The sequence below is a fragment of the Wenzhouxiangella sp. YN9 genome (assembly GCF_056324165.1).
Genome location: NZ_JBJNIP010000110.1, coordinates 1 through 53161, shown reverse-complemented (window position 1 = coordinate 53161; position 53161 = coordinate 1). Strand labels below are relative to the sequence as shown.

At 63.7% G+C, this 53161-nt stretch carries 67 protein-coding genes (1 of these 67 cut by a window edge); 9 read left to right on the top strand and 58 right to left on the bottom strand.

Annotation, left to right across the window (positions count from 1 at the left end; translation table 11 throughout):
* Positions 1 to 603 carry the 5' portion of a signal recognition particle protein gene (gene ffh, locus ACEWQ0_RS10810; RefSeq protein ID WP_476483561.1) on the bottom strand. Its footprint begins 768 nt before the window's first position, so 603 of the gene's 1371 nt are visible here — the first part of the coding sequence; it begins with the start codon at positions 601 to 603; its stop codon lies beyond the left edge, outside the window.
* A 68-nt stretch (positions 604 to 671) separates the two neighbouring features.
* On the opposite strand from ffh, the gene ACEWQ0_RS10805 reads away from it, so the two are divergent.
* Complete coding sequence (locus ACEWQ0_RS10805; protein ID WP_476483560.1) at positions 672 to 1502, top strand: cytochrome C assembly family protein; 831 nt, start codon at positions 672 to 674, stop codon at positions 1500 to 1502.
* Between the two features lie 33 nt (positions 1503 to 1535).
* Here ACEWQ0_RS10805 and ACEWQ0_RS10800 read toward each other — a convergent pair whose 3' ends face one another.
* A complete protein-coding gene (locus tag ACEWQ0_RS10800) occupies positions 1536 to 3587 on the bottom strand; it encodes a hypothetical protein (protein WP_476485341.1) in 2052 nt (683 codons plus the stop codon).
* Here ACEWQ0_RS10800 and ACEWQ0_RS10795 point away from each other — a divergent pair.
* Positions 3572 to 4339, top strand: a complete 768-nt coding sequence (locus ACEWQ0_RS10795; RefSeq protein ID WP_476485340.1) for a response regulator — start codon at positions 3572 to 3574, stop codon at positions 4337 to 4339. The two genes, ACEWQ0_RS10800 and ACEWQ0_RS10795, sit on opposite strands and share 16 nt — an antisense overlap.
* A gap of 16 nt (positions 4340 to 4355) precedes the next feature.
* Here ACEWQ0_RS10795 and pdxJ read toward each other — a convergent pair whose 3' ends face one another.
* The 12 genes from pdxJ to rpoE all read right to left on the bottom strand — a co-directional run bounded on the left by pdxJ (position 4356) and on the right by rpoE (position 14639).
* On the bottom strand, positions 4356 to 5084 hold the full coding sequence (gene pdxJ, locus ACEWQ0_RS10790; RefSeq protein WP_476483557.1) for a pyridoxine 5'-phosphate synthase: 729 nt from the start codon (positions 5082 to 5084) through the stop codon (positions 4356 to 4358).
* Positions 5081 to 5809: a DNA repair protein RecO gene (gene recO, locus ACEWQ0_RS10785; protein ID WP_476485339.1), complete on the bottom strand. Its 729-nt coding sequence runs from the start codon at positions 5807 to 5809 to the stop codon at positions 5081 to 5083. The genes pdxJ and recO overlap by 4 nt, the downstream gene beginning before the upstream one ends.
* Positions 5810 to 5811: 2 nt before the next feature.
* Positions 5812 to 6702, bottom strand: a complete 891-nt coding sequence (era, locus tag ACEWQ0_RS10780) for a GTPase Era (RefSeq protein WP_476485338.1) — start codon at positions 6700 to 6702, stop codon at positions 5812 to 5814.
* Positions 6703 to 6709: 7 nt separating this feature from the next.
* Positions 6710 to 7444 (bottom strand): ribonuclease III, encoded by a 735-nt coding sequence (rnc, locus tag ACEWQ0_RS10775; RefSeq protein ID WP_476485337.1) that lies wholly within the window; start codon positions 7442 to 7444, stop codon positions 6710 to 6712.
* Complete coding sequence (locus tag ACEWQ0_RS10770; RefSeq protein WP_476483553.1) at positions 7422 to 7781, bottom strand: DUF4845 domain-containing protein; 360 nt, start codon at positions 7779 to 7781, stop codon at positions 7422 to 7424. The genes rnc and ACEWQ0_RS10770 overlap by 23 nt, the downstream gene beginning before the upstream one ends.
* Before the next feature lie 45 nt (positions 7782 to 7826).
* Entirely contained in the window at positions 7827 to 8615 is a 789-nt protein-coding gene (gene lepB / locus ACEWQ0_RS10765; protein ID WP_476483552.1) for a signal peptidase I, read from the bottom strand.
* Positions 8616 to 8619: 4 nt separating this feature from the next.
* Positions 8620 to 10425, bottom strand: a complete 1806-nt coding sequence (gene lepA / locus ACEWQ0_RS10760; protein ID WP_476483551.1) for a translation elongation factor 4 — start codon at positions 10423 to 10425, stop codon at positions 8620 to 8622.
* Positions 10426 to 10535: 110 nt separating this feature from the next.
* Positions 10536 to 11945, bottom strand: coding sequence for a DegQ family serine endoprotease (locus ACEWQ0_RS10755; RefSeq protein WP_476485336.1), 1410 nt, complete (start codon positions 11943 to 11945; stop codon positions 10536 to 10538).
* Positions 11946 to 11977: 32 nt separating this feature from the next.
* Positions 11978 to 12427 (bottom strand): SoxR reducing system RseC family protein, encoded by a 450-nt coding sequence (locus tag ACEWQ0_RS10750; RefSeq protein ID WP_476485335.1) that lies wholly within the window; start codon positions 12425 to 12427, stop codon positions 11978 to 11980.
* 9 nt (positions 12428 to 12436) lie between these two features.
* Positions 12437 to 13396, bottom strand: a complete 960-nt coding sequence (locus tag ACEWQ0_RS10745; RefSeq protein ID WP_476483548.1) for a MucB/RseB C-terminal domain-containing protein — start codon at positions 13394 to 13396, stop codon at positions 12437 to 12439.
* 43 nt (positions 13397 to 13439) lie between these two features.
* On the bottom strand, positions 13440 to 14045 hold the full coding sequence (locus ACEWQ0_RS10740; protein WP_476483547.1) for a sigma-E factor negative regulatory protein: 606 nt from the start codon (positions 14043 to 14045) through the stop codon (positions 13440 to 13442).
* 12 nt (positions 14046 to 14057) lie between these two features.
* Complete coding sequence (rpoE, locus tag ACEWQ0_RS10735; protein WP_476483546.1) at positions 14058 to 14639, bottom strand: RNA polymerase sigma factor RpoE; 582 nt, start codon at positions 14637 to 14639, stop codon at positions 14058 to 14060.
* Between the two features lie 250 nt (positions 14640 to 14889).
* On the opposite strand from rpoE, the gene amaB reads away from it, so the two are divergent.
* From amaB to murB, 3 genes are all read left to right on the top strand, one after another.
* Complete coding sequence (gene amaB / locus ACEWQ0_RS10730; protein ID WP_476483545.1) at positions 14890 to 16419, top strand: L-piperidine-6-carboxylate dehydrogenase; 1530 nt, start codon at positions 14890 to 14892, stop codon at positions 16417 to 16419.
* Positions 16420 to 16607: 188 nt separating this feature from the next.
* Positions 16608 to 17642 (top strand): quinone-dependent dihydroorotate dehydrogenase, encoded by a 1035-nt coding sequence (locus tag ACEWQ0_RS10725; RefSeq protein WP_476485334.1) that lies wholly within the window; start codon positions 16608 to 16610, stop codon positions 17640 to 17642.
* Positions 17620 to 18654, top strand: a complete 1035-nt coding sequence (gene murB / locus ACEWQ0_RS10720; RefSeq protein WP_476483543.1) for a UDP-N-acetylmuramate dehydrogenase — start codon at positions 17620 to 17622, stop codon at positions 18652 to 18654. The genes ACEWQ0_RS10725 and murB overlap by 23 nt, the downstream gene beginning before the upstream one ends.
* A 100-nt stretch (positions 18655 to 18754) precedes the next feature.
* Here the strand turns inward: murB and rpoH are convergent, their stop codons facing one another.
* On the bottom strand, positions 18755 to 19612 hold the full coding sequence (gene rpoH / locus ACEWQ0_RS10715; RefSeq protein ID WP_476483542.1) for an RNA polymerase sigma factor RpoH: 858 nt from the start codon (positions 19610 to 19612) through the stop codon (positions 18755 to 18757).
* 243 nt (positions 19613 to 19855) lie between these two features.
* Positions 19856 to 21955: a prolyl oligopeptidase family serine peptidase gene (locus ACEWQ0_RS10710; protein ID WP_476485333.1), complete on the bottom strand. Its 2100-nt coding sequence runs from the start codon at positions 21953 to 21955 to the stop codon at positions 19856 to 19858.
* Between the two features lie 104 nt (positions 21956 to 22059).
* Here ACEWQ0_RS10710 and ACEWQ0_RS10705 point away from each other — a divergent pair, with 104 nt between their 5' ends.
* Together ACEWQ0_RS10705 and ACEWQ0_RS10700 are read left to right on the top strand one after the other, a co-directional pair.
* Positions 22060 to 23913: a penicillin-binding protein activator gene (locus ACEWQ0_RS10705; RefSeq protein ID WP_476483540.1), complete on the top strand. Its 1854-nt coding sequence runs from the start codon at positions 22060 to 22062 to the stop codon at positions 23911 to 23913.
* Positions 23906 to 24280, top strand: a complete 375-nt coding sequence (locus ACEWQ0_RS10700) for a YraN family protein (protein WP_476483539.1) — start codon at positions 23906 to 23908, stop codon at positions 24278 to 24280. The genes ACEWQ0_RS10705 and ACEWQ0_RS10700 overlap by 8 nt, the downstream gene beginning before the upstream one ends.
* A gap of 22 nt (positions 24281 to 24302) precedes the next feature.
* On the opposite strand, the gene ACEWQ0_RS10695 is transcribed toward ACEWQ0_RS10700, so the two are convergent.
* From ACEWQ0_RS10695 to glyA, 9 genes are read right to left on the bottom strand one after another with little or no spacing between them, the layout of a single operon-like run.
* Entirely contained in the window at positions 24303 to 24794 is a 492-nt protein-coding gene (locus ACEWQ0_RS10695; RefSeq protein ID WP_476483538.1) for a phosphatidylglycerophosphatase A family protein, read from the bottom strand.
* Positions 24787 to 25743 carry a thiamine-phosphate kinase gene (thiL, locus tag ACEWQ0_RS10690; protein ID WP_476485332.1) on the bottom strand — a complete coding sequence of 319 codons (957 nt, stop codon included), beginning with the start codon at positions 25741 to 25743 and terminating at the stop codon, positions 24787 to 24789. Before thiL ends, ACEWQ0_RS10695 begins: the two co-directional genes overlap by 8 nt.
* Entirely contained in the window at positions 25718 to 26179 is a 462-nt protein-coding gene (gene nusB / locus ACEWQ0_RS10685; protein ID WP_476483537.1) for a transcription antitermination factor NusB, read from the bottom strand. The genes thiL and nusB overlap by 26 nt, the downstream gene beginning before the upstream one ends.
* Positions 26176 to 26637, bottom strand: coding sequence for a 6,7-dimethyl-8-ribityllumazine synthase (gene ribH / locus ACEWQ0_RS10680; protein WP_476483536.1), 462 nt, complete (start codon positions 26635 to 26637; stop codon positions 26176 to 26178). Before ribH ends, nusB begins: the two co-directional genes overlap by 4 nt.
* 9 nt (positions 26638 to 26646) lie before the next feature.
* Positions 26647 to 27762, bottom strand: coding sequence for a 3,4-dihydroxy-2-butanone-4-phosphate synthase (gene ribB / locus ACEWQ0_RS10675; protein WP_476483535.1), 1116 nt, complete (start codon positions 27760 to 27762; stop codon positions 26647 to 26649).
* On the bottom strand, positions 27759 to 28355 hold the full coding sequence (locus ACEWQ0_RS10670; RefSeq protein WP_476485331.1) for a riboflavin synthase: 597 nt from the start codon (positions 28353 to 28355) through the stop codon (positions 27759 to 27761). Before ACEWQ0_RS10670 ends, ribB begins: the two co-directional genes overlap by 4 nt.
* Before the next feature lie 13 nt (positions 28356 to 28368).
* Positions 28369 to 29445 (bottom strand): bifunctional diaminohydroxyphosphoribosylaminopyrimidine deaminase/5-amino-6-(5-phosphoribosylamino)uracil reductase RibD, encoded by a 1077-nt coding sequence (gene ribD, locus ACEWQ0_RS10665; protein WP_476485330.1) that lies wholly within the window; start codon positions 29443 to 29445, stop codon positions 28369 to 28371.
* 46 nt (positions 29446 to 29491) lie between these two features.
* The gene (nrdR, locus tag ACEWQ0_RS10660; RefSeq protein WP_476483532.1) at positions 29492 to 29998 is read right to left on the bottom strand and encodes a transcriptional regulator NrdR; all 507 of its coding nucleotides are present in this window, start codon (positions 29996 to 29998) and stop codon (positions 29492 to 29494) included.
* A 47-nt stretch (positions 29999 to 30045) separates the two neighbouring features.
* On the bottom strand, positions 30046 to 31305 hold the full coding sequence (gene glyA, locus ACEWQ0_RS10655; protein ID WP_476483531.1) for a serine hydroxymethyltransferase: 1260 nt from the start codon (positions 31303 to 31305) through the stop codon (positions 30046 to 30048).
* A gap of 139 nt (positions 31306 to 31444) precedes the next feature.
* Between glyA and ACEWQ0_RS10650 the strand changes: the two genes are divergently transcribed.
* Positions 31445 to 32809: a phosphohexomutase domain-containing protein gene (locus ACEWQ0_RS10650; protein ID WP_476485329.1), complete on the top strand. Its 1365-nt coding sequence runs from the start codon at positions 31445 to 31447 to the stop codon at positions 32807 to 32809.
* A gap of 31 nt (positions 32810 to 32840) precedes the next feature.
* Here ACEWQ0_RS10650 and ACEWQ0_RS10645 read toward each other — a convergent pair whose 3' ends face one another.
* Positions 32841 to 34700: a DUF885 domain-containing protein gene (locus ACEWQ0_RS10645; RefSeq protein ID WP_476485328.1), complete on the bottom strand. Its 1860-nt coding sequence runs from the start codon at positions 34698 to 34700 to the stop codon at positions 32841 to 32843.
* Between the two features lie 238 nt (positions 34701 to 34938).
* Here ACEWQ0_RS10645 and ACEWQ0_RS10640 point away from each other — a divergent pair, with 238 nt between their 5' ends.
* Positions 34939 to 35478 carry a YSC84-related protein gene (locus ACEWQ0_RS10640; protein ID WP_476485327.1) on the top strand — a complete coding sequence of 180 codons (540 nt, stop codon included), beginning with the start codon at positions 34939 to 34941 and terminating at the stop codon, positions 35476 to 35478.
* Positions 35479 to 35551: 73 nt separating this feature from the next.
* Here ACEWQ0_RS10640 and ACEWQ0_RS10635 read toward each other — a convergent pair whose 3' ends face one another.
* The 32 genes from ACEWQ0_RS10635 to ACEWQ0_RS10480 form a co-directional block, all read right to left on the bottom strand.
* Positions 35552 to 37339, bottom strand: coding sequence for an ABC transporter transmembrane domain-containing protein (locus ACEWQ0_RS10635; RefSeq protein ID WP_476483527.1), 1788 nt, complete (start codon positions 37337 to 37339; stop codon positions 35552 to 35554).
* Entirely contained in the window at positions 37336 to 37524 is a 189-nt protein-coding gene (locus ACEWQ0_RS10630) for a hypothetical protein (RefSeq protein ID WP_476483526.1), read from the bottom strand. Before ACEWQ0_RS10630 ends, ACEWQ0_RS10635 begins: the two co-directional genes overlap by 4 nt.
* A gap of 47 nt (positions 37525 to 37571) precedes the next feature.
* Complete coding sequence (locus ACEWQ0_RS10625) at positions 37572 to 39158, bottom strand: AsmA family protein (protein ID WP_476485326.1); 1587 nt, start codon at positions 39156 to 39158, stop codon at positions 37572 to 37574.
* 182 nt (positions 39159 to 39340) lie between these two features.
* The gene (gene rplQ, locus ACEWQ0_RS10620; protein WP_476483524.1) at positions 39341 to 39727 is read right to left on the bottom strand and encodes a 50S ribosomal protein L17; all 387 of its coding nucleotides are present in this window, start codon (positions 39725 to 39727) and stop codon (positions 39341 to 39343) included.
* 10 nt (positions 39728 to 39737) lie between these two features.
* Positions 39738 to 40742: a DNA-directed RNA polymerase subunit alpha gene (locus tag ACEWQ0_RS10615; RefSeq protein WP_476483523.1), complete on the bottom strand. Its 1005-nt coding sequence runs from the start codon at positions 40740 to 40742 to the stop codon at positions 39738 to 39740.
* A 54-nt stretch (positions 40743 to 40796) separates the two neighbouring features.
* The gene (gene rpsD / locus ACEWQ0_RS10610; protein ID WP_476483522.1) at positions 40797 to 41423 is read right to left on the bottom strand and encodes a 30S ribosomal protein S4; all 627 of its coding nucleotides are present in this window, start codon (positions 41421 to 41423) and stop codon (positions 40797 to 40799) included.
* Between the two features lie 27 nt (positions 41424 to 41450).
* Positions 41451 to 41843, bottom strand: coding sequence for a 30S ribosomal protein S11 (rpsK, locus tag ACEWQ0_RS10605; protein WP_476483521.1), 393 nt, complete (start codon positions 41841 to 41843; stop codon positions 41451 to 41453).
* 11 nt (positions 41844 to 41854) lie between these two features.
* The gene (gene rpsM, locus ACEWQ0_RS10600; RefSeq protein WP_476483520.1) at positions 41855 to 42208 is read right to left on the bottom strand and encodes a 30S ribosomal protein S13; all 354 of its coding nucleotides are present in this window, start codon (positions 42206 to 42208) and stop codon (positions 41855 to 41857) included.
* A 94-nt stretch (positions 42209 to 42302) separates the two neighbouring features.
* On the bottom strand, positions 42303 to 42416 hold the full coding sequence (rpmJ, locus tag ACEWQ0_RS10595) for a 50S ribosomal protein L36 (protein ID WP_476483519.1): 114 nt from the start codon (positions 42414 to 42416) through the stop codon (positions 42303 to 42305).
* 39 nt (positions 42417 to 42455) lie between these two features.
* The gene (secY, locus tag ACEWQ0_RS10590; RefSeq protein WP_476483518.1) at positions 42456 to 43814 is read right to left on the bottom strand and encodes a preprotein translocase subunit SecY; all 1359 of its coding nucleotides are present in this window, start codon (positions 43812 to 43814) and stop codon (positions 42456 to 42458) included.
* Positions 43814 to 44245 carry a 50S ribosomal protein L15 gene (rplO, locus tag ACEWQ0_RS10585; protein WP_476483517.1) on the bottom strand — a complete coding sequence of 144 codons (432 nt, stop codon included), beginning with the start codon at positions 44243 to 44245 and terminating at the stop codon, positions 43814 to 43816. The genes secY and rplO overlap by 1 nt, the downstream gene beginning before the upstream one ends.
* A 20-nt stretch (positions 44246 to 44265) precedes the next feature.
* Positions 44266 to 44460, bottom strand: a complete 195-nt coding sequence (gene rpmD, locus ACEWQ0_RS10580) for a 50S ribosomal protein L30 (protein ID WP_476483516.1) — start codon at positions 44458 to 44460, stop codon at positions 44266 to 44268.
* Entirely contained in the window at positions 44453 to 44959 is a 507-nt protein-coding gene (gene rpsE / locus ACEWQ0_RS10575; protein WP_476483515.1) for a 30S ribosomal protein S5, read from the bottom strand. The genes rpmD and rpsE overlap by 8 nt, the downstream gene beginning before the upstream one ends.
* 17 nt (positions 44960 to 44976) lie before the next feature.
* On the bottom strand, positions 44977 to 45333 hold the full coding sequence (gene rplR / locus ACEWQ0_RS10570; RefSeq protein ID WP_476483514.1) for a 50S ribosomal protein L18: 357 nt from the start codon (positions 45331 to 45333) through the stop codon (positions 44977 to 44979).
* Between the two features lie 10 nt (positions 45334 to 45343).
* Positions 45344 to 45871 (bottom strand): 50S ribosomal protein L6, encoded by a 528-nt coding sequence (gene rplF / locus ACEWQ0_RS10565; protein ID WP_476483513.1) that lies wholly within the window; start codon positions 45869 to 45871, stop codon positions 45344 to 45346.
* A gap of 24 nt (positions 45872 to 45895) precedes the next feature.
* Complete coding sequence (gene rpsH, locus ACEWQ0_RS10560) at positions 45896 to 46291, bottom strand: 30S ribosomal protein S8 (protein WP_476483512.1); 396 nt, start codon at positions 46289 to 46291, stop codon at positions 45896 to 45898.
* Between the two features lie 12 nt (positions 46292 to 46303).
* Positions 46304 to 46609, bottom strand: a complete 306-nt coding sequence (rpsN, locus tag ACEWQ0_RS10555; protein ID WP_476483511.1) for a 30S ribosomal protein S14 — start codon at positions 46607 to 46609, stop codon at positions 46304 to 46306.
* Between the two features lie 12 nt (positions 46610 to 46621).
* Positions 46622 to 47164: a 50S ribosomal protein L5 gene (gene rplE / locus ACEWQ0_RS10550; RefSeq protein ID WP_476483655.1), complete on the bottom strand. Its 543-nt coding sequence runs from the start codon at positions 47162 to 47164 to the stop codon at positions 46622 to 46624.
* A gap of 56 nt (positions 47165 to 47220) precedes the next feature.
* Positions 47221 to 47538, bottom strand: a complete 318-nt coding sequence (gene rplX / locus ACEWQ0_RS10545; RefSeq protein WP_476485325.1) for a 50S ribosomal protein L24 — start codon at positions 47536 to 47538, stop codon at positions 47221 to 47223.
* 10 nt (positions 47539 to 47548) lie between these two features.
* Entirely contained in the window at positions 47549 to 47917 is a 369-nt protein-coding gene (gene rplN, locus ACEWQ0_RS10540) for a 50S ribosomal protein L14 (RefSeq protein ID WP_476483509.1), read from the bottom strand.
* A gap of 14 nt (positions 47918 to 47931) precedes the next feature.
* Positions 47932 to 48192, bottom strand: a complete 261-nt coding sequence (gene rpsQ / locus ACEWQ0_RS10535; RefSeq protein ID WP_476483508.1) for a 30S ribosomal protein S17 — start codon at positions 48190 to 48192, stop codon at positions 47932 to 47934.
* The gene (gene rpmC / locus ACEWQ0_RS10530; protein WP_476483507.1) at positions 48189 to 48389 is read right to left on the bottom strand and encodes a 50S ribosomal protein L29; all 201 of its coding nucleotides are present in this window, start codon (positions 48387 to 48389) and stop codon (positions 48189 to 48191) included. The genes rpsQ and rpmC overlap by 4 nt, the downstream gene beginning before the upstream one ends.
* On the bottom strand, positions 48389 to 48799 hold the full coding sequence (gene rplP, locus ACEWQ0_RS10525; protein ID WP_476483506.1) for a 50S ribosomal protein L16: 411 nt from the start codon (positions 48797 to 48799) through the stop codon (positions 48389 to 48391). The genes rpmC and rplP overlap by 1 nt, the downstream gene beginning before the upstream one ends.
* 3 nt (positions 48800 to 48802) lie before the next feature.
* Entirely contained in the window at positions 48803 to 49492 is a 690-nt protein-coding gene (rpsC, locus tag ACEWQ0_RS10520) for a 30S ribosomal protein S3 (RefSeq protein WP_476483505.1), read from the bottom strand.
* Between the two features lie 2 nt (positions 49493 to 49494).
* The gene (gene rplV / locus ACEWQ0_RS10515; RefSeq protein WP_476483504.1) at positions 49495 to 49827 is read right to left on the bottom strand and encodes a 50S ribosomal protein L22; all 333 of its coding nucleotides are present in this window, start codon (positions 49825 to 49827) and stop codon (positions 49495 to 49497) included.
* An 18-nt stretch (positions 49828 to 49845) separates the two neighbouring features.
* Positions 49846 to 50118, bottom strand: a complete 273-nt coding sequence (rpsS, locus tag ACEWQ0_RS10510; protein WP_476483503.1) for a 30S ribosomal protein S19 — start codon at positions 50116 to 50118, stop codon at positions 49846 to 49848.
* Positions 50119 to 50130: 12 nt separating this feature from the next.
* A complete protein-coding gene (rplB, locus tag ACEWQ0_RS10505) occupies positions 50131 to 50958 on the bottom strand; it encodes a 50S ribosomal protein L2 (RefSeq protein WP_476483502.1) in 828 nt (275 codons plus the stop codon).
* A gap of 26 nt (positions 50959 to 50984) precedes the next feature.
* On the bottom strand, positions 50985 to 51281 hold the full coding sequence (rplW, locus tag ACEWQ0_RS10500; protein ID WP_476483501.1) for a 50S ribosomal protein L23: 297 nt from the start codon (positions 51279 to 51281) through the stop codon (positions 50985 to 50987).
* The gene (gene rplD, locus ACEWQ0_RS10495; RefSeq protein ID WP_476483500.1) at positions 51278 to 51880 is read right to left on the bottom strand and encodes a 50S ribosomal protein L4; all 603 of its coding nucleotides are present in this window, start codon (positions 51878 to 51880) and stop codon (positions 51278 to 51280) included. The genes rplW and rplD overlap by 4 nt, the downstream gene beginning before the upstream one ends.
* An 11-nt stretch (positions 51881 to 51891) precedes the next feature.
* Complete coding sequence (gene rplC / locus ACEWQ0_RS10490; protein WP_476483499.1) at positions 51892 to 52533, bottom strand: 50S ribosomal protein L3; 642 nt, start codon at positions 52531 to 52533, stop codon at positions 51892 to 51894.
* Positions 52534 to 52546: 13 nt separating this feature from the next.
* Positions 52547 to 52858, bottom strand: a complete 312-nt coding sequence (gene rpsJ, locus ACEWQ0_RS10485) for a 30S ribosomal protein S10 (RefSeq protein ID WP_116650688.1) — start codon at positions 52856 to 52858, stop codon at positions 52547 to 52549.
* A gap of 158 nt (positions 52859 to 53016) precedes the next feature.
* The coding region (locus ACEWQ0_RS10480; protein WP_476481235.1) for an EF-Tu C-terminal domain-related protein at positions 53017 to 53161 on the bottom strand (145 nt) is incomplete at its 5' end.

Sequence of the window (53161 nt, the reverse complement as noted above, 5' to 3'; positions counted from 1 at the left end):
CATCGCCTCGTCGACGGCCAGCCGGCCGGCCGTGTCCAGGATCAGCACATCGGCAAACTGCCGGCGCGCCTGGCCGATCGCATCTTCGGCAATGCGCACCGGATCTGCGTTCTCGTCCGCACGGAAGAACCCCGCCTCCACCTGCCCGGCCAGGGTTTCGAGCTGGTCGATGGCGGCCGGGCGATAGACATCGCAGCTGGCCAGCATGACCTTTTTCTTCTCGCGCTCCTGGATGAGCTTTGCCAGCTTGCCGGCGGTGGTGGTCTTGCCCGCGCCCTGCAGGCCCGCCAGCAGAATCACCACCGGCGCCTGGCGATCCAGGGCCAGCGGCGCCTGCTCGTCGCCGAGCACGTGCTTGAGCTCCTCGTGAACGACCTTGATCAGGGCCTGCCCGGGTTTCAGGCTTCGGGTGACCTCCTGCCCGACCGCACGCGCGTTGATCCGGGCGATGAAGTCCTTGACCACGGGCAGCGCCACGTCGGCCTCGAGCAGAGCAACGCGCACTTCGCGCAGAGACTCACGGATATTGTCCTCGGTCAGACGGCCGCGGCTTCTCAGCCGCTCCAGAGAACCGGATAGTCTTTTACTGAGCTGATCAAACATCAGAATGCTTATTACGAGTGGTCATGGACACATTATACTGGGGTGGAGTCCATTTCAGTCGAACATCCTTGGACAACAACGCCCTGATCCACCTGCTGCCGATTGTGTTCTACCTGGCCGGCGCCGCTGACCTGGTGCTGACCGAGGCATTCGATCGCCGCCGCCTGCGGCATCTGGGGATGATTCTGTCCGCACTCGGGGTGCTGCTGCATATCCTGTCGCTGGCATACGCCATCGACAGCCCGGCCGGCCGCGACGCCAACTTCGTCAACATGCTCTCGCTGGCCGCAGCGCTGATCATGGCCAGCCTGGTGGCAGCCGCGGCGGCCCGTCCACGGGCGATCGAAGCCTGTATCATTGCCGCCCCGGGCGCCGCGCTGTGCGTAGCGCTGCAGTGGCTGGTGCCGATGGATCCGCTGATACTCGGCCGGATCACGGCAGCTGCCCGACTGCATATCGTCAGCTCCCTGCTGGCCTACAGCCTGCTCAGCATCGCCGCCATCAATGCGTTGATGCTCGCCGCGCAGGATTACGGCCTGCGCCACCCCAGGCTGGTTCGCCGGCTCGAGTTTCTGCCGCCGCTGACGGTGATCGAGACCATCATGTTCCGCCTGATTCTGGCCGGCTGGCTGCTGCTCACGCTGAGCCTGGCTTCGGGACTGGTCTTCGTCGACCACCTTTTTGCCCAGCACCTGGCACACAAGACCGGGCTGTCCATCCTGTCGTGGCTGCTGTTCGGTCTGCTCCTGCTGGGGAGGTGGCGTCTGGGCTGGCGCGGTCGCCGGGCGGTGCGCTGGACCCTGACGGCCATGGCCATTCTCGCGCTGGGCTATTTTGGCAGCAAGCTGGTGCTGGAAGTCGTGCTCGATCGCAGCTGGCAGATAACGACCGGCTCCTGACGCGGCAGCGGTGACGCGCGCACCCGCTGCGGCTCATCCCTCCGTTATCGCCACCAGCTGGGCAACGAGCCGCGGCCAGTCGATCAGCCGCCGATGCCCGACCACATCCAGATGCGGCAGGCCGCGCCCCTCGACAATGTAGAAGCCGCCCGACTCGTGCGGGGCGACGCCGTCGATGTGGCAGATATTGCGATCCAGGCGGCAGGCCAGGCCGGCGCGGCGGTAGGGAAACTCCTCGAACATTCTCAACAGCGTCGCGCCCAGAGCGGCCGCGCCGCCGCCCAGCCGCGAGAGGTTTTCGACCGCGCGCTGGCTGATGCGTCGGCCGGGCACGTCCTCGTGAGTATAGAGTCGGGCGTCCATCGCTACCGGGCGCCAGTCGAGCAGCCGAAGGTCACGCATCCAGCCCGACACCCTGCCCCCCATGTGACCAAAGTTGAACGCACCGGTCACCTCGGCGAGGTCAAGCCGCTCGATGTCAACCTGGGCGGCCAGGGCCGGCAAGGACCCGAAAGGCCGCTCGATGACCAGTTCTTCCAGCCGAATGGCGCCGGAAAACGCCTGCACGTCGATGCCGCCGGAAAACGTAATGCGTTCGCCCTCCAGCTCGACCCCCGGGAAAGCGCCGGACAGCTCGCCGCCGAACTCGGGAAGGCCCAGCATGCGCGTCAGAGGCGTCAGGTCAAGCGGTTCGATGCGTGCATCCAGCGATAGCGAGGGCAGCTCACGATCCGCTGAGGTCATTTCAAGCCGGTCGAACACCAGCGCCCCGTCGAGCAGAGGCAGGCGCAGCGGTCGGGCCAGACGCCAGTCTTGTGGCTGGCCCACAAGCTGCAGGCTCGATGCGCCGAAAGCCAGCCGGTAGAGCCCCAGCCCCTGCCAGGACAATTCGGCTTCGAACTGCCCGGGGAGCCGCCGCAGATGCCCGTCGAGGGACCTCAGGGCGAAGCGTTCCGAGGGATCTTCCACGCTCACGCCGTCGAACGATAGCGCCAGCGAATTCAGGCCACCCTCCTGCCAGCGGGCGGAGCCGGTGATCTCACCCACCGTTTCCAGTCCGCCCAGCCCGCGCGCTGAAGCCAGTCCCTCGGCCCAGCGCTGCCAGGCGCCGGGCAGCTGCAGTTCGACGCGCTCGATATCGGCCTGCTGCAGGCGCCAGCCATCGGGCTGGCGAATCAACACGAGCGAAGCATCGGCCTCGAGCAGCTCGCCGTCGCGAAACGTCAGGGTATCCAGCGTCAGCGCACTGTCCGTGAGGCCGGAGCCCGCCAGCTGCAGTTCAAGCGGCTGCTCGGGCGGTGGCAGATAGACCGGCCCGATCAACAGCTCGCCGGCGTGCTGCGCAATGCGGCCGGAAAACCGCAGCGCCGAGTCGGCCCCGAACCCAGCGACGGCAGCGCGCAGCGACAGGCCCAGATCGGCCCCGGCCACGCGTCCGTCCTGACGATCAAAGCCTACGCCGGCCAGCTTCAGATCGAGCTCCAGGCGGCCCTGCTCGAAATGCAACTCCCCGTTGGCCCTGCCCTCCAGCACGCTCAAGCCCAGCGGCTCGATGAACTGCGCGGGCACGGCGGCAAGATCGAAACCATTCGCCTGCAACGCCAGCCGCAGCTCCGGCTGGTCAGACGACGGCCACTCGAGCTGTGCGAACAGGCCACCTCCGGCAAGCTCGAAGCCCAGGCCATGTCCGTTCGGCGGCGGTCGCAGGCGCCCGCTGAGCACCGGGCGGTCATCGGCTCCGCGCCATTCGAACTCGCCCCGGGCACAGCGTGGATAGCCCGCGCTCAGCCGGCCCTCGCTGCAGTCCACGCGCAGCGTGCCACGAACCCCGGCGGCATCGACGCCGGCGACCCGCAGCGACCACGCCCCGGCCGCAGCCCCGGCCTTTCCGGGCTGGAGCTCCAGATCAAGCGATTGCCATTGCAAAGCGCCGGCCCGACCCGGCCCCGACTCGACCGTCAACCGGCTGTCAGCCGGATCCTCAGCGCCGATGGCGACCGCTCCGAGCAGCAGGCCGGCCAGTGCCAGAACGGTTTTGCCCGCCGCGGCCCTCGGGTAAGATGCAAGCCATGAGCGCAAAAACATCACGCTACGCGGTCGAGCGGCTCAGCGTGCTGGTCGTCGATGACCACCGCATCAACCGGGAGTTTCTCGGCACCGGCCTGAGCCGGGTAGCAGCCCGGGTTTGCCTGGCCGGAGACGGCGAGGGTGCCATCGAACTGTGCGAACGTGAGGATTTCGACGTCATTCTCATGGATCTGCACATGCCCCGCATGGACGGACTGGCCACGGCCAACAGGATACGCGATCTCGAGTCGCGCTCGGCCCGCGCCCGAATGGTGGCGCTCACCGCTGATGCACGCCCCGAGGAGCGCATCCGGCTGCTCGAGGCCGGTTTCGATGATTACCTGAACAAACCGATCAGCATTGCCGATCTGCTGGCTGCCCTGGACGCGCTGTTCAACCCGGAAGCGCCGCGCCAGACACAGGCAAGGCCCGCCGCCCCGACCCAGCTGATCGACCGCAGCCGCGCCCTGGCAGCAGCCAATGGCGATGCCGAACTGGCCGCGCGACTGCAGGACATGCTCTCGAGCGAACTCGACGAGAAACTGCCGGAGCTTGATCGGCTGATGGCCGATCGACGCTACACCGAAGTCGCTGACCTGCTCCACCAGTGGGTTGGCGCCAGCGGCTATGCCGGGGCCATCCGCATGACCCAGGCCTGCGAGATGCTGCGCCAGCGGCTGCGCTCCGACCGTGACAGCTCGCCGGGCACCTCCTATCTGAGCTTTCTGCGGATCGCGCACGCCACCCGGCGCTCACTGCGCCACCTCTGAGCCGGTCGGGGGGGGCTCAGGCGGCCGCGCCGCCGATCAGCGCGCGCATTTCACGCACCGCGCTTTCCAGCCCGGTAAATATCGCCCGCGAGACAATCGCATAGCCGATGTTGAATTCGGCAATGCCTTCCATCGCCGCCACCGGCCGGATGTTGTGATAATCCAGCCCGTGCCCGGCATTGACCACGAGCCCAAGGCGATTGCCCACGGCCACGGCCTCGCGCAGGCGAGCCAGCTCCGTGGCCACGTCTTGGCCCCGCGCCTCGGCGTAGACGCCGGTATGCACTTCAACCACCGGGGCCCCGACGGCCGCGGCCAGCTCGAGCTGTTCCGGTTCAGGGCCGATGAACAAACTCACGCGCACGCCGGCAGCAGTCAAGCGTTGACAGGCCGCGGCGATACGCTCGCGGCCGGCAGCCACATCCAGGCCACCTTCGGTCGTCAGTTCTTCGCGACGCTCGGGCACCAGGCAGACATCGCTCGGCCTGATCTCCTCGGCGAGGGCCAGCATTTCTTCGGTCACCGCCAGCTCCAGGTTCATGCGTGTGCCGATGGTGGCCGCAAGCAGCCGCACGTCCTCATCCTGAATATGCCGGCGATCCTCGCGCAGGTGAATCGTGATCGCATCGGCGCCGGCCTGTTCCGCCACCAGTGCCGCCTGGATGACCGAAGGATAATGACCGCGCCGTGCCTGGCGCAGGGTGGCGACGTGGTCGATGTTGACACCCAGCATGGGTCCACTCATGTTTTCTCTCCTGTATTCAAACCCCTTGCACCCGCCAGCAGCCGGCGCGAATTGAGCTGGCGACCGTCGAGTTGGTGGTCGATCAAGCGCCGCATCAGCTCGCGCATGGCGCGTGCGGTATCGCGATCGTCTGTCCAGCCGGCTTTGAGCGCAAGAATTGCTTCACCGCGAAACACATCGGCTCCCGGCCGACCAACGGCCACGAAACCGACCTCAGGCTGCAGATGATACAGCTGCCCGGCGACGACGGCCTGACCACTGGCTGCATCAAGGCCGAACTCCGGCGCCACCCCCATATCGGTGAGCAGCGTGATTTCGAACCGGCGCAGCAGCAGCGACTGTGTTTCGCTGCCGCTGGCCAGCGCCTGAAACACTCCGGCGCAGGCATCGAACGCCCGGGGGTGGGGATCATCACGCTCGAGCAGGCGCAAAAGGAGTTCATTGACATAGAGACCGCACCACAGCGCGCGACCGGTCAGTGCGCAGCGGGAGCCGGCCGTTTCCAGCTGTGTCAGCGTGCCCAGCTCGCCCCGGCGTGACCAGGAAGCGACCAGCGGGACGAAAGGCTCGGCCAGGCCGCGCCAGGGCGAGCGCGCTCCGCGCGCCCCTTTGGCCACCAGCCCGACGCGCCCGTAGTCGCGAGTGAAGAGCTCTATCAGAAGGCTGGACTCCCGCCAGGGCCGACGATGGATGACCCAGCCGGGACACTGCTCCACCCGCGCCATGTTCAGCGCCTGTAGCCCAGCTCCTCGAGCGCGGCCTCGTCGTCCATCCAGTCCGACCGGGTCTTTACGTGGAGCTCGAGATGAATCCGCTCATCGAACAATTCGGCTATGGCCAGCCGCGCGCGCGTTCCCACGCGCTTGAGCACCTCACCGCCCCGCCCGATCACCATCCCCTTGTGCCGGTTACTGGCTACCAGGATCAAGGCATCGATCTCGACACGGCCGGGCCCGCGATCAAAGCGTTCGATCATCACGGTGATGCCGTAGGGTATCTCCTGGTGCAGCTGCAGCATCAGCTGTTCGCGAATCAGCTCCGCGGCGAGAAAGCGTTCGGACTTGTCGGTAAACATGCCGGACTCAAAAACCGGTTCGCCTTCGGGCAGGTGTCGGAACACCTCGTCGAGCAGGTCGCCAAGCCCCTTGCTTTTGGCCGCCGAGATATAGACAGTCGCATCGAATTCGACCCGGGCATTCAACGCAGCGGTCTGCTCCAGCAAGCGGGAACGGTCCTTGAGCAGGTCGATCTTGTTGAAGGCCAGAATACGCGGCTGCTCGAGCTGCCCGAGCATCTCCAGCACCACATCGTCTTCCTCGGTCCAGCGCGTGGCATCGACGAGCATGATCGCCAGGTCCACCCCCAGACGAGTGTCAGCCGCAATGCGATTCAGGCGTCGATTGAGCGCGTGATCGCGGCGCCGGTGCAACCCGGGCGTGTCCATGAACACCACCTGCCCGCGTTCTTCGGTAACAATCCCGGTAATGCGGTGGCGCGTGGTTTGCGGCTTGTGCGTGACAATCGCCACCCGCTCTCCCACCAGCGCATTGAGCAGGGTCGACTTGCCGACGTTGGGGCGCCCCAGCAGGGCCACATATCCGCTGTGAGTTGCACTCATGCTGCTGTCATTCACCTGTATCGGGTCCGGCGTTGCGGCCGGAAGCGCTTGCGAACAGGGTATCAAGTTGTTCGATCATCAAGCGGGCGGCTGCCTGTTCTGCCTTGCGCCGGCCGCCGGCGCCGGCGCGCACCGGATCGACCAGCGACCCGGCCCGGCACTCCACCTCGAAATGCCGGGCGTGGTCGGCACCGGATTCGGATATCACCCGGTACTCGGGCAGTTCGTGACCACGGCCCTGCAGCAACTCCTGCAGCCGGGTCTTGGGATCTTTCAGGCTGTCGGCATCGGGCAAGTCCGCCAGACGTTCAGCGAACAACTCGACGATCACCCGCCGGGCGGCATCAAAGCCTCCGTCCAGATAAACCGCCCCGATGATGGCCTCGATCATGTCGGCGAGAATGGAAGGACGAAGAAAGCCGCCGCTTTTGAGCTCACCACCGCCGAGTCGTACATGGTCGTTCAGACTCAGCTCAAGAGCGAGCTGCGCCAGCGTCACATCACGCACCAGGCGCGAGCGCAAACGACTGAGGTCACCCTCTGAAGCGTGCGGCCGGGCGTGGAAAAGCTGCTCGGCAATGACCATGCTCAGCAGACTGTCGCCCAGAAACTCCAGCCGCTCATAATGGCCCGGACCAAAGCTGCGATGGGTCAGCGCCTGCGCCAACAAACCGGCATCGTGGAACCGGTAGTCGATTCCCGGAAGCCGCCGGCGGTGCTCAGTTCTGCAGGGGTTTGGCACTATTGAAGCGAATGATGGCGTCGATATTGCCCATGAGGTGCTTCTCGACTTCGTACTGCACGACCAGCTGCGGCTTATCGCCGCGCTCGATGGTGATGTGCTGCGGCTCGACGTAGTCGACATAGCTGATATTGAGCCGACGAACCAGATCGCGCTGAATTGCGCTCGGCGGGCGGTTGGCGGTACCGGGTTCGGACGCCACGGCCTTGACCTCGCTCATCAGGGACATGTGGTTCAGATAAACCGGCACCAGCTTGATGCCGATGTAGGTAAAGAACAGCACCAGAACAAGAATGAAGATGAAGCCGAGCAGGCTCAGTCCACGCTGGTTGTGCATTGTTTCCATTATCCCGGGTCCCTCAGAATTTCAATCCCCACAGGCTCAATCGATTCTATCACCGATTCGGCCGAAGTCGACACATCCCCGGGAGCAGTCCCAGTGCATCCAGATGCGTACGGCCTTGCCCACCAGATTCTCTTCTGGCACGAAGCCCCAGGCACGACTGTCGAGCGACTGATCACGATTATCGCCCATGACGAAATAATGTCCTGCCGGCACTTTCACCGACTCGACCCGGTGGTTGGACCGCCCCGGATAGACCACGATCGGGTGCGGCTGTTGTTCCAGATACTCCAGCCGCTTCATCGGCTCGCTGCCCGGCGGGTTGCGATTGAGCCCCACGCCTTCCCAGCGACCGGCCGGCTCCTGCTCGATCGGCTCGCCATTGATATAGAGCTGCTTGTTGCGATAGGTGACGGTATCGCCGGGCAACCCGATCACGCGTTTGATGTAGTTGACCCGCTCGTCCTCGGGAAAGCGAAAGACAATGACATCGCCACGCTCGGGCTCGCCGACGGCGACGATCTTGTTATTGATCACCGGCAGGCGCAGTCCGTAGGCATACTTGTTGACGGCAATGAAATCACCGATCCAGAGCGTCGGGATCATGGAGCCGGAAGGGATCTTGAACGGCTCGAACAGAAAGGAGCGGAACACCAGCACCAGCAACAGCACCGGAAACAGCGAACCGACCACCTCGACAGTCTTGTGGGCGCCTTCCGGCTCCTTGTCGCTGTCGTGACGGCGGCGGAAGTAGTAGCGCTCGAACAGCCAGAACACGGCGGTGAGCAGCGTCAGCACGGTCAGAATCAGGGCGAAATCCAGATGCATCGTTTCAGCTCTCCTGGTCGGTTCGCAGTACGGCCAGGAAAGCCTCCTGCGGAATCTCGATCTTGCCGACCGACTTCATCCGCCGTTTGCCGGCCTTCTGCTTCTCCAGCAGCTTGCGCTTGCGGCTGACATCGCCGCCGTAGCATTTCGCGGTCACGTTCTTGCGATAGGCCTTGACTGTCGAGCGGGCGATGACGTGGGCGCCAATCGCGGCCTGAATGGCAACGTCGAACATCTGACGCGGAATCAGCTCGCGCATGCGATCGGCCAGTTCCCGGCCGCGGCGCTCGGCATGATCCTGATGCACGATGGTCGACAGCGCATCGACCTTTTCGCCGTTGATGAGCAGATCAAGGCGCACAAAGGGACCGGCCTCATAACGCGCAAAATCATATTCGAAGGAAGCGAACCCGCGACTGACCGACTTGAGTCGGTCAAAGAAGTCCATGACCACTTCCGACATCGGCAGCGCATAGGTCAGCTGTACCTGGCCGCCGAGAAAACGCATGTCGTGCTGCGTGCCACGCTTTTCTTCGCACAAGCCGATAACGCCGCCGACATACTCCTGCGGCACCAGAATGTTGGCAAGAATGACCGGCTCGCGAATTTCGGCGATCTTGTTGGCTGCAGGCAGGCCAGCCGGATTGTCAAGATAGATGAGCTCATCGTCATTCATTGCCAGCTCGTAGATCACCGTCGGCGCAGTGGTGATCAGATCCAGCGCATACTCGCGTTCGAGGCGTTCCTGGACGATTTCCATGTGCAGCATGCCCAGAAAACCGCAGCGAAAGCCGAAACCCAGAGCCATCGAGGTTTCGGGCTCGAATTGCAGCGACGAATCGTTGAGCTGCAGCTTGTCCAGCGCCTCGCGCAAATCCGGATAGTCGGAGGCGTCGATCGGAAAGATGCCGGCGAAAACCCGCGGCTTGAGCGGCTTGAAGCCGGGCAGCGGCGTTGCCGCCGGGTTTCGCGCGCTGGTGATGGTATCGCCCACCGGGGCACCGTTGACTTCCTTGATGCCGGCGGCGACGAACCCGACCTGGCCGCAACCGAGAGACTCGCCCGGGCGGCGCTTGGGCGTGAAAATACCGATCTGATCGGCCTGGTGCTCTTCGCCCGAAGACATCACGCGGATCTTCTCGCCGCGTCGCAGACGCCCCTCCTTGATGCGCACCAGCGAGTTGACTCCCAGATAATTGTCGAACCAGGAATCGATGATCAAGGCCTTGAGTGGCGCATCGGCCTTGTTCTCCGGCGCTGGGATCCGCTTGACCAGAGCCTCCAGGATTTCACGAACGCCCACGCCGGTCTTGGCGCTGACCATCAGCGCATCCGAGGCATCGATGCCGATGATGTCCTCGATCTGGTGCTTGACGCGCTCGGGATCGGCCGCCGGCAGGTCGACCTTGTTGATCACCGGAATCACTTCCAGGCCCTGCTCGACGGCGGTGTAGCAGTTGGCCACGCTCTGGGCCTCGACTCCCTGGGCTGCGTCCACGACCAGCAACGCGCCTTCGCAGGCGGCCAGAGACCGCGACACTTCGTAGGAAAAGTCGACGTGGCCCGGCGTATCGATGAAGTTGAGCTGATAGACCTCGCCGTCGTCGGCGTGGTAGTCCAGCGTCACGCTCTGGGCCTTGATGGTGATCCCGCGCTCGCGCTCGAGATCCATCGAATCGAGGACCTGCTCCGCCATTTCCCGCTCGCTCAGGCCCTCACAGGCCTGAATGAAACGATCGGCCAGCGTCGACTTGCCGTGGTCGACGTGGGCGATGATCGAAAAGTTGCGGATATGGCGAGTGTCGGTCATGAAAGATTCAGCGCTGTGGAACCAGATCGCCCCCGCCAGTCACGGGGGCGATCGCGAGGACTAAAGAGTAGCCGATTATACCGACCGGGGTGGGCCGGCGACCAATCGCGTCACTCCTTGCTCTCGGTTTCGGGACGATAGGCCAGGAAAGCGGTGGTCCCGTTGGGCTGCTGTACCAGCAAGGCCACGGTTCGGCCGGGTTCGATTTCGGCGGCAATGCGATTGAAATCGTCCATGTCTCCGACCGGCTGATTGTTGATCATCAGGATCAACTGGCCGCGGCGGATGCCGGCACGATATGCACTGTCGCTTTCGACCTCGGCAACCAGCAGGCCGCTTTCAGGATCGTCATAGCGCTCGCGCAGCTCACCGCTCAGCGGCTCCACGACCAGGCCCAGGGCATTCGACGGCTCGCCGGATCCGCTGCCGCCCATGCCCTGGCGCCCGGCGGCGGACTCGCGCTCTTCCAGGGTGACCTCGAGCGTCTGGCGTTCGCCCCAGCGCCAGATGGTCATCTCTGCCTTGGTGCCCGGGCGCTCCATGCCTACCAGCGGTGGCAGCTCGGAGTGACGATCGATGGGCGTGCCGTTGAATTCGAGAATGACGTCACCGACTTCGACACCGGCCTTTTCGGCCGGGCTGCCGGGTTCGACCTGGTTGATCAGGGCGCCGGCGGGGCGCTTGAGGCCCAGCGCCTCGGCCTGCTCGCGGGTAACGGCCTGCAGCACAACGCCCAGATAACCACGCATGACGCGACCATGCTCGAGCAGCTGCCGGATGGAATTGCGCGCGATCTCGCTGGGAATGGAAAACGACAGGCCGATATTGCCGCCGTGGGAACTGAGAATCCAGGAGTTGATACCGACCACCCTGCCGTCGGTGGTAATCAGTGGGCCACCGGAGTTGCCGCGGTTGATGGCCACATCGGTCTGAATGAAGGGCACGTATTGCTGGCGCGCGCCCTGGCTGCGGCCCTTGGCGCTGACGATCCCTGCCGTCACCGACTGCTCGAACTGGAAGGGTGAGCCAATCGCGATGACCCACTGGCCGGGCTTGAGCTCATCGGTGGAGCCGAAATCGAGCGTCGGAAGGTCGTTGGCATCGATGCGCAGCACGGCAATATCGGTCTCGGCATCGGAGCCGACCAGCTCGGCCTCGAACTCGCGCCGATCAGCCAGGCGAACGATGATCTCGTCGGCGCCGTCGATGACGTGATGGTTGGTCACGATCAGGCCATCGGACTCGACGATGAACCCGGATCCGCCGCCCTGGCGATCGGGCTGGCCGCCGCGTCCGTAAGGCTGGTCGAAAAAGCGCCGAAAGAACTCGGGCATGCCTTCGGGCATGCGCTGCGCCTCACCGCCGGTCTCGTCCGGACGGGTGCCAAAGCGCGTGGTCTCGATATTGACGACAGCCGGAATCGACTCTTCCACCAGCTCGGTAAAGTCCGGCTGTGCAAATGCCGACTGCGCGGTCAGCAGCAGGCAGGCAATGGCAATCGCCTTGAGTGTTCCATTCATTGCACTCTTCCTTCGGTTTGAGTTTGGCTGAATCACGAATTGGTGTCTGTGCGGCTGCAGGGCAAGCGCCGGATCGCCAGGTTCAACAGCGGCTGCCGACGGCCGGGAAGCGCGCGCAACAGCAGCGCAGCCGCAGCCAGCCCGCCCCCCAGCGCAAACAGATCGCGGTCGCCACTCTCGCCGGCCAGCAGGTGGCCAGCCACCGCGCCGGCAAGAAACCCGACCAGCGGTAAACCATAGTGGCGCATCACCGCGGCGGTCAGCACCGCCGGCTCAAGCCCCACGTGCACCCGGTCTCCCGGCACGAGGCCCGGCCTGGCAGGTACTCGCACCCGGCTCTCGCTGCGTTTGAAAAGGCTGGAAAACACGCCGGCGCCGCAGCCCCGGCCGCGCGCGCATCGCTGACATTCATCGGCGCGAAAGAAGACCAGGGTCAGATGGTCGCAATCCCGGGCATCCACCCGCGCCGGCTGCCAGATCATGGCCGCGACTCAGCGCTGTTCCCGTGGCTGGCGGCCATGGCGCAGCTGGCGGCCGACAAACTCGACCGTCGCCGCCGGCACTTCGCCAACGACGGTATAGAGCTGACCGTCAGCCCGGGTGGTGTAGGCGTGCACCGCACCCATGGTGTCGACCTGCCCGGTGACCGTTTCGCCGGCGGCGCGCTCGACGTAGATCGAGAAACTCGACAGACCGTCGCTGTAGAGCAGATGCTCGAACTGTTTGCCGTCCGGCCCCAGGCCCCGGCCGGCGTTGACCAGGCGGAAACCGCGCGGCACACGCGGGCTCACCGGGATCGAACTGATGCTGGTGCTGGCCGCACTGGAAGTCTTGTTGACTATCTGGGTCGTGAAGGCATCGCCATCGAGCCCCGGCTCGAGCTCGGCGTCGGAAATATTGCCGCCCAGCTCCAGTGATGTGAACGACAACTGCTGAAGCTGCTGGCCATCATGGTCGATGAGCGCGAAACGCAGCAGCATGCCGGTATGCTCCTCCAGCCACAGCCGGGAGCCGTAACGATAGGCATCGCGCGGCTGGATGTGAATGATGCGCGCCATCATGTTGGCAACGCGCTCGCGCCCCCCCAGACTCATTTGGTAACCCGACTCGGGACCGAGCAGGCGATTGACCGGCAGCGAGGGCAGCAGCCGCCCGGCCAGCTGGCTTTCGAGCATCATCGGCTCGGTGCCCGGCAGGATACAGCTCACGCGGTTGCCGCTGCGCAGGATTTCCCGCGGGGAGCCATCAACCGAATAGATGCGCTCGTGGACGCCGTCGTCGTCGGCACGATGCAGGATATTGAGAGTATCGACGGCGCCGTTGCGCACGTGTACCAGGGTGCCGCGATAGTTGAGAGTCTCGATGGCCCGTGACATGCGATCGAGCCAGTGGTGCACACCCTGCTCGGCAGCCATCGTGGCCAGCGGTGCCAGCAGCAGCGCGCCGGTCATCAGGGTTGCCAGGATTCTGCGGGGCTGAGATCGATGCATGGTGTCAGGGGGTGTTTACTGGCGCCTCGGTACCGACCGGCTCTCCCCGGACCTCTTTCTCGACGGCGTTGAGCTCGGTAACGATCGGCACCCAGGAGACGAAACCCGTGCTGCCCGCGGCCTGATGGTGGCGCATGACGTAGCCGCTGAGCCGCTGGCGCTGCGAGCGCTGGTCTTCGGAATAGCTGACGGGAACAGCCGACTGGGTGAAAGGTTGATCAAGCTGCGTGGGGCGACTGACGAAACCGGGCTCTTCATTTTCAGCGAGACCGCCGGAACCGCTCTGCTCCAGCATACTGGAGTTGATGCCGACAATGGCCATGACCGCCACGCTGGCGGCAATGGCGCCGCCGGCAACCGGCCGCAGCAGCCTCGAAGACAGGCTTTTACTGGGCGCCGGTTCGCTTTCGAGCGCAACGGCCACTCGTGCTACCAGGTCACCGCCGGCCAGACGCTCGTTGCGCAGACACGCCCGCAGCATGTGCATGCGACTCCAGCGGGCCTTGAGTTCGGCATCGCCAGCAAGCCGCCTGAGCATGAACTTGCATCCTTTGCGGTCCAGCTCGTCGTCCATCAGGCTCGACAGATGTTCCCGGCTCGATTCAGTCATATCGCAGTTGTCCTATTGATTGTCCAGCAGCGGCCGCAGCCGCGTGTCGATGGCCTCGCGGGCCCTGAAGATTCTGGATCGGACGGTTCCGATCGGGCAATCCATGGTTGTGGCAATGTCTTCGTAGCTCATGCCTTCGAACTCACGCAGTGTAATGGCCACTCTCAAATCGTCCGGCAGATCCGCAATCGCCTGGTGAATGGTCTGCTCGATCTCGGATCGAAGGAGATCATGTTCCGGCGAGTCCTGTTCCTTGAGACGTGAATCAACCTGAAATTGTTCCGCATCCTGTGCATCGACATCAAACTGGGGCGGCCGACGACTCTGTGCCACCAGATGATTCTTGGCGGTATTTATCGCAATCCGGTATAGCCAGGTGTAAAAGGCACTGTCGCCACGAAAGCGACCAATTGCACGATAGGCCTTGATGAAGGCCTCCTGGGCCACGTCGAGGGCCTCGGCATGATCGGACACATAGCGAGACACCAGACTCACGATCTTGTGCTGGTATTTGCCCACCAGCAAATCGAAAGCCGACTTGTCACCGCCTTGTACCCGTTCTACCAGTTGCTGATCAACTTCCCGCTCGCCCATCGGGGCAATTCCTGTCCTTGCATGAGCGACCGGGCGCATGTGATGAACTAGACCATGGCCCGGTCGGATAGTTTCATGGAGATCCTGCAGACTCCCTGCCGACAGAGAATATCACGCCGCCGGCCTGCGGTACGCCGTCGCGTCATCCGCCGTGGCGAATCAGCCAGCGCAGCGCTTCGACCCGGGCCGCTCCAAGGTGCGATAATAGGCGGCTGAATTCCTGATCCAAAACACGTAGGAGACCACGGTCATGAGTGATCACAAGCAACTGCTCGAACGCCTGGGCCTGAAGGACATCAACCCCGGCACCTGTTTCGGCCCGGGCCAGTACGCCCCGGTACGCGAGGACAATCTGATCGAATCGATCAACCCCACCGATGGCAAGACCATCGCCCGCGTCAGCGCGGCCAGCGAAGCCGACTACGAAAAGGTCATCAAGACCGCACAGGAGGCAGCACTGGCCTGGCGCAAGATTCCCGCGCCCGAGCGCGGCAACGCAGTGCGCCTGGCCAACGACGCGCTGCGCGACTACAAGGACGCCCTGGGCTCCCTGGTGTCGCTGGAAATGGGCAAGATCAAGCCCGAAGGCGACGGCGAAGTCCAGGAAATGATCGACATCGGTGACTTTGCGCTGGGCCAGTCGCGCATGCTCTACGGCAAGACCACGCATTCCGAGCGCCCGGGCCACCGCCTGTACGAGCAGTGGCACCCGCTGGGCGTGGTCGGCGTGATCACGGCCTTCAACTTTCCCGTGGCCGTATACGCCTGGAACGCCTTCATCTCGGCCATCTGCGGCAACGCCACAATCTGGAAGCCCAGCCCGAAGGGCGTGCTGTGCGGCGTTGCCGTGCAGAACATCATCAACGAGGCGCTGGCCGACACGGATTATCCGCCGGTGTTCACTTCTTTCATGGAAGGCGGCAACGAGCTGGCCGAGCGCTTCATCGACGATGAGCGCGTCGACCTGATGTCGTTCACCGGCTCCACCCAGGTCGGACGCATGGTCGGCGAACGGGTGGCCGCGCGCATGGGCAAGAGCCTGCTGGAGCTGGGCGGCAACAACGCCATCATCATGGACGAGACCGCCGACGTGAACCTGGCGATCCCCGCCGTGGTCTTCGGCGCCGTGGGCACGGCCGGCCAGCGCTGCACCTCCACCCGCCGCCTGTTCGTGCACGAGTCGATCTACGATCAGACCGTCGAGACTCTGGTCAACGCCTACGGCCAGGTGCGCATCGGTGACCCGCTCGATGACGACACGCTGATGGGCCCGCTGACCGACGAAGCCTCGGTCAAGCGCTTCGAGCAGGCCATCGAGCGCGCGCGCGAAGCCGGCGGCAAGGTCCTGACCGGCGGCAAGCGCATCGATCGCGAGGGCTTCTTTGTCGAGCCGGCCATCGTCGAGGCCGAGAACCACTGGGATATCGTTCAGGAAGAGACCTTTGCGCCGATCCTCTACGTGATGAAGTTCAGCGATCTGAAAGACGCCGTGGCAATGCAGAACGACGTGCGCCAGGGCCTGTCCTCGTCGATCTTCACCACGGATCTGCGCAACGCCGAATACTACCTGTCGCACCAGGGTTCTGACTGCGGCATCGCCAACGTCAACATCGGCACCTCGGGTGCGGAGATCGGCGGCGCCTTCGGTGGCGAAAAGGAAACCGGCGGCGGCCGCGAATCCGGCTCGGACGCCTGGAAGGCCTACATGCGCCGCCAGACCAACACTATCAACTGGTCAACCGAAATGCCGCTGGCCCAGGGCATCAAGTTCGAGCTCTGATGGCGATACCGAGGCGGCGGGGTGGTTGCGCGCAGGTCGGCGTTACATCGCCGACGGACGAGAGTCGGAACCTGTACACGCACAGCCATGCGTGGTCAGGCTTGAAACCTCTTCGGTCGCGGCTGTAACCGCGACCTGCGCCGCGCCCTCCCTGTCGCCTCGCTCGGCACCCCTTGAAGGCACCAACCATGTACCAGTGGCTTCGCAACGGCCTGTTCATGCTCCCGCCGGAGACGGCGCACGAGCTCGCGCTCGGCGCCCTGTCGGCGGGCCGCTGCGTCGGCTTGCCCCGATTGATGGGCGGACGGCCTGAGAACAAGCCCGTCGAGATCCTGGGGCTGCGCTTTCCCAACCCCGTTGGCCTGGCCGCGGGGCTGGACAAGAACGGCGATCACATCGATGCCCTGGGTGATCTTGGCTTCGGCTTTATCGAAGTCGGCACCGTTACCCCCCGATCGCAGCCGGGCAACCCGAAGCCGCGGATGTTCCGCCTGAGCGAGCATCAGGCCCTGATCAATCGCCTGGGCTTCAACAACCAGGGCGTCGACCACCTGGTCGAACGCCTGCAGCGCCGACGCTTCGCCGGCATCGTGGGCGCCAATATCGGCAAGCAGAAGGACACGGCGGTAGACGAGGCGGCCGGTGACTACCGCTACTGTCTGGAGAAAGTCTACCGGCACTGCGACTACGTCACGGTCAACATCTCCTCGCCCAATACCGCCAAGCTGCGCGAGCTGCAGGATACCGGCCATCTGCGCGAGCTGCTGAGCGAGCTGACCCGGACCCGCGACCAGCTCGCGGCAGAACACGGCAGCCAGCGCCCGCTGCTGGTCAAGATTGCACCGGACTGGGATGAGCAGGCCTTGACCAGCTCGCTGGGCATCATTGGTCAATCAGGCATTGACGGCGTGATCGCGACCAACACGACGCTCGCCCGCCAGGCCGTCAACGGCCATGTCCACGCCAATGAAGTGGGTGGCCTGAGCGGCATGCCCCTGAGAGCGCAGGCCGATCGGGTACTGCGCCACGCCCGACGCGTGCTCGGGCGCCGCTTTCCGATCATTGGCCTGGGCGGCATCAGCTGCGGAGCCGACGCCGCGAACAAGCAGGACTGCGGCGCTGATCTGGTGCAGATCTACACCGGCTTCATCTACCACGGCCCGGCACTGATCCGCGAGTGCATCCGCGCCTGGAGCGCCGATGGCGTTGCCGAACGCAGCTGAGATCATTCATCAGGCCGATCTCGAGCCGTTGAGCACCTTCCGGTTGCCGGCCCGTGCCGCAGAGCTGGTCTGCATCCAGTCCCGCCGACAGCTGGCTGCCCTGCCCGACAAGCCGGGGACGGAGCTGATTCTCGGTGGCGGCTCCAACACCCTGTTCGTGGACGACTTTCCCGGCCGGATCGTGTTGAACCAGATGCGCGGCGTGCACAGTCGCTGTGCCGGCGAGGAGGTGCTGGTCACCGCGGCCGCCGGAGAGAACTGGCATGCCCTGGTTCGGCGCTGCCTGAGTGCAGGCCTTTATGGCATCGAGAATCTGATCATGATCCCCGGCTCAGTTGGCGCCGCACCAATGCAGAACATCGGCGCCTACGGGATGGAACTGGCCGATGTCTTCGAATCACTCAGCGCCTACGACCGCGAATCTCGGGAGCTGGTCACCCTCGGGCGCGAAGACTGCGGCTTCGGCTATCGCGACAGCCGCTTCAAGTCCACTGATCGCGGCCGCTTCGTGATTTGCGACGTCACCCTGAGGCTGTCCAGGACGTTTACTCCGCAAACCGGATACGCCAGCCTTGCCGGGGAGCTGAAGCGAACGGGAATCGACCGACCCGGAGCGCGACAGCTGGCAGCAGCCGTCATGCGGTTGCGACGTCATCGTCTGCCCGACCCGGGCCGCCTGGCCAATGCCGGCAGCTTTTTCAAGAACCCCATCGTTGATGCCGACGTCGCCGAGCGACTGCTTGCTGCCCATCCCGAGCTGCCACACTGGCCCATGGCCGACGGGCGCCACAAGCTGGCGGCCGCCTGGATGATCGAGCGTCTGGGCTGGAAAGGGCGCACCATCGGTCGGGTCGGCGTCTACCAGCACCATGCGCTGGTACTGGTCAACCATGGTGGCGCCAGCGCCGCCGAGCTGCTGGAGCTGGTTGCCGCCGTTACCGAATCGGTAGCTCAGCAATTCGGGCTGGCGCTCGAACCCGAGCCGATGATGGTGGGAGGTGTCGAAAAATGAACCGCAAGATGCGGTGCCCGGGAGCGCCGGGTCACCGCCTGTATTGAAGCTGCTGTTCGCTGGGCCCCTGCACCCGCAGAGCCGCTCGCTCGCGGTCGATTCAGGCCTTGAAGCGCGCCTTGAGCTTTTTCATCGCTGCCGCCTCGAGCTGGCGGATGCGCTCGGCCGAAATGCCGTAATGATCAGCCAGCTCCTGGAGCGTGGTCTTCGGATCCATCAGCCAGCGGGCCTGAATGATGTCGCGCGAGCGGTCATCGAGGCTTTCGATACCATCAAACAACAGGTTGCGATGGTGCTGCTCCCAGTCCTCGGCTTCGGCGATATCGTCAGGAGATGCCGTCAAGCCCTCGAGGTAGGCGGCCGGCGCCATGTAGGTTGATTCATCGTCGTCGGTCGGCATGTCATAGCCGATATCCTGGCCCGACAGGCGCGACTCCATTTCCATGACCACTTCGGGCTTGACGCCCAGGTCATCGGCCACCGCGTTGACCTCGGCTTGATTGAGCCAGCCCAAGCGCTTTTTCTGTCGACGCAGGTTGAAGAACAGCTTGCGCTGCGCCTTGGTGGTGGCCACCTTGACGATGCGCCAATTGCGCAGAATGAACTCGTGCATTTCCGCCCGAATCCAGTGTACGGCGAACGACACCAGCCGGACCCCCTGATCAGGATCAAAGCGCTTGACCGCTTTCATCAGGCCGATGTTGCCTTCCTGAATCAGGTCGCTGATCTGGAGGCCGTAGCCGGAGTAGCCGCGCGCAACGTGCACCACGAAGCGCAGGTGCGCCATGACCAGCCTGCGGGCCGCGTCCAGATCCTCTTCGTCACGATAGCGGCGCGCCAGGCTCTGTTCTTCATCCAGCGTCAGCACCGGAATGCGGTTGACTTCCTGGATGTAGGCATCCAGCGAGCCGGTTCCGGCGGGCGCAAGCAGATGACTGGGTACGAGATCCTTGGCCATGTAATTCTCCTTCGATACACCGCAAATTATACCAAATCAGACGCTCCCGATTGAATCAGGAATGATTCGGTCCTTTATTGCCTTTCGCGCGTTTTGACGCCACCGCGGCGGCGAAGTTCCACGCCTGCCGCAGCATCAGGCCGACCGCCGGCTGCAAACCCAGCCCGCTGCTGATGCGCCTGCACCGGCGGCGAACCGCCGGCAAGCTGCAACCTGCCTGCGCGGCACGGCGTGAGTCGGGGGCTACTCGGCCTCCCCGGCGGCACCCGATGCCAGACGATCGTGCAGGTAAGCGTAGATCAGCCCCGAAAGGAACGCGCGCTGCTTGAGGTTGGCCGCACCGCCGTGACCGCCCTCGATGTTTTCGTAATAAAGCACGTCATGGCCCTGATCGAGCATGCGCGCGACCATCTTGCGCGCATGTCCGGGGTGGACGCGGTCATCACGCGTGGAGGTCGTGAAAAACGCTTTCGGATACTCGACCCCGGCCGCCACGTTCTGGTAGGGCGAGTACTCGCTGATGAACGCCCACTGCTCCGGGTCGTCCGGATTGCCGTACTCACCCATCCAGCTGGCGCCGGCGAGCAGCTTGTGGTAGCGCTTCATATCAAGCAGCGGCACCTGACAGACCACGGCGTTGTACAGGTCGGGGCGCTGTACCATCACCGCGCCGACCAGCAGCCCGCCGTTGGAACCACCCTGAATGCCGAGGTGCTGCGGCGAGGTGATGCCGCGCTCGATCAAATCCTCGGAGACGGCAATCAGATCATCGTAGGCGCGCTGACGATTCTCCTTGAGCGCCGCCTGGTGCCAGCCAGGCCCGAACTCACCGCCGCCGCGAATATTGGCGAGCACGAACACGCCGCCGCGCTCCAGCCAGGCGGTGCCGACCACGCCGGAATAGTAGGGCGTCCTCGAAACCTCGAAGCCCCCATAGGCCGAGAGCAGCGTAGGGCTGGCACCGTCAGCTTGATAACCGTCGGGCGTGATCACGAAATATGGAATCATCGTCCCGTCGGCCGACTCGGCCTGGTGCTGAACCACCTCCATGCCCCGGGTGTCAAATCGAGCCGGTTCGGAGCGGACCTCGTGATGCGTGTCGGCCAGCGCGTCGGCTTCGTAGAGCGTCGACGGCGTCAGAAAGCCGGTGTAGTTGTAGAAGAAGCGATCCGAGCGATCATCGGCGGTCACGACCGAAATCGTGCCCATCTCCGGCACATCGAGCTCGCGCTGCCGCCAGCCCTCGTCGTCATGCGTGAAGCTGAGCAGCTTGCCGCTGACGTTGTCGAGCAGGTTGACCAGCACCGCGTTTTCGGTCGTGGTCACGCCGTTGATCGACTGCCGCTCGCCGGGCTGAAGCAGCACCTCCAGCGCCGGCACGGAGTCGAGAAACGACTCGATCGGGCCCACCACCAGGCTGCCCTGCGAAAAGGTTCGGTCGCCCACGGTCCAGTCGGACTTCAGATCGACGAGCAGGTACCCGTCGATAACGCCGGCCAGCGCGGCATCGTCGGGGACGTTGATGCGGCGGACCCGGCCCTGATCGTGAAGATGATATTCGGAGGTGAAGAAGGTCACCGCGCGCGTGATCAAGTCATAGTGCTCATCGCCATCGTGGATGCGGGCGGAAAATACGCCGACATCGCCCTTCTCACCCTCGAACACGGTCTCGGCCGCGGACAAGTCGCTGCCGCGCCGCCAGATCCGCACCGTGCGCGGATAACCCGAATCGGTCACCTGGTCGTCACTGAAGGCGGGGCCGACGAACACGCTGTCGCGATCGCGCCAGGTGATCGAGCTCTTGGATTCATCCAGCTGGAATCCGTCATCGACGAATGTGCGCGTTTCCAGGTCGAACTCGCGCCTCACTGCGGCATCCGCGCCGCCGATCGACAGGCCGACCATGCAGCGGTCGTAATCCGGATAGCGGCAGCTGGCCCCGGCCCAGACCCAGTTTTCTTCCTCGCGTTCGGCCAGGGCGTCGATATCCAGGATGACGTCCCATGCCGGTGCGTCACTGCGATAGTCTTCCAGAGAGGTCTGGCGCCAGAGTCCGCGGACGTGCGCCTCATCGCGCCAGAAGTTGTAGACCTTCCCGCCCATCAGCCCGGGATAGGCAATGCGGTCGTCTGAAGTCAGGATCTCGAGCGCACGCGCGTGGATCGACTCGAACTGCGGCTGCGACTCGAGGTAGTCGAGGGCGCGTTCGTTCTGCCCGCGCGCCCAGGCCAGGGCATTTTCGCCCTCGACGTCTTCCAGCCACAGCCAGGGATCGTCAGCGGCCATGGCGGTGGTCGGGGCGAACGCCCCGGCAAGCATAAACAGCGCAACAAGGTGCTTCATGTTTCATGTCCAGTGATTAAGTGACTACATCGACAAACCCGTGCATCATGCCAGATCGCGCCGCACCGTGCCGGCAACGGCCGGCGTGGTTTATCATTCCCGGCATGAAACGACTCATTCTCCTGTTGTTTTCACTTTCGCTGCTCACCGCCTGCGCCCCCTCCGGCCCCGGCACGCGCAGCGAAACCGGCATCGACGGCGGCCGTATCGAACGCATGCTGGCCCGCGGTGATTACACCGAAGCCGCGCTGGCCTTTGAACAGCAAGCGCTGAGCCGGCCCCTGGATGCCGATCGGCTGTGGCTTCGCGCCGCCGAAGCCTGGCTCGAGGCCGCGCGGCTCGATCAGGCAGAGAAGACGCTCAGGCGCATTGACACGGCAGCCCTGGTCGACGCCGAGCTCGTGCGCCTGGACCTGGTGCAGGCGGAGCTGGCCATGCGCCGCGGCGACCTGGCCAACGCCGGCTGGCTGCTGGCAAGCACCGCCGAGCGCCTGCCTCGCAGCCTGCAGGCGCGCCATGCCGAGCTGGAAGCCCGCCTGAAGGAACACGAGTCCCGGCCCATTCGCGACGCGCTGACGGCGCTGCAGACAGCCGTCGCGGAGCCCGGATTCAGCCCGGAGACCGCCCTGGCACTGATGCTCGACTATCCCGTCGCCGAGCTCGAGCGCGTGCTCTATCAGGTGTCTGACCAGCCACGCCTGCTGCCCTGGCTGGACCTGGTCATTACCGCACGCGAACAGCTGCTCGACGACGCGGCCCTGGATCAGGCCCTGTCTGCCTGGCAAAGGCGCTGGCCGGAGCAGGACTACCGGGCCGACGAGGCCCGTCGCTGGATCGCGGCCTGGCGCCAGACCCGCCCGATGCCGGAGCACATCACGGTGCTGCTGCCGGCCGCAGACACGCCGCTGTATCGACCGGGAGAGGCGCTGCGTGAGGGCTTGCTGGCTGCCTGGCTGCGCCTGCCGCCGGATCGACGACCACGACTGAGGTTCCACTACCTGGACCAGGATCAGGAAAGCGTGCACGCGGCCTGGTTCGATGCGCGCGAGAACGGCAGCGATTTTCTCATTGGCCCGCTGCAGCGCGACAAGGTCGATGCCCTGATCGACCTGCCCGATGCCGGCCTGATTCCAACCCTGCTGCTCAACCTGCCCGAGGAGCCCGAGCAACTGTCTGCTGCCGATGGCGAGGTGGCTGCGCTGGCTCTGCCGCCGGAGGACGAAGCCGAGCTGGCCGCCGTTCACGCCCTGGCCACCGGGCACCGGCGCGCGCTGGTGCTGGCGCAGTATTCCGACTGGGGTGAACGCGTCGCCGACGCCTTTATCGAAACCTTTCGTCTCGGCGGCGGCCAGGTCCTGGCCAACCGCATCTATGACCCTGCGCTGCCCGATCACTCCACGCTGCTGCGCGAGACTCTCGAAGTCGACCAGTCGCAGGCACGGGCGCGGCGGCTGGCCGGCGTGATCGGAACCCGGCCCGAGTCGGTTGCCCGACGGCGCAGCGATATCGACCTCATCTTTCTCGGCGCACGCGAAGACGATGGTCGCCTGCTGCGCCCGCAGCTGGAGTTTTTTGACGCCGGCGATCTGACAATCATGGCCACCTCCTACATCGTTGACGGCGCCCCGCACCCCGATCGCGACCGCGACCTCGACGGCATCATCACGCCCATGCCACCCTGGTTTCTCGACTACACCACTGCGGGCACGCTGCGAGAGCGTGCCGACGCGCTCTATGCCGGCCTCGACAACGCCACGCTTTCGCGCCTGCACGCGCTGGGGCGCGACGCCATGGCGCTGGTGCCCTGGCTGGCGATGATGCGCGACGATCCGGCGCTGTCGCTACCGGGGGCCATGGGTGATCTGAGCCTGCCGGCCGACCGGATAGTCCGGCGTGACCTGCCGATGGTCAGAATCAACGGCGGCATTGCCACACCGGCAGAGCCGGAAGATGAGTAGGCAAGTCCGCGGTGAGCAGGGGGAGCAGCAAGCCGAACGCTGGCTTGCAGAACGCGGCCTGAAGCTGGTCGAGCGCAACTACCAGTGCCGAGCGGGAGAAATCGACCTGGTCATGCTCGATCCCTCCGCCCACGATACCGAGGTGCTGGCATTCATCGAAGTGCGCCTGCGCGGCCCCGGTGCCCGAGTCGACAGCATTGACAGCATCGACGAGCGCAAGCAGCGACGGCTGATCAGCGCCGCGCGTCATTTCCTGATGAGCCGTCCGCAATGGCAGGAGCATGCCTGCCGCTTCGACGTCGTCGGTATCGACGGAAAGGAAAACCGCCTGCGCTGGATTGCCGGCGCTTTCGAGCTGTCGGCCTGAGCACCAACCGCCGCACGTACCTTCAGTACGCCTGAAGCACCACCGCGGCCAGCAGCAGGCAGGCCAGCGCATACGCGGCCGCCAGCACATCATCGAGCATGACCCCAAGGCCGCCATGAACGCGCCGGTCGAACCAGCCGATGGGCCAGGGCTTGAGGGCATCGAAAACGCGAAACAGGATAAAGGCCGCCAACCACCAGCCCCAGCTCAACGGCAGGCAGACCAGCACCAGCCACAGCCCGACGAACTCATCGAAGACAATGCCGCTGTGATCGTGCACGCCAAGACGACGCCCGACGCGCCCGCACAGCCACACGCCGAAGGCAAAAGCCAGCGCCAGCACGAGCAGCGCCAGGCCCGTGGGGAGAAACACCAGCGGCAGCGCCAACGGAACCGCGGCCAGGCTGCCGGCCGTGCCCGGCGCATACGGCGACAGCCCGCTGCCAAAACCAAAGGCCAGAAAGCCGTCGACCGAACCCAGCGCCACCTCGCGCGTGCGCGCTCGCTCAGTCATGACGAAAGTGGTCCCAGCCCGCTCCCAGACCGGCCGGCACTGCATGCTGTGCCGAGCGGCAAACCACGCCGCCCTCCCCGCCAATGACGCCAATGGCGGTCAGATCGACCCGGGCATCCCGGGCAAGCGCCTCGAGGTCGGCAGCAGCCGGCAGCACGGCAAGCAGCTCGTAATCGCTGCCGCCGCCGGTCTGCAGGCGAAAACGCTCGACGGGATCGGCGACGGCACGCTTCAGGGCGGCTGAAGCCGGCAGGGCATCGAGATCGACTTCAGCGCCCAGGCCCCTTTGCAGCAAGTGATTCAGGTCGGCCAGCAAGCCGTCGGAGAGATCGATCATGGCCCGGGCTGACGCGCGCAGCACCTGACCCGCCGTGACCCGCGCGGTGGGTCGGCGCAAGCGCGCACGCAAATCAGAACCAGCCTGATCACCCAGTCTCAGAGCCGCCGCCGCATCGCCAACCGTGCCGGTCACGACCAGTCGATCTCCGGGCCGGCCGCCGTGGCGAGTCACCGCCTGGCCCGCGGGCAGTTCACCGATCAGCTCGACGCCGATATTGAGCGCGCCGCGCGCCAGATTGCCGCCCACCAGCGCCATATCGGCAGCCTCCGCGGCGGCCAGGAAACCATCGAGAAAGCCATCGATCCAGCGCTCCTCGATATGCGGCAGCGTCAGCGCCAGCAGGGCCCAGCGCGGCGCGGCGCCCATGGCGGCCAGATCACTCAGATTGGCGTGCGCAGCCAGGTGGCCGACGTCTTCGGCCGGCCAGTCGGGCGTGAAATGGCGGTCAAGAACCAGCGAATCGGTGGTGACCGCCAGCTGATGGTCAGGTGTGGGCGTGAGCACCGCGGCGTCGTCGCCAATCCCCAGAGTCACACCATGACCCGGGGCGGCGCGTGCGCGGATGCGCTCGATCAACCCGAACTCATCCATCGCCGGCACTGGCGTCACGCTCTGCCTTGCGCACCATGCGCGACAGGCGATCGAGCACGCCGTTGACAAAGGTGTGCGCCTGCTCGGCCCCGAAGCGGTGCGCAAGCTCGACGGCTTCGTCGATAATCACCCGATATGGAGTTTCCGGGTGATGCATGAGTTCGCACGCACCCAGTCGGAGGATGACGCGCTCCATCTGATCAAGGCTGGCATCGGCACGCTTGACGTGGGGATTGAGCGCGGCATCCAGCGCTTCGCGATTGGCCACGACCTCGCGCACCAGCGTCTCGAAATAGTTTTCATCCACGCCGCTGAAGTTCTGCTCCTCACGGAACTGCTCGATGATGGCCGGCGCACTGCTGTCATTGATCTGCCACTGATAGAGCGCCTGCAAGGCTCGGCGCCGGGCGCGGCGACGCGGCTCGTAAGGGCTGACCGTACGCCGTCGGCTCATGCCCCCACCCGACGCTTGAACTCGATCATGTCGAGCACCGCCATGGCCGCTTCCCGGCCCTTGTTCTTGCGCTCCGGATCAGCGCGCTCAAGCGCCTGCTCAGCATTTTCCGGGGTGAGCACGCCAAAGCCGACCGGCAGGCCGCTCTCGAGCTGAACCTGTTGCAGCCCGCGCGCACACTCGGCGGAAATGAAATCGAAATGCGCGGTCTCGCCGCGCACCACCGCGCCCAGCGCGATGATCGCATCAAAGCGACCGCTGGCGGCCAGCGCTGCTGCGGCCAGGGTCAGCTCCCAGGCGCCCGGAACGGGATGGACCTCGATGTGCTCCTCGTCCATGCCGGCATCCAGCAAAGCCTGGCGACAGCCGGCCAGCATCAGGTTGGTGATCTCGGCGTTGAAACGCGCCACGGCGATGGCGACGCGGCTGCGGTCTGCAGCCCGATGCGGTTCAGTCATGATGTCAACTCAGCCCTCTTCTTCAGGCAGAAGGTAGTCGGTGATCTCCAGGCCGAAGCCGTCCAGCGCGTGCAGGCGCTTGGGCGCGCCGAAGACCTGCATGCGGCGGATGCCGAGCTCGGCGATGATCTGCGCGGCGATACCATAGCTGCGCAGCTCGTTGGCTGCGTGGTCGGTCTGGCCAGCCTCGGCTCCGCTTTCGGCCGCCGTCAGACCGGCCAATCGGCTGGCGTCCTCTTCATCGTGGCCCAGCACCAGGGCCAGGCCGTGGCCGCGGCGGGCGATGTCGGCCAGGGCGGCATCCAGCGGCATGCCGAAGCCGGGCTCGGTAATGCCCATCACGTCGCCGAGCAGCTCGGGGACGTGCACCCGCACCGGAATCGATTTTTCCGGATCGATTTCGCCGCGGATCAGCGCCCAGTGCAGGCGCTGGGTGATGCGGTCGCGAAAGACCTTGAGCAGGAACTCGCCGTGGGCCGTACCCACCGTCTGGGTGTGCACACACTCGACGTTCTGCTCGGTACTCATGCGGTAGCGAATCAGGTCAGCCACGGTGCCCATCTTCAGGCCGTGCTCCTTGACGAACGCCTCGAGCTCCGGCCGCCGCGCCATGGTGCCGTCCTCGTTGAGAATCTCGACCAGAACAGCGGCAGGCTCCAGCCCGGCCAGCAACGCCAGATCCATGCCCGCCTCGGTGTGCCCGGCACGCGCCAGCACCCCCCCGGGCTGGGCCATGAGCGGAAACACGTGGCCGGGCTGATTGAGGCTGTCAAGCCCGGCGTCCGGGGCCACCGCCGTGCGAATGGTATGCGCGCGGTCGTAGGCCGAAATGCCGGTCGTCACGCCGGTGGCCGCTTCGATGGATACGGTGAAATTGGTCTGATGATGGCGATCGGTATCGCGCACCATCAGCTGCAGGCCCAGCTGGCGACAGCGCTCGCGCGTGAGCGACAGACAGATCAACCCGCGGCCGTAACGCGCCATGAAATTGATGTCTTCCGGGCGCACCATCGGCGCGGCCATGATCAGATCGCCCTCGTTCTCGCGATCCTCATCATCGAGCATGACGACCATGCGACCGGCAGCAACATCCTTGAGGATGGATTCAATCGAGTCAAAACTCATGAGGTCACTCCAGTGAGCCGTTCCAGATAACGGGCAAGCAGGTCCACTTCGAGGTTGACCCGGCCATCGACTTCGAGCCCGCCCAGTGTGGTCACCGCAAGGGTGTGCGGAATCAGGTTGACCTCGAACTCGCGCCCGTCGACGGCGTTGATGGTCAGGCTCACGCCGTCGAGCGTGACCGAACCCTTCTCAGCAATGAAGCGCGCCAGCGCTTCAGGAACACGAAAGCGCACAACACGACTGTCGCCGACCGGCTGAATCGAAACCACTTCGGCCAGGCCGTCGATATGGCCGGTCACCAGATGACCGCCCAGACGATCACCCAGCGCCAGCGCCGGCTCGAGGTTGACCGGGCTGCCGGCACGCAGGCTGCCCAGACTGGTTCGCTCGAGCGTCTCGGCCGACAGATCAGCCGAGAAACCCTGCTCGTCGATGGCCAGCGCGGTCAGGCAGCAGCCGGCAACCGACACGCTGTCGCCTTCGCGCCACTGCGCCGGTTCAAGCCGGGGGCAATCGATACGCATGCGACAGCCGCCCGAAGCGGGCATAATCCTGCTGACCCGCCCGACAGACTGGACAATTCCGGTAAACATCACTGCGCCCCTTTCAGGAGACAAATCGGTACAGAAAGCGCCAGTCCTGGACAAAGCGACGCGCTTCGACCAGTTGGACATGGAGGCGGTCGTCGAATTTTTCCATCCCCGGCAGATCCAGCAGCGGTCGCCCGCGCCCGATCAGACAGGGCGCCTGATAGACCAGCAGCTCATCGACCAGCCCCTGCGCCGTCAGCGCGCCGCAAAGGGTGGGGCCGGCCTCGACGTGAACCGTATTGAACTCGCGCTCGGCCAGGCGCTGCAGCAGCTCCGGCAGGCTGACCCGACCGGTGGCATCCGCCGGCAATTGCCACCATTCCACGCCGTCCCGCTCTTGTCCCGGGGCACAGCTGGCCACGATGACCGGCCCGGGCAGCGTCATCAGCCGGGGCTGTTCGGGCAGGCGCGCACGCGAGTCGACGACAACGCGCGGCAGCTGGCGATCAAAGCCGCTCAGGCGTACGTTCAGCCTCGGGTCGTCGGTCAGCACGGTCCCGATCCCGGTCAGAATGCATGAGGCTCGAGCGCGCCAGAGCTGCACATCGGCGCGGGCAGAGGCCCCGGTGATCCACTGCGAACGATCATCGGCCCCGGCGGTCAAGCCATCCAGGCTGGCGGCCAGCTTGACGCGCACCCAGGGACGGCCACGCTCGTGCCGGCTGATGAAGCCCCGGTTGAGCGCCCTTGCAGCATCCTCCATCAACCCGGTTCGCACAGTGATCCCCGCGCGTGTGAGCTGGTCGTGGCCCGCGCCGGCCACGCGCCCGTCCGGATCGGGCATGGCCGAAACCACCGCAGCGACACCAGCCTCGATCAGTGCCGTGGTACACGGCGGCGTACGCCCCTGATGGCTGCAGGGCTCGAGGCTGACATAGGCCGTCGCACCGCGCGCCCGGATGCCGGCCTGCTGAAGGGCAAGCGTTTCAGCGTGCGGCTCGCCAGCAGCCCGATGCCAGCCGCGACCCACAACCTCACCTGCTTGGACGATCACGCAGCCGACGACCGGGTTGGGGTCGGCGCTCAGGCTGCCCTTCTCGGCCAGACGAAGGGCTTCGGCCATGTAGCGATGATCGTCTGCGGTAAAGGACATACGCAAAAAAACAGCAGTCAGAGATCAGCGGCAGGCGTGTTCGGCATCATTTCTGACCGTCGTCAAGCAAAGGAATCTGGCGCCGATCGATCATGCCGGGGTTGTCGCGCTCGAGCTTCTCGATTTCCACGCGGAAGGCCTGCACATCTTCGAAGCGCCGGTAGACCGACGCGAAACGAACATAGGCCACCTGATCAAGCTGCGACAGCTCGGCCGCCACCCAGTCGCCCAGCTTCTGGCTGGAAATCTCCGGTTCTTCAAGGGTATGCACTGCCCGCACCAGGGTGCGGATAGCGCGCTCGACCAGTTGGGTTTCCACCGGGCGCTTCTCCAGCGCCTTGAGCATGCCGCGCCGGAGCTTGTCTTCGCTGAACGCCTCCCGCGAACCGTCGGCCTTGATCACGTTGGGCGCTTTCAGGACCGCCGTCTCCAGAGTATTGAAGCGCGCGCCGCAATCGGCACACTCGCGTCGGCGCCGGATCTGGAAGCCGTCGGAGGCCAGACGTGAGTCGACCACGCGGGTATCGGTGTGATTGCAGAACGGGCACCACACGACTCAGACAGCTCCGACCTTAAACCGTGACGCCAGGGAGTGAGCCATCAATCCCCATAGACCGGATGCTTGCGGCAGAGAGCGAGGGCAGACTCCTTCACTCGCTGTTCGACGGATTCGTCGCCCATGTTGTCAAGGACGTCGCAGATCAGCCCGGCCAGCTCGCGGCAGTCGTCTTCGGTGAACCCGCGCGTGGTCGATGCCGGCGTGCCGATGCGCAGCCCCGAGGTGACGAATGGCGAGCGCGACTCGCCCGGCACGGTGTTCTTGTTGACCGTGATGTTGGCCCGGCCCAGCGCTGCTTCGGCGTCCTTGCCGGTGATGTCCTTGTCGGTCAGATCGATCAGGAACAGATGATTGTCGGAGCCGCCGGAGACCACCTTGTAGCCGCGCTCCATGATGGTCGCGGCCATGGCGCGGGCGTTGGCGACCACGCGCTGCTGGTAATCGGTGAACTCCGGCTCCAGGGCCTCCTTGAAAGCAACGGCCTTGGCGGCGATGACGTGCATCAGCGGCCCACCCTGGCAACCCGGAAAGACCAGCGACTGAAACTTCTTGGTCAGCTCTTCATCATCACCGGGTGACAGGATGATGCCGCCACGCGGGCCCCGGAGCGTCTTGTGCGTGGTCGAGGTCGTGACGTGGGCGTGGGGAACGGGGTTGGGATAGATGCCGGCGGCGATCAGGCCAGCGACGTGTGCCATGTCGACCATGAACCAGGCGCCGACCTCGTCGGCAATCGCGCGCATCCGGGCCCAGTCGACCAGACGGGAATAAGCAGAAAAGCCACCGATCAGCATTTTCGGCTTGTGCTTGTGCGCCATTGCGGCCATGTGCTCATAGTCGACCTCGCCGCTGTCGCGGTCGAGCCCGTAGTGAACGGCATTGAACACCCGGCCGGAAAAATTCACCTTGGCGCCATGCGTCAGATGCCCGCCTTCGGTCAGATCCATGCCCAGAATCGTGTCGCCGGGCTGAAGCAGGGAAAGATAGACCGCCTGATTGGCCTGCGAGCCCGAATGCGGCTGCACGTTGGCATACCCGGCATCAAACAGCTTCTTGGCACGCTCGATGGCCAGGCTTTCGGCAATGTCGACGAACTCGCAGCCGCCATAATAGCGCCGTCCCGGATATCCCTCGGCATACTTGTTGGTCAACACCGAACCCTGCGCTTCCATCACGCGCGGACTGGCGTAGTTTTCCGAGGCGATCAGCTCGATGTGATCTTCCTGACGCTGCTCCTCGGAGCGAATGGCGCGCGCCAGCTCATCATCGAACCCGGCAATGGTGAAAGATTTGTCGAACATGAGTTGAATATTCCAGTGGTTTTTGCAGGCGCATCAATGGTATCACCAAGTCACCCGGGGTTCGCCGGTCACTGTCGCCAGGCCGCCTCGCCTATCATGTAGTCTGCGAACAGGTTCTCCCGGCAGATGAGACGACTCCATGCACAAGCTTCCAGACTCGCCATTCAAGGCCTACGACGTCCGCGGACGCGTTCCTGACCAGCTCAACGAGGAGCGCGCCTTTCTGATCGGCCTGGCCTACGCCCGCGTGATCGAGCCGCAAGGTCCGGTCGCGATCGGATTTGACATGCGCGCCTCCAGCCAGGCGCTGGCCGATGCCCTGGCCGATGGCCTCAACCGCGCCGGGGTGGACACGCGCAGTATCGGCCTTTGCGGAACCGAGGTCGTCTATCACGCCGCCTCGCTGGAAGGAATGGGCGGCGGCATCATGATCACGGCCAGCCACAATCCAGCCGACTACAACGGCATGAAGATGGTGCGCGAGCAGGCCATCCCGGTCAGTGCCGATACCGGCCTGAAACAGATGGAAGCGCTGGTTGCCCAGGGCATCGATTCGCCGCGCAACGGGGCCCGGGGAAGCCATCAAGAACTGTCGGTGTTCGCAAGCTATATCGAACGCGTTCGCGGCTTTATCCACGCCGACCGGCTGGCGCCAATGAAAATCGTGGTCAACGCAGGCAACGGCTGTGCCGGCCCCGCTTTCGATGCGATTGCCAGCGGCTTGCCGCTCGATGTCGTGCGTCTGCATCATGCGCCCGACGGCAGCTTTCCCAACGGCGTGCCCAACCCGTTGTTGCCGGAAAACCGTCGGGAAACTGCGCAGACCATGATCGACGCGAAGGCCGACCTGGGTATTGCCTGGGACGGCGACTTCGACCGCTGCTTCTTCTTCGACCACAACGGTCGATTCATCGAAGGATATTATCTTGTCGGCCTGTTCGCGCGGCAGCTGCTCGAGCAGTCACCGGGCGAGAAGATCGTGCTCGACCCGCGCCTGACCTGGAACACGCTCGATGAAGTGGCCGATGCCGGAGGGCAGGCCTTGGTCAACAAGAGCGGGCACGCCTTCATCAAGGAACGCATGCGCTCGGAAAACGCGCTCTACGGTGGCGAAATGTCGGCGCACCACTACTTCCGCGACTTCAGCTACTGTGACTCGGGCATGATTCCGTGGCTGCTGCTGCTCGAGCGCATCAACACCACCGGCAAGTCGCTGGCGCAGCTTGTCGATCAGCGCATCCACACCTTTCCCTGCAGCGGCGAAATCAACTTCACGGTCGCAGACACCCAGGGCACCATTGACCGCGTTCTGAGGCACTTCGATGCCGATCAACCGCAGCTTGATCGCACCGACGGCATCAGCCTGGCGTTCGACAACTGGCGATTCAACCTGCGCGCCTCCAACACCGAACCGGTGATTCGGCTGAACGTGGAAACACGCGCCGACCCAGCCCTGCTCGAGAAAAAAACCGAGCTGCTCCACGCCCTGATCGACCGCCGCTGACCCGGCAAGGCGCCGGGTCAGCATGGCCGACTCAGTCCGAGTCGGTCATCAGTTCGGCAATCGTGTCGACCGGGGCCGAGCCGTAGCTGAGAAATTCATTGTGGAAGGCCTTGAGGTCGAATGCATCTCCCAGCTCGGCCCGGCGCTGCTCACGCAGATCCATGATCGCGGCATAGCCGGCGTAGTAGGACGTCAGCTGCACCTGGCTCAGCGTCAGCCGACGCCACTTCTGGGTGGCCTCCGATGTTTCCTGGAAAGCTTCGTCCTGCATCATCCTGACGGCCACGTCCCGCTCCATGCCGCGCACGTGCACCGCATAGTCGAGAATGGCGTTATGCACGACCCGCAGCAGCCATTTGCCGTGCATCAGCCACAGCTCCGGGGCCTGTTCACCCCAGCCTGCCTCGAGCATCATGCGCTCTGAATAGACCGCCCAGCCCTCGATCATTGCACCGTTGCCGAACAGGCTCTTGACCAGGCTCGCCGAGGTGTTGGCGTGCAGCAGCTGCGTGTAATGCCCCGGGATCCCTTCGTGGATGTTGAGAATCTGCAGCATCCAGTCGTTGTACTCGCGCAGGTAGCTTGCCGCCTGCTCCTCGCCATAGGTCTCCAGCGGGGTGACGTTGTAGTAAGTCTCGGCCTGCGGATTGAACGGCCCCGGGGCGCTCACCGAGGCGATGGCACCGGTGCCGCGCATGTATTCAGGCGTTTCCCGCACCACCAGAGGCTTGTCGGGGTCCTGATCCAGAAGATCCTTTTCGCGCACGAAGGCCGCCAACTGCGGCATCTGCCCGCGGATTTCTTCGACGAAGTCCTCGGCTGCCACATGGTCTCGGGACAGTCGATCGATCATCTGCCCAATGCGCTCCAGCCGCGCTTCCGGCATCTCCTGCCCGTCGAAATACTCCGGCCACAGCTCACGGGTGTAGCCATCCATCTCCTCGAGCAGGCGCTGTTTTTCATCCAGGGCGCGCTGGTAGAGCTCGGCGGCGGTGAAGTCCGCCTGGATATCATGGGCAAATTTCTGCTCGTAGAGCGTCTCGCCGAGCCGGAAGGAACGAGCCTGGTCCGATGATTCCAGACGGGCCAGGCGCTGTTCCAGCCAGGACACCCAGGATTCGATCGCTGCCGCGGCATCATCCAGCGCGCTCGACATTGAGCTGGCCAGTTCGGGGTCCAGCTCGACGGCGCCACCGGCGACATGCTCACGCACACTGCCGAGCACGCTCAAGGCACCGCGGTTCTGGCTGATGGCCAGCTCGGTATGCTCGATGGTAGGCACCCCGAGGCTTTCCCGCGCCGCCTGATAATAGGCGGGCACCTGTTCGAGACGGTCGCGAATCAGCGCAAGCCGCTCGGGCAGCGGCGCGAATTCGGTATTCAGCAGGATGCTCAACGGTCCAGCGACGTTGTATTGCGAGGGCTGCCACTCCCAGCTTTTCAGCGTTTGCGTGTAAAAACGCATCGACTCGAGTCGATTTTCCAGCAGCTCGTAATCAGTGCGTCGATCAACCGGGAGCGAGTCGCGGTCGAATGAGTGCAACCGGGTCAGCGACCGCTCGATGAACTGGAGCTCCTCACGCCGATGGCGAGCATCGGGAATGGTCACCGTCCCGGCATTTTCATAGCGCCCCTGATAAATGGCCCATTCCGGCGAGCGGCGCAGCAGGTCAGCGATCAGGTCGTCGACGAAGGCGTCGAAATCCGTCGACTCGCTTCCCTGCGCTGTATCGCCCGCCTTTTCGTCAGCCTGTCCGGACGCCTCCGGCGCGATTTGATTGGCGTCGACCGCGGCAGTCGCAGTCGGGTCGGAAGGGTCGGCCGAATCAGCGCAGGCAACGACCAGCGCGGGCAAGAACACAAGAAAGGCGAGTCGGATCGCGGCGGGCATGGATGCTCTCCCGGAAAGTTGAAACAGCTTTGATGCTACCCCATTTTTCTGACCGACAGCGAGCCGCCGGGCCGCAGCGCGCGGCCGCGGCCGCGGATCACGGACGCCTGATACGGCGTCAGCCCGGGCCAATTTTCGGTCGGCCCGGGCGACGAGTGAACCTTCTATACTGTGAAGTCATCGAACGCCCAGACATCATCAACCGTTATCGCGTCTTCGCCAACCCACGGAGAACCCCATGTCATTCCCATTCCCGCAACGTCCGTTCATCTCCGGTTTGCTGCTTCTGGCCTTGCTGGCCGGCTGTGCCGCCACCCCTTCCGACAGCGTGCTGATCAGCGAATCGCGCTCCGCGCTGGCGAGCATGATCGATCGCGATCCCGGCCTGCAGCACTGGGTCGACCAGGCTTACGGCTATGTGGTCTTTCCCAATATCGGCAAGGGTGGGTTCTGGATCGGTGGCGGCTTCGGCCGGGGCATCGCCTTCGAGCAGGGTGAGCCGGTAGGCCGGGCTTCCGTATCTCAGGCAACGATCGGCGCCCAGATCGGTGCGCAGTCCTACAGCCAGGTGATCTTCTTTCGCGACGAGGCGGCCATGCGCCGTTTTCAGCGCGAAAGCCTGGAGTTTTCCGCTCAGGCCACGGCCGTTGCCGCCACCGAAGGCAAGGCAGCCACCACCAGCTACGAAAAAGGCGTGGCAGTCTTCAATTATGCTCGCGGCGGCCTGATGGCCGAAGCATCCGTTGGTGGGCAGAAGTTCCGCTACTGGTCACTGTAGCCCGGGGTTCGTCGGCCGCCCCCCGGAGCGAGGCACAGCCGATGACGCCGGGCGAAACCACCCGGCGTGTGGCTCAGCCGGCATCCGCGCCTTCAGCGAGAAACTGCAGCCGCGCAAGGCGCGCATAGAGCGGATTGTCCGCCACCAGCTGATCGTGGCTGCCCTGCGCAACCACCCGGCCCTGATCCAGCACGATGATCCGATCGGCGCGTCGCACGGTCGCCAGGCGGTGCGCGATCACCAGCACCGAGCGATCGCTGCTGATGTCGTTGAGCGCTTCCTGAACCAGACGCTCGCTTTCGGCATCCAGGCTGGCCGTGGCCTCGTCGAGCAGCAACAGCGGTGGCTGCTTGATCAGGGCGCGAGCAATCGCAATGCGCTGGCGTTGCCCCCCCGACAGGCGGACGCCGCGCTCACCCAGAAAGGTCTCGTAGCGTTGCGGCCAGCGCTCGATGAACTCGTCGGCATGCGCTGAGCGTGCCGCCTGGCCAATCGGGCCGTCATCCGCACCTGGCGTGCCGTAGGCGATATTTTCCGCCGCGGTGCCGGAGAACATCACCACATCCTGCGGCACCACGCCCAGGCGCCGGCGCAGCTCTGCCAGATCGAGCTCACGCACATCCACCCCACCCAGGCTGATGCCCCCGGCATCGGTGTCGTAGAAACGCAGCAGCAGCTGAAACAGGGTGGATTTTCCGGCGCCCGACGGCCCGACGATGGCGACCGTCTCGCCAGGCTCGATGGCGAAGCTCAGGCCCTGAAGAACCGGCTCGTCGGGGCGCGCCGGATAAGCAAACTCGACGGCATCGAAGCGCACGGACAAAGGCCCTTCGGGCAGACTCAGGGGCGACTCGGGGCTGATGATGGCCGGTCGCGCATCAAGGAGTTCGGCCAGCCGCTCCATGGCACCAGCGGCGCGCTGGAGCTGACTCCAGATCTCGCTGAGACTGGCGGTCGAACCGGCCGCGATCGCGGCGTAGAGCACGAACTGGCCGAGCTCACCCGGCGTCATTTCACCGCTGAGAACCGAGCGCGCCCCCAGCCAGAGCACGAACGTGATGGCACCGAAAGTCATCAGGATGACCAGCACGATCAACAGCGTGCTGGCGCGAATGCGATCACGAGCGGCAACGAAGGCCGACTCGACGGCGTGGGAAAAGCGCTCATGTTCGCGCCTTTCCTGGGCAAATGTCTGCACCGTTTGAACGGCGTTGATGGTCTCGTCACCGTGGGCGCTGAAATCAGCCACGCGGTCCTGGGCGCTGCGCGACAGGCGGCGAACCCAGCGCCCCAGCATCACTACCGGGACAATGATGAGAACGATCAGCATGCCGATCACGCCGGCAAGCGATGGCGCGGTGATGACCAGCGCCAGAGCACTGGCCACCAGCATGAGCAGATTGCGCACGCCAAAGGAAACCGTCGAACCAACCAGGGTTTCGACCAGGGTCGTATCGGTATTCAGGCGCGAGAGCACCTCGCCGGTGCGAGTGGTGGAAAAGAACTCCGGACTCATCGACAGTACGCGCTCATAAACGGACTTGCGAATGTCGGCGACCACGCGCTGACCGAGCCAGCTGACCCAGTAAAAGCGCAATCCGCCGCCCACCGCCATCATGGCGGCGGCCGCAAACAACAGCCAGAACCAGCGGTTGATATTGCCGATGTTCTCGGCCATGAAACCATGATCGATGACTCTTCCGACCGCAGCCGGGATGGCCAGCGCGCCGGCAGCCGAAATCACGAGAAACAGCAGGGCCAGCCCGATCTGAAGGCGGTAACGGGCCACGAAGGGCCTGAGAGCCGACAGCGAGCCCATGCGTCGACTGGCCGGGCGTTGTGCAGCGTCAGCCTTGCTCATGCCACCTCCGGGAAGGCCAGCCAGCTGCCCTTCTCCTGCCAACAATTCGACTGATGCGGCGCCGTGCGAGAGCCGCAGAAAATCGCGGTATGACTCATGATGTGTAGCTCTTCGATCAGATAGAAAACGGGCATGATTGACCCGCAACCGATGGCAACTGCAGTGTGCTTCTCAATGGCGACCATGGTACTCCGATTCCGCCGTGCTCCGGCAGCGGGCAAGGGTGACGCCATCACACGTCGTCGGGATTCGACCCGGGCAGCGACTGCGGTAGGTCAGGGGTTGGTCCCAGCGGACTCAGACGCGGTTCGTCCAATGAGCCGAAAACACGAAACGGGAAAGGCGCCTGCGCGTCGTCGATACGCAACACCCCGCCGAGGGTTGCCTCCGGAAACTGCAATGCGGCCCAGCCCGAGCCGGCAAGCTGCTCGCCCGAGAGCTCGAATTCGGGTAGCTCCAGATAGCCGGGCATCAAGCGCATCTGTCCGCTGAAGCGATCGAAGTGGTGCATGGCGCTCGACTCGCCCGGGTAGGCGAACGCCAGCCGACCGTCCCATAGCTCGAAGTCGCCCTCGAGCCGATAGCCGCGCCCGCCCTTCCCGGGCCAGCGCAACGACACCCTTGCCTCACCGCTGCCTTCCACTGCCGGCGCCAGATGCTGCCACTCGAGCAGGGTCTCAAGCGATGCCAGGCTGACATCGAGCTCCATGGACTGGTGCCTGTCGCGCTGCAGCACGCCGCTGGCCTCGACCAACCCGCCTGGAAAAACGCCCGCCAGGTTCACTCCCAGGCCGGCCGAGCGGGAACGCAGTTCAATGCGAACCTGAGACAGTTCGACAGCCCCGAGACGCAACCCATCGAGCTGTATCTGCGAGCGCAGATCAAGCTGGGCAGACAGTGTCGCCAGCACTTGCGGGAGGCTCGCTGTTCGATCACCGAAGGGCACCCGGCGGACTGCCAGCCAGTCCAGCTGGCGTCCGGCAACGAGCAGATCCAGCGCCGGCCTGGATCCGCCGTGGAAATTGAACGACAGATCGAAGGCCGCATCCGCCGCCCGCAGCTGACCACCGGCGAGACTGATGCGGAAGGGGCCGTCACCGCTCATTGCCAGCTCGCCGGCCAGACTGACGCGCTTGTCGCTGCCGGCCAGTCGACCGCTCACTTTCAGGTCCCGAAGACGGATCGGGCTGGCCGCCGACCGGGGTACGTGCAAGTGCCCCTGAGCGTTCATCCCCTCAAGCAGCGCGGGCTGACCAAGATCACCGCGAAAGCGGAAGGCCACCGTCTCGTCGAGGCTGAACCGCTCGAGCTCGATCTCATCAATCATGATGGCAGCCGGGGCGCGCTGCCCCTGGGGCATCAGCACCCGCACGTCCCGCAGCGCCAACGAGCGCCCGGAGAACAGCCGCGCCGACGAACGCAGCGCCGAAAGCGGATCGCGCCCCTGGTCTGCACGCTGGGCGTCGGTACCCCGAAGGTTGATCACCGCGCCGTCGAGCTGCATGCGACCGGTGGCCAGCTCGCCCTGAAGCAGGGGCAGAAATTGAAGGGTCATGCTCAAGCGCTCGGCGCGCAGCGTCGGCAGGCTGGCCCGATCACTCGGGCGGCCAAGGACCACGTCTTCGGCTACAACTCCGGGCCGCGGAAACAGATCGAACTCGAGGCCGCCGACGATTTCCACCCGCCGGCCGACCTGTTCGCTGAGTCGATCCGAAATCAGGGCTTTGAGGCGGGCTTCGTCGAACAGAATCACCGCCGAACCCCAGAGGCCGAGAACGATGATGGCCAGGGCGGCGGCAAGTATGATCGTTCGTCGCATCGAAAACCCCGCGGTCGGCAGCCGGCGCGACCGCTGCGGTCACGCCTGCGGCCATTGTAGCTCAGCCAGACCTGCTGGCAGGCCGGCTTCGGGCTGGCTCCATGGCTGCAGCGCGAGCACGGGGCATAAAAAAACCCGGCACGGTGGCCGGGTTTCCTGAACCTCCGGTCGGTAACCGGAATTTAATCGGCTGATTCGGCTTCCGGGCTGTCAGGCCGGCCCACCAGTTCAACGTAGGCCATGGGTGCCTTGTCTCCGGTACGATACCCGCACTTGAGAATGCGCAAGTAACCACCGGGTCGGTCGGCATAGCGCGGCCCCAGCTCGGCAAACAGCTTGCCCACCGCATCACGGTCACGCAGGCGATTGAAAGCCGTACGGCGAGCCGAGAGCTTGTCTTCCTTGGCCAGCGTGATCAAAGGCTCGGCAACCCGCCGCAGCTCCTTGGCCTTGGGCAGCGTGGTCTTGATCAACTCATGCTCGATCAGACTGGTGGTCATGTTGCGAAACATCGCCTGACGATGGGGCGAGTTGCGATTGAGTTTACGACCTGCTTTACGATGACGCATCGTTCTCTCCTCAGTGCTCGGTGCGCGCCAGCGACGGCGGCGGCCAGTTTTCCAGGCGGGTGCCCAGTGACAGATCGTGGGTCGCCAGCACCGTCTTGATTTCGGTCAGTGACTTCTTGCCCAGGTTCGGGGTCTTCAGCAGCTCCGTTTCAGTTCGCTGAACCAGGTCGCCCACGTACTGGATGTGCTCGGCCTTGAGACAGTTGGCTGAACGCACGGTCAGCTCGAGATCGTCGATCGGTCGCAGCAGGATGGGGTCGAAGGTTTCCGGTTTGACAACCGCTTCGTCTTTCTCGCGTGCCACGAACTCGACAAACACCGACATCTGATCGACCAGTATCCCCGCAGCCAGCTTGACCGCGTCCTCGCAGCTCATGGTGCCGTTGGTTTCGATATCGAACACCAGCTTGTCGAGGTCGGTACGCTGGCCAACGCGCGCACTTTCAACACTGTAGGCGACACGGTGCACCGGGCAATAGGATGCGTCGAGCTGCAAGCGGCCAATCGTGCGCGTCTCTTCTTCATTGAACTTCAGCGCAGCGGCAGCGTGGTAGCCAACGCCTCGCGTCACCTTGAGCTGCATCCGCAGCTTGTTGTTCTTCGTGAGGTTGCAAATCACGTGTTCCGGATTGATCACCTCGATATCATGATCGAGCTGGATGTCTCCGGCTGTCACGGGGCCCTTCTTGTCCTTGCTGAGCGTCAGCGTGGCTTCGTCGCGATTATGCATGCGAATGGCCACGTCCTTCAGATTGAGCAGCACCTCGACGATGTCTTCCTGCAACCCCTCAATGCCGGTGTACTCGTGCAGCACACCATCGATTTCTGCCTCGGTGATGGCGCTGCCCGGGATCGAGGACAAAAGAATACGCCGCAGCGCATTGCCCAGGGTATGGCCAAAGCCGCGCTCGAGCGGCTCGAGCGTAATGCGGGCCCGCCGTGACGAGATCTCGTCGACGATCAGCCCCTGGGGCTTGAGCATCGTGCCGATAAGTTCGCTTATCTGGCCTGACATGTTTGCCTCTCCAAATTCGGTTTTCGTGTGCAGCGCGGGCGGGCAGCCCACGGCTTACTTCGAGTAGAGCTCGACAATCAGATTCTCGTTGATGTCAGGCGGCAGATCGTCCCGCTCGGGACTTGCCTTGAACACCCCCTCCATCTTGTCGAAATCGACATCGATCCATGCCGGCACCAGGTCAAGCTCGCGCGCAACGCTGATCGCTTCCTGAATGCGCAGCTGCTTGCGCGCCTTCTCACGCACCGCGATGCGATCCTCGGGCTGCACCTGATACGAAGGAATGTTGACCACCTTGCCGTTGAGCTCGATCGACTTGTGGCTGACCATCTGACGAGCCTGTGCGCGGGTGACGGCAAAGCCCAGACGATAGACCACGTTGTCCAGACGATTTTCCAGAAGCTGAAGCAGGTTCTCGCCGGTAGCGCCCTTGCGTCGGGCCGCTTCCTTGTAATAGTTGTGAAACTGCCGCTCGAGCACGCCATACATGCGGCGCACCTTCTGTTTCTCGCGCAGCTGCAACGCGTATTCCGACAGGCGCTGGCGGCGGCTGTCGCCGTGCTGCCCCGGCGGCTGATTGAGCTTGCACTTCGACTCAAGACCCCGCGCGGGGCTCTTGAGGTTCAGATCGACGCCTTCGCGGCGTGCGAGCTTGCAGGTGGGTCCAGTATATCTAGCCATATCTCTTTGAGTCTGCCTGCCGCTGACTTAGACGCGACGTTTTTTGGGTGGACGACAGCCGTTGTGAGGAATCGGCGTGACGTCGACGATGTTGGTGATCTTGAATCCCGCTGCGTTGAGGGATCTGACCGAGGACTCCCGCCCCGGGCCCGGCCCGTTGACGCGAACCTCCAGGTTGGTCATTCCGAACTCCTGGGCCGTTCGTCCGGCGTTGTCGGCCGCCACCTGGGCGGCAAAAGGAGTCGACTTGCGCGATCCGCGAAAGCCCGACCCACCGGATGTTGCCCAGGAGATCGTGTTGCCCTGACGATCGGTAATCGTGATGATCGTGTTGTTGAACGACGCATGCACGTGGGCGATGCCATCGACAACTGTCTTTCTGACCTTCTTCCGGCTCTTGCTGGTCTGTTGTTTGGCCATGAATTCCTACCTCAACGAATCGGACGGCGCGGACCCTTGCGGGTACGGGCATTGGTCTGCGTGCGCTGGCCACGGACCGGAAGACCACGACGATGACGCAGACCGCGGTAGCAGCCCAGATCCATCAGTCGCTTGATGTTCATCGACACCTCACGACGCAGGTCGCCTTCGACGGAAATCTGGCCAACGGCCTGCCGCAGCTTTTCCTGCTCTGCCTCCGTCAGGTCGCGCACCTTGGTGTCGGGCGCGACACCGGTTGCCTCGCAGATCTGTATGGCTCGGGTACGCCCGATGCCGTAAATGTTTGTCAGCGCCACCCAGACATGCTTCTGGACGGGCAGATTGACGCCTGCTATACGTGCCATGTGCTTGCTCCGTAAACCTTTACGCCCGCTCGACGCAAACCAGCAATAATACCGCTTTTTGCGGCATTTGCCAAGCCCGTCACGCGGTATTGTTTCATCCCTGCCGCTGCTTGTGTTTGGGATCGCTGCAGATCACGTAGACCATGCCCTTGCGGCGAACCACCTTGCAGTGACGGCATATTCTCTTCACTGATGCCTGAACCTTCATTGTTCCTCTCCACACTTTCTGGCCGAAACGGCCCTTTATTCAACGGCGCACTACGCCACTGCGTCCGTAACTCTTGAGGTTGGACTTCTTCAGCAGACTGTCGTATTGATGCGACATCAGATGCGCCTGCAGCTGCGCCATGAAGTCCATCGTCACCACCACGATGATCAGCAGTGAGGTGCCCCCGAGATAGAACGGAACGTTCCACTGCATGATCAGAAACTCGGGCAGCAGACACACGGCAGCCAGATAAAACGCGCCGACCAGCGTCAGGCGGGTCAGCACATAATCGATGTACTCGGCCGTCTGCCGGCCAGGCCGGATGCCTGGAATGAAAGCTCCGGACTTCTTCAGGTTGTCGGCTGTCTCCTTGGAGTTGAAGACAATCGCCGTATAGAAGAAAGCAAAGAACATCACCAGGCCGCCGTACAGCGCGATGTAAATGGGCTGCCCCGGGGTCAGTTGCTGCGAGATCGACTGCAGCCATCCGGACTCCCCGGCCTGTCCGAACCAGGTCGAAATCGTGGCCGGGAACAGCACCAGGCTGGAGGCGAAGATCGCGGGAATCACACCCGACATGTTGACCTTCAGCGGCAGATGCGTGGACTGGCTGCGATACGCCTGACGCCCCTGACGCTGGGCATAGTTGATGGTGATCCGCCGCTGGCCACGCTCCACGAAAACCACGAACGCCGTGACCGCAAGCGCCAGCGCCAGCAGGAAAGTGGCCGTCAGCACGCCCAGCTGACCGGTGCGAACCAGTTCCAGCGTCGAGCCAATGGCCGTGGGCAGCCCGGCAACGATACCGGCGAGAATCAGGATCGAAATCCCGTTGCCGATACCGCGCTCGGTGATTTGCTCGCCCAGCCACATCAGGAAGACGGTACCCGCCGTCAGCGTGATTACCGCCGCCATGACGAACCCGGGTCCGGGATTGATGACCACCGGCAGGTTGGCGCCAGCGCTCTGGCTCTGCAGCGCCACGGCCACGCCAAATGACTGGAAACCGGCAAGCAGCACGGTGAAGTAGCGTGTGTACTGGGTGATCTTGCGGCGACCGGATTCGCCTTCCTTGCGCAGCTGCTGCAGCTGAGGAACCGCATGGCTCATCAGCTGCATGATGATCGCCGCTGAAATATACGGCATGACGCCCAGAGCGAATATCGAGAAGCGGCCCAGTGCGCCACCGGAGAACATGTTGAACATGTCCACGATCGTGCCGCTGGACATATCCATCAGCTCGACCAGGGCGATCGGGTTGATGCCGGGAACCGGGATGAACGTGCCAAAGCGGAATATCAACAGCACCACCAGCACCACGAACAGGCGCTGGCGCAGCTCCTTGAGGCGTCCGATGCCGCCAAGCATTCCGGCCATGTCCGATGGATTGCGTGCCATTACTCGACCTTGCCGCCCGCGGCCTCGATCGCCTTGGCCGCACCGGCGGTCACGTGCAGTCCGCGCACGGTTACAGCGCGCTCCAGGCTGCCCTTGTTGATCAGGCGTACCTTGCGCGTGGCCGCGCTGATGAGACCAGCCTTCTTGAGCGCGTCAAGATCGATCACGTCGGCGTCCATGACGCTGATCTGATAAAGCCTCAGCTCCGCGGTGTGGCGATTGACCGCAGAGCGAAAGCCGACTTTCGGCAAACGCCGCTGCAGTGGCATCTGACCACCTTCGAAGCCCACCTTGTGGTAGCCGCCCGAGCGTGACTTCTGCCCCTTGTGACCGCGGCCCCCGGTCTTGCCGATACCGGAACCAATGCCGCGCCCCACGCGCTTGCGCTCGCTGCGGCTGCCTTCTGCGGGCTGAATCGAATTGAGTTTCATGTCACAGTCCAATGTTGAGTTCAGGCGTTTTCAACCTGTAGCAGGTACTCGACCTGGCGAATCATGCCGCGGATGGCCGGAGTGTCTTCCAGCTCCACGGTATGATGCAGTCGTCTCAGGCCCAGGCCTCGCACCGTCAGGCGATGCTTGCCGATGGTGTTGCAGAGCGAACGCACCAGCGTCACTCGCACCTTTCCGGTTGCGTTCTCAGCCATGATATTCCAGAACCTCCTCGATCGACTTCCCGCGCTTGATCGCAACCTGTTCCGGCGAGGCCATGGCCTGCAGGCCCTTCAAGGTCGCGCGCACCAGGTTGATGGGGTTGTTCGACCCCAGACTCTTGGCCAGCACGTTGTGGACTCCCACCGCCTCGAACACAGCACGCATCGGGCCGCCGGCAATCACACCGGTACCGTCAGAGGCCGGCTGCATGTACACCCGGGAGCCGCTGTGGCGAGCGTTGACCGGGTGCCAGAGCGTGCCCTCATTGAGAGAAATGCGGACCATGTCGCGACGAGCCCGTTCCATTGATTTCTGGATGGCCAGCGGCACTTCCCGCGCCTTGCCATAACCGAAGCCAACCTTGCCTTCGCCGTCGCCGACTACCGCCAGCGCCGTAAAGGTAAACTGGCGGCCACCCTTGACCACCTTGACCACACGGTTGACCGCGACCAGCTTTTCAATCAGATCGTCGGTGCTGTTATCTCTAGCCATGATGAATTCCGTTAACGTTAAAACTTCAGACCGGCTTCACGCGCGGCATCTGCCAGCGCCTTGACCCGTCCGTGATACCTGAAGCCCGAACGATCGAAGGCGACGCCCTCGATGCCGGCCTCAATGCTGCGCTCGGCAACCTTCTTGCCAACCCGCTGTGCGGCTTCCACGCTGCAGGTGCTCTTGAGCCCTTCGGCCAGATCCTTCTGCAGTGTCGAGGCGGCCGCAACGGTGCGCTGGCCGCCGGCATCGATAACCTGCGCGTAGATATGGCGGCCCGAGCGATGCACGGTGAGCCGTGGCTGGCCGGAGCGCGTGATCCGGGCGCGGTTCTTGCGCGCCCGCCGCAGTCTGGATTGATTCCTGTCGTTCATGTTCGATTCCTCAGGCCTTCTTGGCTTCCTTCATCACCACGCGCTCGTCGGCGTAGCGAACACCCTTGCCTTTGTACGGCTCCGGCGGACGATGTCCACGAATCTCGGCGGCCACCTGCCCGACCAGCTGCTTGTTGCTGCCCTTGACCAGGATTTCAGTCTGGCTGGGGGTCTCGATTGAAACGCCCTCGGGGATCACGAAATCAACCGGGTGACTGAAACCGAGCTGCAGATTCAACTTGTTGCCCTGAACCTGGGCGCGGTAACCCACACCGATCAGCTCCAGCTTCTTTTCAAAACCATCCGTCAGCCCATGAATCATGTTGGCAATCATGGAACGCATGGTGCCGGCCATGGCCATGGTACCGGACTCATCGGGAGCGACGCTGACCACGCCGTCATCAACAGTCACGGTCACTGTGGGATGAACCTGCATTTCCAACTGGCCGTTACTGCTCTTGACCTTGACCACGCCGTCGACGTGACTCAATTCCACGCCTTTGGGCAGATCGATTGGCGCTTTGGCAATTCTCGACATCGTTTGTCTCTCCGAAAAACTCTATCAGGCGACCAGGCAAAGAACTTCGCCGCCGTGGCCCTGTGCACGCGCCTCACGGTCGCTCATCACGCCATGCGACGTGCTCACGATGGCTACGCCCAAACCGTTCTGAACGCGCGGCAGTTCACCGCTGCCGAAGTAACGCCGTCGGCTGGGCAGGCTGTAACGCTCCAGTCGATCGATCACGCCTCGCCCTTCCACGTACTTGAGCGAAATGCTCAGGAAGCGCTTGGCGCCGTCTTCCTCGACGCTGTACTCGCGGATATAACCCTCCTTCTGGAGGACTTCCGCGATGGCAATCTTGCCTTTTGATGCCGGCATGCTCACAACGCGCTTGTTCACCGCTTGCGCGTTCTTGATGCGTGCCAGCATATCGGCAATGGGGTCACTCATGCTCATTGCACTCTCTCCTTACCAGCTGGCCTTGCGCAGACCGGGAATATCGCCGCGCATGGCCGCTTCCCGCAGCTTGTTGCGGCTGAGACCAAATTTGCGGTAGTAGCCGCGGGGCCGCCCCGACTGACGGCAGCGATTGCGCCGACGTACCGGCGAGGAGTCGCGCGGCAGCTTGTTGAGCCTGTGCATCGCTTCCTGCTTTTCGTCGAAATCGACTTCCGGGTCGGCAATAATGCGCTTGAGCTCGGCACGCTTTTTCGCATACTGCTGCGCAAGCCTTGCCCGCCGCACGTCGCGCTGAACCATTGATACCTTCGCCATACCTGCTACTCCTTACCTGGCCCGGAACGGGAAGCCGAACGCTTCCAGCAGAGCCAGTCCTTCTTCATCGGACTGCGCGGACGTGGTTATGGCCACATCCATACCGCGCAATGTATCTACCTGGTCGTAATTGATCTCGGGGAAGATGATCTGCTCCTTGATTCCGAGATTGTAGTTGCCGCGACCATCGAACGACTTGCGCGGCACCCCGCGGAAATCGCGCACGCGCGGCAGCGCGACGTTGATCAGTCGATCGAGAAATTCGTACATGTGCTCTCGCCGCAGAGTCACCATGCAACCGATCGGGTAATCATCACGAATCTTGAAGCTGGCAACCGACTTGCGGGCACGGGTGATCACCGGCCGCTGACCGACGATCTTGGCCATGTCAGCCATCGCATTCTCGATGACCTTCTTGTCTCCCACCGCTTCGCCAACGCCCATATTGACCGTTATCTTGGTGACTTGCGGCGCCTGCATCGGGTTGGAATAGCCAAACTTCTCGGTCAGCTTTCCGACAACCTCTTGTCTGTAAAAATCTCTTAGCCTTGCCATTGTCAATTCCAGAAAGTTTTCATTTTCGAGCCGCCTGCCGGCTGGCCTCATCGCCTTCAGATATCAACCACTTCACCGGTCGAACGATAGAAGCGCACCTTGCGGCCATCTTCCAGAGACTTGAAGCCCACCCGATCGCCCTTGCCGGTCGCCGGATTGAACACCATCACGTTCGAGGCGTGGATGGGCGCCTCGCGCTCGATGATTCCGCCAGGCTTCTGTTCCTGCGGGTCCGGTTTCTGGTGGCGCTTGACCATATTCACGTTCTCCACCAGAAAACGCTGATCCTTCAGCACTCTGAGCACGTGACCGCGCTGACCCTTGCTGCGGCCGGCAATCACGATGACTTCGTCGCCCTTGCGAATACGTTCCATCTTGAACTCCTTACAACACTTCCGGCGCGAGCGACACGATCTTCATGAACTGACCGGTGCGCAATTCGCGTGTTACCGGCCCGAAGATACGGGTTCCAATCGGCTCGAGCTTGCTATTGAGCAGCACCGCCGCATTACCGTCGAAGCGGATCAGCGAGCCATCACGGCGACGCACGCCCTTGGCGGTTCGCACCACGACGGCGTTGTAGACTTCGCCCTTCTTCACCTTGCCGCGCGGGATGGCCTCCTTGATGGTGACCTTGATGACATCGCCAATATTCGCGTAACGACGCTTGGAGCCACCCAGCACCTTGATGCACTGAAGCTCTCGCGCTCCGCTGTTGTCGGCTACCGAAAGCCTGGATTGCATCTGAATCATGTCTATCGCTCCGCTTACTGGGCCCGTTCAACCACTTTGATCACTTGCCAGGCCTTCGACTTCGAAATCGGCCGGGTCTGCTCGATGCGCACGGTATCGCCTTCATTGCAGCTATTGTCGGCATCGTGGGCATGGACCTTGCTGGAACGGCGAACGTATTTGCCGTACAGCGGGTGCTTGACCAAGCGCTCCAGACGAACCGTCACGGTCTTGTCCATCTTGTTGCTGACAACGCGCCCGACGACGCTGCGCTGTTTGCGATCTTCGCTAGTCATGCCTTGTTTCCATCCTGCTTCTGGTTAAGCACAGTCTTGACCCGTGCGATCTGCTTGCGAACACGGCGCATGTCATGGGGCGTGCCCAGCTGGCCGGTGCCATGCTGCATGCGCAGGGAGAACTGCTCCTTGCGCAGGTCCAGCAGTAGCCCGTTGAGTTCGCTGGAACTCTTGTCTCGAAGTTCACTCGCTTTCATTACAGCGTCCTCGCTACAAACGTGGTGCGAACGCTCAGCTTGGCGGCCGCAAGCCGGAATGCCTCGCGCGCAACGTCCTCACTGACGCCCTGAATCTCATAGATCATGCGTCCGGGCTGAATCGGAGCAACCCAGTATTCCACGTTACCCTTGCCCTTGCCCATCCGGACCTCGACCGGCTTGTTGGACACCGGCTTGTCGGGAAAGACCCGAATCCACAGCTTGCCGCCACGCTTGACGTGTCGAGTCACCGCCCGTCGGGCCGATTCGATCTGACGTGCCGTGATGAAACCACGCGTGGTTGCCTGCAGGCCGTACTCGCCGAAGCTGACGCGGTTACCCACGTTCGCCAGCCCGCGGTTACGCCCTTTCTGCTGCTTTCTGAACTTGGTACGTTTCGGCTGCAGCATCGTTTAGCTCTCCTTGCGCGCGCCGCCCTTGGACGGTGCCTTTTCCGAACTCTTCTCGGCATACAGGTCGAAAACCTCGCCCTTGTATACCCAGACCTTGATACCGATGATGCCGTAGGTTGTTGCCGCCTCGGCAGTGGCGTAATCGATATCAGCGCGCAGCGTATGCAGCGGCACGCGACCTTCGCGATACCACTCGCTGCGGGCGATATCGGCGCCGTTGAGCCGGCCACCCACCTGCACCTTGAAACCCTGGGCGCCCAGGCGCATGGCATTGCCAACCGCCCGCTTCATGGCGCGCCGGAACATGACTCGGCGCTCAAGCTGTTGAGCAATGCTTTCGGCCACCAGACGCGCGTCCAGCTCCGGCTTGCGAATCTCGTTCACGCGGATGTGCGTGGGAACGCCCATGATCCGACTCACCTGGCGCCGCAGACGCTCGATATCCTCACCTTTCTTGCCAATCACGATACCCGGACGTGCGGTATGCACCGTGATCTCGGCGGACTTGGCGGGACGCTCGATCTCGATACGGCTGACCGCGGCGTGCGACAGGTTCTTCTGCAAGTACTTGCGCGCCTCGAGATCGGTATTCAGCTGGTCGGCAAAGTCGCCTGACTCCGCATACCACTTGGCGGCCCAGTCTTTGGCAATACCGAGACGAAATCCGGTTGGATGTACCTTGTTACCCATGATTAGCCCTCTGTCACGACAATGGTGATGTGACTGGTGCGCTTGAGAATTCGCGTAAAGCGGCCCTTGGCGCGCGGCATGCCGCGCTTCAACACCGGCCCCTCGTCGACGAAGATGGTCTGAACCTTCAGCTCGTCGATATCGGCCCCGCTGTTGTGCTCGGCGTTGGCGATCGCAGACATCAGAACTTTCCGAACGATCTGCGCAGCCTTCTTGTTGCTGAACATCAGCACTTCTTCTGCCCGCTCGACAGGCAAACCGCGCACCTGGTCAGCGACCAGACGGGCTTTTTGCGGCGAGATACGCGCGCCTCTGAGCTTTGCTGTAGCTTCCATCACCGTCTCGAACCCTTGTTACTTGGATCTGCGGTCACCGCTGTGACCCTTGAATGTCCTGGTCGGCGCAAATTCGCCGAGTTTGTGACCCACCATGTTCTCGTTGATCAGGATCGGCATGTGCTGCCGGCCGTTGTGCACGGCAATGGTCAGACCGACCATTTCGGGCATGATCATCGAGCGACGCGACCAGGTCTTGATCGGACGCCGGTTGTTGGTTTCGACAGCCGCTTCCACCTTGGCTTGCAGATGGTGGTCAATGAACGGCCCTTTCTTGATCGAACGTGGCATAGCGATTTCCTGTTACTTGCGCTTGCGCGGACGCGTGATGTACATGTCTGTGCGCTTGTTTGTACGGGTGCGCTTACCCTTGGTCTTGATGCCCCACGGCGTGACCGGATGGCGACCGCCGGACGAGCGGCCTTCACCACCGCCATGCGGATGGTCGACCGGGTTCATTGCCACACCACGCACGGTGGGACGAACGCCGCGCCAGCGATTGGCACCCGCCTTGCCCAGCTTTTGCAAACTGTGCTCGACGTTGGCCACCTGACCAATGGTTGCCCGGCAGCGGGCGTGAACCTTGCGGACCTCGCCGGAGCGCAGCATCAGCGTTGCATACTGACCCTCGCGCGCCACCAGCTGTACCGCCGCGCCGGCACTGCGCGCCAGCTGCGCGCCCTTTCCCGGGCGAAGCTCTACGGCATGCACCTGCGTTCCCATCGGAATAGAGCGCAGCTCCATGGCATTGCCCGGCTTGATCGGAGCCTCGTTCCCGCTGAGGATCTCCTGCCCTGCACGCACGTGGCGGGGCGCCAGGATGTAGCGACGTTCGCCATCGATGTACTTGACCAGGGCAATATGCGCGCTCCGGTTCGGATCGTATTCGATCCGTTCGACCGTGCCGCGAATGCCGTCCTTGTCGCGCCGGAAGTCAATGCGGCGATAGTGGTGCTTGTGACCACCGCCGCGGCGCTTTGTCGTTGTCCGGCCGGCATTGTTGCGCCCACCGGTGTTGTGCTGAGACTCCAGCAGCGGCGCATGCGGCGCACCCTTCCACAGATGCAGATGGCGCAGCTGCGCGCGGCCTCTACGGCCCGGAGATGTCGGCTTTGCTTTGAGGATTGACATGGTTCTGTTCCCGGCTCGCTATATATTCAGTCGGCCAACACATCGTCGATGGTCTGGCCGCTCTTGATTCGCACGTAGGCCTTCTTCCAGTCCTTCTGGCGCCCCGGCACCAGGCGAAAGCTCTTCTGCTTGCCCTTCATGTTCAGGACCTGCACTTGCTCGACATCCACCTCGAACAGGCTTTCCACCGCGCGCTTGATATCACTTTTGCTGGCGTCACGGCGAACCTCGAAAACGTACTGATTGCTGTCCGCCTGGAGGCGCGCGGTCTTTTCCGACACGTGCGGCCTGCGGACAATCTGGTACATGTGCTCATTCTTCATGCCAGCCACTCCTCGATCTTGTTGACGGCCGCACGCGTCATGACGACCTTGTCGGCACCCACCAGGCTGACCGGATCAAGCGCTCCGACGGCCAGGGCCCGGAGCCCGGAGACATTGCGACTGGCGAGCTCGAGATTGCGCCCGAGTTCGACGTCGACCAGCACGCCGCGGCTTACGCCCAGATCAGCCAGCAACGCCATGAGCGCGCTGGTCTTGGGCTGCTCCAGCTCGAACTGCTCGACCACCAGCAGGCGCTCCTGCCGCACCAGCTCGGACAGAATCGCTCGAATCCCGGCGCGATACTGCTTGCGATTGACTTTTTGGCTGAAGTCCCGGGGCTGTGCCGCGAAGGTGACGCCGCCGCTGCGCCACAGCGGGCTGCGAATACTGCCCGCACGCGCATTGCCAGTGCCCTTCTGGCGCCAGGGCTTGCGCCCGCCGCCGGACACCGCCGCGCGGTTCTTCTGCGCCTTGGTGCCGGCCCGGCCACCGGCCAGATAGGCAGTGACGACCTGATGCACCAGGCTTTCCGAAAATTCACGACCGAAGACCTGATCGGACACCTTGATCGTGCTGCCGCCGCTAATTGCCAGTTCCATCACTTTCTCCTTCAGGCCTTGATCGACGGACGAATCATGACGTGACCGCCGGTCGCGCCCGGAACAGCGCCATGAATCAGAATGAGATTGCGCTCGGCATCGACGCGAACGACCTGCAGGTTCAGAGTCGTCTGACGGGCGTCACCCATGTGACCAGCCATCTTCTTGCCCTTGAACACGCGACCGGGCGTCTGGCACTGCCCGATGGAGCCGGGCGCGCGGTGAGCCAGCGAGTTACCGTGCGTTGCGTCCTGGGTGCGGAAGTTGTGCCGCTTGACCACACCGGCAAAACCCTTGCCCTTGGTGGTTCCGGTAACGTCAACTTTCTGGCCCGCCTCGAATCGCTCGACCGTCAGCTCGGCGCCGATCTCGAGACCGTCTTCAACGCTGTCCGCGTCCAGACGAAACTCCCACAGACCTTCGCCAGCCTCGACACCCGCCTTTGCGTAGTGCCCGGCCAGAGGGCGGGAAACCAAAGACGTACGCTTGCCGCCGCAAGTAACCTGAATGGCCGAATAGCCGTCCGATTCCTGTTGACGAATCTGCGTGATCCGGTTGGGGCTGACCTCGAGCACCGTCACCGGAATGGAGTTGCCCTCCTCGGTGAAAATGCGGGTCATGCCGCGCTTGCGTCCTACCAGTCCGATAGCCATTGCTCTACTCGCCTCAATACAGCTTGATCTGAACGTCAACGCCCGCAGCCAGGTCCAGCTTCATCAGGGCATCAACCGTCTTGTCATTGGGATCCACGATATCCAGCAGCCGCTTGTGAGTGCGGATCTCGTACTGATCCCGTGCGTCCTTGTTGACGTGCGGCGAGATCAGCACGGTATAGCGCTCCTTGCGCGTGGGCAGCGGAATCGGCCCACGAACCTGCGCACCGGTGCGCTTGGCGGTATCCACGATTTCCTGGGTCGAGCGATCAATCAAGCGATGATCGAAACCCTTCAAACGAATACGGATTTTCTGTTCGGCCATTGCCGTACGCCTTCAGTCTGTAAAAGATCAAATCTCTATGCCGGCCTTTCGGCAAGCACGCTCGCGATCCCGAGGATCGCCGGCCCCACGGGGCTGGTCATGCCAGTCAATGAGCGCCGCCGCGCCGGAACATCCAGCGCAGGCTCTCAGGGACCGGTTTATTCGATGATTTTCGACACCACGCCGGCACCCACGGTACGGCCGCCTTCGCGAATGGCGAAGCGCAGACCCTCTTCCATGGCGATCGGCGCAATCAGCTTGACGGTCATCTGCACGTTGTCGCCGGGCATCACCATCTCGGTG

Coding starts and splice junctions, on each gene's coding strand:
- ACEWQ0_RS10795 (WP_476485340.1), top strand. CDS start 3,572: ATGAGCGCAAAAACATCACGCTACGCGGTCGAGCGGCTCAGCGTGCTG.
- ACEWQ0_RS10800 (WP_476485341.1), bottom strand. CDS start 3,587: ATGTTTTTGCGCTCATGGCTTGCATCTTACCCGAGGGCCGCGGCGGGC.
- pdxJ (WP_476483557.1), bottom strand. CDS start 5,084: ATGAGTGGACCCATGCTGGGTGTCAACATCGACCACGTCGCCACCCTG.
- recO (WP_476485339.1), bottom strand. CDS start 5,809: ATGGCGCGGGTGGAGCAGTGTCCCGGCTGGGTCATCCATCGTCGGCCC.
- era (WP_476485338.1), bottom strand. CDS start 6,702: ATGAGTGCAACTCACAGCGGATATGTGGCCCTGCTGGGGCGCCCCAAC.
- ACEWQ0_RS10770 (WP_476483553.1), bottom strand. CDS start 7,781: ATGCACAACCAGCGTGGACTGAGCCTGCTCGGCTTCATCTTCATTCTT.
- lepB (WP_476483552.1), bottom strand. CDS start 8,615: ATGCATCTGGATTTCGCCCTGATTCTGACCGTGCTGACGCTGCTCACC.
- lepA (WP_476483551.1), bottom strand. CDS start 10,425: ATGACCGACACTCGCCATATCCGCAACTTTTCGATCATCGCCCACGTC.
- ACEWQ0_RS10755 (WP_476485336.1), bottom strand. CDS start 11,945: ATGAATGGAACACTCAAGGCGATTGCCATTGCCTGCCTGCTGCTGACC.
- ACEWQ0_RS10750 (WP_476485335.1), bottom strand. CDS start 12,427: ATGATCTGGCAGCCGGCGCGGGTGGATGCCCGGGATTGCGACCATCTG.
- ACEWQ0_RS10745 (WP_476483548.1), bottom strand. CDS start 13,396: ATGACCGGCGCGCTGCTGCTGGCACCGCTGGCCACGATGGCTGCCGAG.
- ACEWQ0_RS10740 (WP_476483547.1), bottom strand. CDS start 14,045: ATGACTGAATCGAGCCGGGAACATCTGTCGAGCCTGATGGACGACGAG.
- rpoE (WP_476483546.1), bottom strand. CDS start 14,639: ATGGGCGAGCGGGAAGTTGATCAGCAACTGGTAGAACGGGTACAAGGC.
- amaB (WP_476483545.1), top strand. CDS start 14,890: ATGAGTGATCACAAGCAACTGCTCGAACGCCTGGGCCTGAAGGACATC.
- ACEWQ0_RS10725 (WP_476485334.1), top strand. CDS start 16,608: ATGTACCAGTGGCTTCGCAACGGCCTGTTCATGCTCCCGCCGGAGACG.
- murB (WP_476483543.1), top strand. CDS start 17,620: ATGGCGTTGCCGAACGCAGCTGAGATCATTCATCAGGCCGATCTCGAG.
- rpoH (WP_476483542.1), bottom strand. CDS start 19,612: ATGGCCAAGGATCTCGTACCCAGTCATCTGCTTGCGCCCGCCGGAACC.
- ACEWQ0_RS10710 (WP_476485333.1), bottom strand. CDS start 21,955: ATGAAGCACCTTGTTGCGCTGTTTATGCTTGCCGGGGCGTTCGCCCCG.
- ACEWQ0_RS10705 (WP_476483540.1), top strand. CDS start 22,060: ATGAAACGACTCATTCTCCTGTTGTTTTCACTTTCGCTGCTCACCGCC.
- ACEWQ0_RS10700 (WP_476483539.1), top strand. CDS start 23,906: ATGAGTAGGCAAGTCCGCGGTGAGCAGGGGGAGCAGCAAGCCGAACGC.
- ACEWQ0_RS10695 (WP_476483538.1), bottom strand. CDS start 24,794: ATGACTGAGCGAGCGCGCACGCGCGAGGTGGCGCTGGGTTCGGTCGAC.
- nusB (WP_476483537.1), bottom strand. CDS start 26,179: ATGAGCCGACGGCGTACGGTCAGCCCTTACGAGCCGCGTCGCCGCGCC.
- ribH (WP_476483536.1), bottom strand. CDS start 26,637: ATGACTGAACCGCATCGGGCTGCAGACCGCAGCCGCGTCGCCATCGCC.
- ribB (WP_476483535.1), bottom strand. CDS start 27,762: ATGAGTTTTGACTCGATTGAATCCATCCTCAAGGATGTTGCTGCCGGT.
- ACEWQ0_RS10670 (WP_476485331.1), bottom strand. CDS start 28,355: ATGTTTACCGGAATTGTCCAGTCTGTCGGGCGGGTCAGCAGGATTATG.
- ribD (WP_476485330.1), bottom strand. CDS start 29,445: ATGTCCTTTACCGCAGACGATCATCGCTACATGGCCGAAGCCCTTCGT.
- glyA (WP_476483531.1), bottom strand. CDS start 31,305: ATGTTCGACAAATCTTTCACCATTGCCGGGTTCGATGATGAGCTGGCG.
- ACEWQ0_RS10650 (WP_476485329.1), top strand. CDS start 31,445: ATGCACAAGCTTCCAGACTCGCCATTCAAGGCCTACGACGTCCGCGGA.
- ACEWQ0_RS10645 (WP_476485328.1), bottom strand. CDS start 34,700: ATGCCCGCCGCGATCCGACTCGCCTTTCTTGTGTTCTTGCCCGCGCTG.
- ACEWQ0_RS10640 (WP_476485327.1), top strand. CDS start 34,939: ATGTCATTCCCATTCCCGCAACGTCCGTTCATCTCCGGTTTGCTGCTT.
- ACEWQ0_RS10635 (WP_476483527.1), bottom strand. CDS start 37,339: ATGAGCAAGGCTGACGCTGCACAACGCCCGGCCAGTCGACGCATGGGC.
- ACEWQ0_RS10630 (WP_476483526.1), bottom strand. CDS start 37,524: ATGGTCGCCATTGAGAAGCACACTGCAGTTGCCATCGGTTGCGGGTCA.
- ACEWQ0_RS10625 (WP_476485326.1), bottom strand. CDS start 39,158: ATGCGACGAACGATCATACTTGCCGCCGCCCTGGCCATCATCGTTCTC.
- rplQ (WP_476483524.1), bottom strand. CDS start 39,727: ATGCGTCATCGTAAAGCAGGTCGTAAACTCAATCGCAACTCGCCCCAT.
- ACEWQ0_RS10615 (WP_476483523.1), bottom strand. CDS start 40,742: ATGTCAGGCCAGATAAGCGAACTTATCGGCACGATGCTCAAGCCCCAG.
- rpsD (WP_476483522.1), bottom strand. CDS start 41,423: ATGGCTAGATATACTGGACCCACCTGCAAGCTCGCACGCCGCGAAGGC.
- rpsK (WP_476483521.1), bottom strand. CDS start 41,843: ATGGCCAAACAACAGACCAGCAAGAGCCGGAAGAAGGTCAGAAAGACA.
- rpsM (WP_476483520.1), bottom strand. CDS start 42,208: ATGGCACGTATAGCAGGCGTCAATCTGCCCGTCCAGAAGCATGTCTGG.
- rpmJ (WP_476483519.1), bottom strand. CDS start 42,416: ATGAAGGTTCAGGCATCAGTGAAGAGAATATGCCGTCACTGCAAGGTG.
- secY (WP_476483518.1), bottom strand. CDS start 43,814: ATGGCACGCAATCCATCGGACATGGCCGGAATGCTTGGCGGCATCGGA.
- rplO (WP_476483517.1), bottom strand. CDS start 44,245: ATGAAACTCAATTCGATTCAGCCCGCAGAAGGCAGCCGCAGCGAGCGC.
- rpmD (WP_476483516.1), bottom strand. CDS start 44,460: ATGGCTGAGAACGCAACCGGAAAGGTGCGAGTGACGCTGGTGCGTTCG.
- rpsE (WP_476483515.1), bottom strand. CDS start 44,959: ATGGCTAGAGATAACAGCACCGACGATCTGATTGAAAAGCTGGTCGCG.
- rplR (WP_476483514.1), bottom strand. CDS start 45,333: ATGAACGACAGGAATCAATCCAGACTGCGGCGGGCGCGCAAGAACCGC.
- rplF (WP_476483513.1), bottom strand. CDS start 45,871: ATGTCGAGAATTGCCAAAGCGCCAATCGATCTGCCCAAAGGCGTGGAA.
- rpsH (WP_476483512.1), bottom strand. CDS start 46,291: ATGAGCATGAGTGACCCCATTGCCGATATGCTGGCACGCATCAAGAAC.
- rpsN (WP_476483511.1), bottom strand. CDS start 46,609: ATGGCGAAGGTATCAATGGTTCAGCGCGACGTGCGGCGGGCAAGGCTT.
- rplE (WP_476483655.1), bottom strand. CDS start 47,164: ATGGCAAGGCTAAGAGATTTTTACAGACAAGAGGTTGTCGGAAAGCTG.
- rplX (WP_476485325.1), bottom strand. CDS start 47,538: ATGGAACGTATTCGCAAGGGCGACGAAGTCATCGTGATTGCCGGCCGC.
- rplN (WP_476483509.1), bottom strand. CDS start 47,917: ATGATTCAGATGCAATCCAGGCTTTCGGTAGCCGACAACAGCGGAGCG.
- rpsQ (WP_476483508.1), bottom strand. CDS start 48,192: ATGACTAGCGAAGATCGCAAACAGCGCAGCGTCGTCGGGCGCGTTGTC.
- rpmC (WP_476483507.1), bottom strand. CDS start 48,389: ATGAAAGCGAGTGAACTTCGAGACAAGAGTTCCAGCGAACTCAACGGG.
- rplP (WP_476483506.1), bottom strand. CDS start 48,799: ATGCTGCAGCCGAAACGTACCAAGTTCAGAAAGCAGCAGAAAGGGCGT.
- rpsC (WP_476483505.1), bottom strand. CDS start 49,492: ATGGGTAACAAGGTACATCCAACCGGATTTCGTCTCGGTATTGCCAAA.
- rplV (WP_476483504.1), bottom strand. CDS start 49,827: ATGGAAGCTACAGCAAAGCTCAGAGGCGCGCGTATCTCGCCGCAAAAA.
- rpsS (WP_476483503.1), bottom strand. CDS start 50,118: ATGCCACGTTCGATCAAGAAAGGGCCGTTCATTGACCACCATCTGCAA.
- rplB (WP_476483502.1), bottom strand. CDS start 50,958: ATGTCAATCCTCAAAGCAAAGCCGACATCTCCGGGCCGTAGAGGCCGC.
- rplW (WP_476483501.1), bottom strand. CDS start 51,281: ATGAAGAATGAGCACATGTACCAGATTGTCCGCAGGCCGCACGTGTCG.
- rplD (WP_476483500.1), bottom strand. CDS start 51,880: ATGGAACTGGCAATTAGCGGCGGCAGCACGATCAAGGTGTCCGATCAG.
- rplC (WP_476483499.1), bottom strand. CDS start 52,533: ATGGCTATCGGACTGGTAGGACGCAAGCGCGGCATGACCCGCATTTTC.
- rpsJ (WP_116650688.1), bottom strand. CDS start 52,858: ATGGCCGAACAGAAAATCCGTATTCGTTTGAAGGGTTTCGATCATCGC.